The sequence below is a fragment of the Rahnella sp. PD4 genome, assembly GCF_049199325.1.
Classification (GTDB): Bacteria; Pseudomonadota; Gammaproteobacteria; order Enterobacterales; family Enterobacteriaceae; genus Rahnella; species Rahnella perminowiae.
On the sequence record NZ_JBLZQF010000004.1, the window covers coordinates 287,826 to 345,496 of the forward strand.

The 57,671-nt window shown below is 51.0% G+C and carries 50 protein-coding genes (2 of these 50 cut by a window edge); 25 read left to right on the top strand and 25 right to left on the bottom strand.

Annotated features, from left to right (window positions below):
* The 3 genes from ACOZIO_RS13090 to ACOZIO_RS13100 form a co-directional block, all read right to left on the bottom strand.
* Window positions 1-539, bottom strand: the 5' portion of a protein-coding gene (locus tag ACOZIO_RS13090; RefSeq protein ID WP_129953561.1) for a dihydrodipicolinate synthase family protein. The gene continues 355 nt to the left of window position 1, outside the view; only the first 539 of its 894 coding nucleotides appear in the window; it begins with the start codon at window positions 537-539; its stop codon lies beyond the left edge, outside the window.
* A gap of 50 nt (window positions 540-589) precedes the next feature.
* The gene (locus ACOZIO_RS13095) at window positions 590-2,035 is read right to left on the bottom strand and encodes an MFS transporter (RefSeq protein WP_205951591.1); all 1,446 of its coding nucleotides are present in this window, start codon (window positions 2,033-2,035) and stop codon (window positions 590-592) included.
* Between the two features lie 130 nt (window positions 2,036-2,165).
* A complete protein-coding gene (locus tag ACOZIO_RS13100) occupies window positions 2,166-2,888 on the bottom strand; it encodes a 2-phosphosulfolactate phosphatase (RefSeq protein ID WP_129991012.1) in 723 nt (240 codons plus the stop codon).
* A gap of 227 nt (window positions 2,889-3,115) precedes the next feature.
* On the opposite strand from ACOZIO_RS13100, the gene ACOZIO_RS13105 reads away from it, so the two are divergent.
* Window positions 3,116-4,039: a DMT family transporter gene (locus ACOZIO_RS13105; protein ID WP_129953563.1), complete on the top strand. Its 924-nt coding sequence runs from the start codon at window positions 3,116-3,118 to the stop codon at window positions 4,037-4,039.
* A 20-nt stretch (window positions 4,040-4,059) separates the two neighbouring features.
* Here ACOZIO_RS13105 and ACOZIO_RS13110 read toward each other — a convergent pair whose 3' ends face one another.
* Entirely contained in the window at window positions 4,060-5,307 is a 1,248-nt protein-coding gene (locus tag ACOZIO_RS13110; protein ID WP_129953743.1) for an LVIVD repeat-containing protein, read from the bottom strand.
* 9 nt (window positions 5,308-5,316) lie between these two features.
* Entirely contained in the window at window positions 5,317-6,381 is a 1,065-nt protein-coding gene (locus ACOZIO_RS13115; RefSeq protein ID WP_421595369.1) for a sugar ABC transporter substrate-binding protein, read from the bottom strand.
* A 220-nt stretch (window positions 6,382-6,601) separates the two neighbouring features.
* Between ACOZIO_RS13115 and ACOZIO_RS13120 the strand changes: the two genes are divergently transcribed.
* Window positions 6,602-7,684 carry an oxidoreductase gene (locus tag ACOZIO_RS13120; protein WP_129953565.1) on the top strand — a complete coding sequence of 361 codons (1,083 nt, stop codon included), beginning with the start codon at window positions 6,602-6,604 and terminating at the stop codon, window positions 7,682-7,684.
* Window positions 7,685-7,735: 51 nt separating this feature from the next.
* Here ACOZIO_RS13120 and ACOZIO_RS13125 read toward each other — a convergent pair whose 3' ends face one another.
* The 4 genes from ACOZIO_RS13125 to phoC all read right to left on the bottom strand — a co-directional run bounded on the left by ACOZIO_RS13125 (window position 7,736) and on the right by phoC (window position 9,959).
* A complete protein-coding gene (locus ACOZIO_RS13125) occupies window positions 7,736-8,047 on the bottom strand; it encodes a hypothetical protein (protein WP_129953566.1) in 312 nt (103 codons plus the stop codon).
* The gene (locus ACOZIO_RS13130; protein ID WP_129953567.1) at window positions 8,025-8,549 is read right to left on the bottom strand and encodes a DUF2778 domain-containing protein; all 525 of its coding nucleotides are present in this window, start codon (window positions 8,547-8,549) and stop codon (window positions 8,025-8,027) included. Before ACOZIO_RS13130 ends, ACOZIO_RS13125 begins: the two co-directional genes overlap by 23 nt.
* A gap of 12 nt (window positions 8,550-8,561) precedes the next feature.
* Window positions 8,562-9,053 carry an Hcp family type VI secretion system effector gene (locus ACOZIO_RS13135; RefSeq protein ID WP_129991007.1) on the bottom strand — a complete coding sequence of 164 codons (492 nt, stop codon included), beginning with the start codon at window positions 9,051-9,053 and terminating at the stop codon, window positions 8,562-8,564.
* A 168-nt stretch (window positions 9,054-9,221) separates the two neighbouring features.
* Window positions 9,222-9,959, bottom strand: coding sequence for an acid phosphatase PhoC (gene phoC, locus ACOZIO_RS13140; RefSeq protein ID WP_129953568.1), 738 nt, complete (start codon window positions 9,957-9,959; stop codon window positions 9,222-9,224).
* Window positions 9,960-10,321: 362 nt separating this feature from the next.
* Between phoC and ACOZIO_RS13145 the strand changes: the two genes are divergently transcribed.
* The 12 genes from ACOZIO_RS13145 (at window position 10,322) to ACOZIO_RS13200 (ending at window position 25,866) form a co-directional block, all read left to right on the top strand.
* The gene (locus tag ACOZIO_RS13145; protein ID WP_421595370.1) at window positions 10,322-11,302 is read left to right on the top strand and encodes a VirK/YbjX family protein; all 981 of its coding nucleotides are present in this window, start codon (window positions 10,322-10,324) and stop codon (window positions 11,300-11,302) included.
* A 392-nt stretch (window positions 11,303-11,694) separates the two neighbouring features.
* Window positions 11,695-13,260, top strand: coding sequence for an MFS transporter (locus ACOZIO_RS13150; protein WP_129991006.1), 1,566 nt, complete (start codon window positions 11,695-11,697; stop codon window positions 13,258-13,260).
* Between the two features lie 85 nt (window positions 13,261-13,345).
* On the top strand, window positions 13,346-15,514 hold the full coding sequence (locus tag ACOZIO_RS13155; protein WP_421595371.1) for a right-handed parallel beta-helix repeat-containing protein: 2,169 nt from the start codon (window positions 13,346-13,348) through the stop codon (window positions 15,512-15,514).
* 68 nt (window positions 15,515-15,582) lie between these two features.
* Window positions 15,583-16,263 carry an oligogalacturonate-specific porin KdgM family protein gene (locus ACOZIO_RS13160; protein WP_129953572.1) on the top strand — a complete coding sequence of 227 codons (681 nt, stop codon included), beginning with the start codon at window positions 15,583-15,585 and terminating at the stop codon, window positions 16,261-16,263.
* A 589-nt stretch (window positions 16,264-16,852) separates the two neighbouring features.
* Entirely contained in the window at window positions 16,853-17,695 is an 843-nt protein-coding gene (locus tag ACOZIO_RS13165; protein ID WP_129953573.1) for an SDR family NAD(P)-dependent oxidoreductase, read from the top strand.
* Window positions 17,696-17,853: 158 nt separating this feature from the next.
* Entirely contained in the window at window positions 17,854-19,143 is a 1,290-nt protein-coding gene (locus tag ACOZIO_RS13170) for a pyridoxal phosphate-dependent decarboxylase family protein (protein ID WP_205951592.1), read from the top strand.
* An 87-nt stretch (window positions 19,144-19,230) separates the two neighbouring features.
* Window positions 19,231-20,025 carry a cyclase family protein gene (locus tag ACOZIO_RS13175; RefSeq protein ID WP_129953574.1) on the top strand — a complete coding sequence of 265 codons (795 nt, stop codon included), beginning with the start codon at window positions 19,231-19,233 and terminating at the stop codon, window positions 20,023-20,025.
* Between the two features lie 314 nt (window positions 20,026-20,339).
* On the top strand, window positions 20,340-21,071 hold the full coding sequence (locus tag ACOZIO_RS13180) for a tryptophan 2,3-dioxygenase family protein (protein ID WP_129991004.1): 732 nt from the start codon (window positions 20,340-20,342) through the stop codon (window positions 21,069-21,071).
* A 266-nt stretch (window positions 21,072-21,337) separates the two neighbouring features.
* Window positions 21,338-22,132 carry a trehalose-phosphatase gene (gene otsB / locus ACOZIO_RS13185; RefSeq protein ID WP_238483193.1) on the top strand — a complete coding sequence of 265 codons (795 nt, stop codon included), beginning with the start codon at window positions 21,338-21,340 and terminating at the stop codon, window positions 22,130-22,132.
* On the top strand, window positions 22,129-23,535 hold the full coding sequence (otsA, locus tag ACOZIO_RS13190) for an alpha,alpha-trehalose-phosphate synthase (protein ID WP_129953576.1): 1,407 nt from the start codon (window positions 22,129-22,131) through the stop codon (window positions 23,533-23,535). Before otsB ends, otsA begins: the two co-directional genes overlap by 4 nt.
* A 63-nt stretch (window positions 23,536-23,598) precedes the next feature.
* Window positions 23,599-25,233 carry an alpha,alpha-trehalase TreF gene (treF, locus tag ACOZIO_RS13195; RefSeq protein WP_129953746.1) on the top strand — a complete coding sequence of 545 codons (1,635 nt, stop codon included), beginning with the start codon at window positions 23,599-23,601 and terminating at the stop codon, window positions 25,231-25,233.
* 234 nt (window positions 25,234-25,467) lie between these two features.
* Window positions 25,468-25,866, top strand: coding sequence for a YybH family protein (locus ACOZIO_RS13200; protein ID WP_217219471.1), 399 nt, complete (start codon window positions 25,468-25,470; stop codon window positions 25,864-25,866).
* Window positions 25,867-25,894: 28 nt separating this feature from the next.
* On the opposite strand, the gene ACOZIO_RS13205 is transcribed toward ACOZIO_RS13200, so the two are convergent.
* Window positions 25,895-26,584 (bottom strand): B3/4 domain-containing protein, encoded by a 690-nt coding sequence (locus ACOZIO_RS13205; protein WP_421595372.1) that lies wholly within the window; start codon window positions 26,582-26,584, stop codon window positions 25,895-25,897.
* 155 nt (window positions 26,585-26,739) lie between these two features.
* Window positions 26,740-27,366, bottom strand: coding sequence for a TetR family transcriptional regulator (locus ACOZIO_RS13210; RefSeq protein ID WP_129953579.1), 627 nt, complete (start codon window positions 27,364-27,366; stop codon window positions 26,740-26,742).
* A 131-nt stretch (window positions 27,367-27,497) separates the two neighbouring features.
* Here ACOZIO_RS13210 and ACOZIO_RS13215 point away from each other — a divergent pair, with 131 nt between their 5' ends.
* Window positions 27,498-28,163 carry an O-methyltransferase gene (locus ACOZIO_RS13215; protein WP_129953580.1) on the top strand — a complete coding sequence of 222 codons (666 nt, stop codon included), beginning with the start codon at window positions 27,498-27,500 and terminating at the stop codon, window positions 28,161-28,163.
* A 113-nt stretch (window positions 28,164-28,276) separates the two neighbouring features.
* Window positions 28,277-28,621 carry a YebG family protein gene (locus ACOZIO_RS13220; protein ID WP_129953581.1) on the top strand — a complete coding sequence of 115 codons (345 nt, stop codon included), beginning with the start codon at window positions 28,277-28,279 and terminating at the stop codon, window positions 28,619-28,621.
* A gap of 59 nt (window positions 28,622-28,680) precedes the next feature.
* Here ACOZIO_RS13220 and ACOZIO_RS13225 read toward each other — a convergent pair whose 3' ends face one another.
* Window positions 28,681-29,016, bottom strand: a complete 336-nt coding sequence (locus tag ACOZIO_RS13225; protein ID WP_129953582.1) for a hypothetical protein — start codon at window positions 29,014-29,016, stop codon at window positions 28,681-28,683.
* A 290-nt stretch (window positions 29,017-29,306) separates the two neighbouring features.
* Between ACOZIO_RS13225 and fhuE the strand changes: the two genes are divergently transcribed.
* Window positions 29,307-31,517: a ferric-rhodotorulic acid/ferric-coprogen receptor FhuE gene (gene fhuE / locus ACOZIO_RS13230; RefSeq protein ID WP_421595373.1), complete on the top strand. Its 2,211-nt coding sequence runs from the start codon at window positions 29,307-29,309 to the stop codon at window positions 31,515-31,517.
* A 206-nt stretch (window positions 31,518-31,723) separates the two neighbouring features.
* On the top strand, window positions 31,724-32,314 hold the full coding sequence (locus ACOZIO_RS13235; RefSeq protein ID WP_421595374.1) for a GNAT family N-acetyltransferase: 591 nt from the start codon (window positions 31,724-31,726) through the stop codon (window positions 32,312-32,314).
* 96 nt (window positions 32,315-32,410) lie between these two features.
* Here the strand turns inward: ACOZIO_RS13235 and ACOZIO_RS13240 are convergent, their stop codons facing one another.
* Window positions 32,411-33,745, bottom strand: coding sequence for a glycoside hydrolase family 10 protein (locus tag ACOZIO_RS13240; RefSeq protein WP_235174617.1), 1,335 nt, complete (start codon window positions 33,743-33,745; stop codon window positions 32,411-32,413).
* Window positions 33,746-34,399: 654 nt separating this feature from the next.
* Here ACOZIO_RS13240 and ACOZIO_RS13245 point away from each other — a divergent pair.
* A complete protein-coding gene (locus ACOZIO_RS13245; protein WP_129953584.1) occupies window positions 34,400-34,711 on the top strand; it encodes a hypothetical protein in 312 nt (103 codons plus the stop codon).
* A gap of 180 nt (window positions 34,712-34,891) precedes the next feature.
* Entirely contained in the window at window positions 34,892-35,089 is a 198-nt protein-coding gene (locus ACOZIO_RS13250) for a hypothetical protein (protein ID WP_421595375.1), read from the top strand.
* A 73-nt stretch (window positions 35,090-35,162) separates the two neighbouring features.
* Here the strand turns inward: ACOZIO_RS13250 and ACOZIO_RS13255 are convergent, their stop codons facing one another.
* Both ACOZIO_RS13255 and ACOZIO_RS13260 read right to left on the bottom strand, forming a co-directional pair.
* On the bottom strand, window positions 35,163-37,262 hold the full coding sequence (locus tag ACOZIO_RS13255) for a peptidase domain-containing ABC transporter (protein WP_129990998.1): 2,100 nt from the start codon (window positions 37,260-37,262) through the stop codon (window positions 35,163-35,165).
* Window positions 37,255-38,529, bottom strand: a complete 1,275-nt coding sequence (locus ACOZIO_RS13260) for an HlyD family secretion protein (RefSeq protein ID WP_129990997.1) — start codon at window positions 38,527-38,529, stop codon at window positions 37,255-37,257. The genes ACOZIO_RS13255 and ACOZIO_RS13260 overlap by 8 nt, the downstream gene beginning before the upstream one ends.
* Window positions 38,530-39,050: 521 nt before the next feature.
* On the opposite strand from ACOZIO_RS13260, the gene ACOZIO_RS13265 reads away from it, so the two are divergent.
* Window positions 39,051-39,389: a hypothetical protein gene (locus ACOZIO_RS13265; RefSeq protein WP_421595376.1), complete on the top strand. Its 339-nt coding sequence runs from the start codon at window positions 39,051-39,053 to the stop codon at window positions 39,387-39,389.
* A 567-nt stretch (window positions 39,390-39,956) separates the two neighbouring features.
* On the opposite strand, the gene ACOZIO_RS13270 is transcribed toward ACOZIO_RS13265, so the two are convergent.
* From ACOZIO_RS13270 to ACOZIO_RS13280, 3 genes are all read right to left on the bottom strand, one after another.
* Window positions 39,957-41,510, bottom strand: a complete 1,554-nt coding sequence (locus tag ACOZIO_RS13270; protein WP_217138892.1) for a peptide MFS transporter — start codon at window positions 41,508-41,510, stop codon at window positions 39,957-39,959.
* A 248-nt stretch (window positions 41,511-41,758) separates the two neighbouring features.
* Entirely contained in the window at window positions 41,759-42,853 is a 1,095-nt protein-coding gene (locus ACOZIO_RS13275; protein WP_421595420.1) for an ABC transporter substrate-binding protein, read from the bottom strand.
* 46 nt (window positions 42,854-42,899) lie between these two features.
* Window positions 42,900-45,029 (bottom strand): TonB-dependent siderophore receptor, encoded by a 2,130-nt coding sequence (locus tag ACOZIO_RS13280; RefSeq protein WP_129953590.1) that lies wholly within the window; start codon window positions 45,027-45,029, stop codon window positions 42,900-42,902.
* Between the two features lie 429 nt (window positions 45,030-45,458).
* On the opposite strand from ACOZIO_RS13280, the gene ACOZIO_RS13285 reads away from it, so the two are divergent.
* Window positions 45,459-46,370, top strand: coding sequence for a MurR/RpiR family transcriptional regulator (locus tag ACOZIO_RS13285; RefSeq protein ID WP_129953591.1), 912 nt, complete (start codon window positions 45,459-45,461; stop codon window positions 46,368-46,370).
* 72 nt (window positions 46,371-46,442) lie between these two features.
* Here ACOZIO_RS13285 and ACOZIO_RS13290 read toward each other — a convergent pair whose 3' ends face one another.
* The 5 genes from ACOZIO_RS13290 to ACOZIO_RS13310 form a co-directional block, all read right to left on the bottom strand.
* A complete protein-coding gene (locus ACOZIO_RS13290) occupies window positions 46,443-46,700 on the bottom strand; it encodes a hypothetical protein (protein WP_129953592.1) in 258 nt (85 codons plus the stop codon).
* Between the two features lie 263 nt (window positions 46,701-46,963).
* Window positions 46,964-48,268, bottom strand: a complete 1,305-nt coding sequence (locus tag ACOZIO_RS13295; RefSeq protein WP_421595377.1) for a PQQ-dependent sugar dehydrogenase — start codon at window positions 48,266-48,268, stop codon at window positions 46,964-46,966.
* 12 nt (window positions 48,269-48,280) lie between these two features.
* On the bottom strand, window positions 48,281-48,706 hold the full coding sequence (locus ACOZIO_RS13300) for a DUF2231 domain-containing protein (RefSeq protein ID WP_129953594.1): 426 nt from the start codon (window positions 48,704-48,706) through the stop codon (window positions 48,281-48,283).
* Window positions 48,707-48,917: 211 nt separating this feature from the next.
* Window positions 48,918-49,823, bottom strand: a complete 906-nt coding sequence (locus tag ACOZIO_RS13305) for an SDR family oxidoreductase (RefSeq protein WP_129953595.1) — start codon at window positions 49,821-49,823, stop codon at window positions 48,918-48,920.
* A 106-nt stretch (window positions 49,824-49,929) separates the two neighbouring features.
* Window positions 49,930-52,338 (bottom strand): membrane-bound PQQ-dependent dehydrogenase, glucose/quinate/shikimate family, encoded by a 2,409-nt coding sequence (locus ACOZIO_RS13310; protein ID WP_421595378.1) that lies wholly within the window; start codon window positions 52,336-52,338, stop codon window positions 49,930-49,932.
* 365 nt (window positions 52,339-52,703) lie between these two features.
* Between ACOZIO_RS13310 and ACOZIO_RS13315 the strand changes: the two genes are divergently transcribed.
* The 3 genes from ACOZIO_RS13315 to dcuR all read left to right on the top strand — a co-directional run bounded on the left by ACOZIO_RS13315 (window position 52,704) and on the right by dcuR (window position 55,596).
* Complete coding sequence (locus ACOZIO_RS13315) at window positions 52,704-53,021, top strand: RcnB family protein (protein WP_129953597.1); 318 nt, start codon at window positions 52,704-52,706, stop codon at window positions 53,019-53,021.
* Window positions 53,022-53,260: 239 nt separating this feature from the next.
* The gene (locus ACOZIO_RS13320) at window positions 53,261-54,880 is read left to right on the top strand and encodes a sensor histidine kinase (RefSeq protein ID WP_129990991.1); all 1,620 of its coding nucleotides are present in this window, start codon (window positions 53,261-53,263) and stop codon (window positions 54,878-54,880) included.
* A complete protein-coding gene (gene dcuR, locus ACOZIO_RS13325; protein WP_129953599.1) occupies window positions 54,877-55,596 on the top strand; it encodes a two-component system response regulator DcuR in 720 nt (239 codons plus the stop codon). The genes ACOZIO_RS13320 and dcuR overlap by 4 nt, the downstream gene beginning before the upstream one ends.
* A gap of 10 nt (window positions 55,597-55,606) precedes the next feature.
* Here the strand turns inward: dcuR and ACOZIO_RS13330 are convergent, their stop codons facing one another.
* On the bottom strand, window positions 55,607-56,569 hold the full coding sequence (locus ACOZIO_RS13330; protein WP_129990990.1) for an FAD:protein FMN transferase: 963 nt from the start codon (window positions 56,567-56,569) through the stop codon (window positions 55,607-55,609).
* 24 nt (window positions 56,570-56,593) lie between these two features.
* Window positions 56,594-57,671, bottom strand: partial view of a flavocytochrome c gene (locus ACOZIO_RS13335; RefSeq protein WP_421595379.1) — the final stretch only. 1,700 nt of this gene lie beyond the right edge of the window; only the last 1,078 of its 2,778 coding nucleotides appear in the window; the start codon falls outside the window, past its right edge — the gene reads right to left on this strand; the stop codon is at window positions 56,594-56,596.

Here is a 57,671-nt window from a genome sequence, read left to right on the forward strand (position 1 = left end):
AGCGGACGCAGTTGTTCGAGGCGTTGGCGCGTGGTGAGCGGATCGGCTGAAAGTCCGGGAATTTTGATGCTGGCAACATGCGGTAATTGCGCGATGCGCGCATACAGCTCGTCGGTGAAATCGAAATTCGTCGTTCCCGGATTATCATAAACACACAATGGCACCGAAAGATGGCGGGTGACAGTCTCATACAAGGTAAATACTTCGTCGCTGGTGAGTTTCTGATACGACACCGGCGCCAGTAGCACCGCGCTGACGCCGGCCCGCTGGGCATCTTCTGCCAGATGCAGCACATCAGAAGTGCGCACTGAACCGATACTGACCATCACAGGAATACCCCCGGCGTGTTCCACCGCCAGCCGCGCAACACGGTCGCGCTCACTGTGCTTCAGATAGGCATAACTGCCCGTCGAGCCGAGCGCACCGATCGAATCCACACCGGCGGCAACCAGGCGCTCCATCAGCCTGACAAAGGATTTCTCATCAATACCTTTTTCAGTCAGCGGTGTAAGAGGAAAAGCACTTAATCCTGTGAACATCGGTTTCTCCCAAAGGGGGTAATTAACACACGTTATCATAGAGCAACGGTTCATTTTTTGCCTGAAACGGATGAACCCGCGTCAGGTTTAAGCCGCAGCATATCCAGCCAGCCAATCAGCGTCAGCACGGCAATAACCACAAAGGAAATTTTAAAACTCATGCCCGGAATATCGTCCCAGTGCATCAGACCGGTCAGTTGCTCACCCAGACGTGTGCCCAGCGCCCCGGCGGTGATGCCAAGCCCGACAGACAGTTGCAGCACCGTGCTGAACAGGGTGTTGGCATCAGCCATTTGTTTCGCAGGCACATCGGAAAACGCCAGCGTGCTGATGCCGGTAAACTGCATCGAACGGCTCAGGCCGCCGAGAAATAACAATAACATCACCAGCCAGTCCGGCGTACCCGGCGTCAGGAACGCACAGAACAACAGGGAGAAAACGCTCAGCAGGCCATTAATCACCAGCACCGGCCGGAAGCCAAAACGACGGATCAGCGGCGTAGTGGCCGGTTTCATCGCCAGATTACCGGCAAATACCGCCAGCACCAGCAAACCAGCATGGAAGGGGTCCATGCCAAACCCGACCTGCAACATCAGCGGCAGCAGGAAAGGCACGGCGCTGATGGTCACACGAAACAGCGAACCGCCTCCCATACAGATACGAAACGTCGGAATGACTATCGCCCCGAGGTGAACCATCGGCGCGGGGGCGCGGTAAAGATGCCGGATAGCCAGCACCGAAAGCACCACACCTGCCGCCAGCAACAGTATGGCAACAGTCCATAAAATGTGGTCCTGACTGATCAGCTCCAGACCAGTCACCAGCGAAAGCATCGCCAGCCCGGTCAGCACAAACCCCGACTTGTCGAAATGCTTCGGCTCAGCGGAAGGCGCCTGCGGGAACAGACGCCACGCCAGCATCATCGCGATAATCCCAAGCGGCACATTGATATAGAAAATCCAGTGCCATGAGGCGTAATGGGTGATAAATCCGCCAAGCGGCGGCCCGAGGATCGGTGCCACCAGCGCAGGCCAGGTCAGGGTAGCGATAGCTTTAATAAGCTGCGGTTTCGGCGTCGTTTTCAGCACCGTAAGACGCCCGACAGGCACCATCAGCGCACCGCCGATCCCCTGAATAATACGCAGAATGATGAATTCACTGACGCTGCTTGCCATGGCACAAAACAGCGAGGCCAGCGTAAAGACAGCCAGGGCAAACGTGAAAACATTGCGGGCGCCAAAACGTTCCGCCGCCCAGCCGCTGGCGGGGATCAGCACTGCCAGCGTGAGCATATAGGCACTCATCCCGGCGTTGAGATCAACAGCAGACACCCCGAAGGAAATCGCCATTTGCGGCAGTGCCGTGGCAATCACCGTACCGTCGATAAACTCCATGAAAAAGGCGGCGGCAACCAATAAAGCAATAACGGAGATCCCGGAATTAACGCCGGACGCTTCCTGCGGATGCTCTGACACATCCGGTTTACTGTGGCTCATTATGTTCTGTCCCGGAAAAAAACCACTCGCTGCAAGGCACAGCAAAAGATAGATGATAAGTATTAAACCTATCACACACCTTTAGCCGGGTTATAGATCAACGGAGGATCAAAAAGAGCGATTTTTACGCTTAGCTGACCGCAGTAAAAAACTCCCCCTGTAACTGACAGGCGAAATCACTGACATCTTCCTGCAGACACAGCGTGACATCGGCAGAAAAACCTCGTCGTATGAGTTCACGTGCGGAGCCGCAATCAGCAAGTTCTTGCAGCGTGAGGTTTTGATAAACCGCCTTTGCCGCGCGGGCTTCTGCTGACCACCGACGATTTTGTAAACGTGAAATCAATCCCCCTGCAGCGACCAGATCTTCAAGCGCCGGACGAAGACTGTTGTCCGGCCATTTTTCACCGGCGGGGATCACCAGAATGCGCTGATATTTTTCGCAGGCACGCGCAGTCGCGTTGAGATTGCGCAGGCAGGCGGTGAAAATCGCCGCATTGTGTATTTTGGCTTTAAACGTCAGCGCCGATCCGTTCGGCGAGGGTAATACCAGCCGCGTTCCGGTAGCCATCTCCTGAAGGGAGCAGGGCGAAAGGGTAAAACCCGGCCCCTGAAAACGCCGGTCAAACTGCGCACACTGTGCATTTCGCTCAGCAGCATATTGCTGCGCGCTGGCGTCCTTCCATGGATAGGGGAATATCACACCACCGCGTTCATTCGCTACACTCACGCAGGTAGAAAACGACATCACATCAATAATCACAATACAATCGGCCTTAGCCGCCAGATGCTCCACCGCCTGCGCCCCCCATTCCAGACGCACGTCAAAATCAGCTTGTAAGAAATCCGTCATCAGGAATTATCCTCAGGTGTGCTTTTTCCCCTCCAGATATCACTATCATTTCATTCCCTGTGGTGACGTTAGTTTTTTAACGGCATTCACTGGCAAGTTTCCTGAATAACAAAGCAAGAAAAAGAGGGTTTTTCGGGCTGAACATTCACTACACTGATTAACACGTTTTAGTTGTTCACCTGCATCAATAAAACAAGACATCAGACAATATTCAATAGGGGATGTGAATGAAAAGTGGGGATTATTGCCGACTGCTACTGCTGGCGGCGATCTGGGGTGGCAGTTTTCTGTTTATGCGGGTGGCGGCCCCGGCGTTCGGCGCCATCAATACGGCGTTTCTGCGGGTACTGTTCGGGTTTGTCGGGCTGGTAGTGATCCTGGCGGTAATGAGAACGCCGCGTAATTATCAGCATAAATTTGGCCGCTCGCTGCTGCTCGGAGTGATCAACTCCGGTCTGCCTTTTCTGATGTATTGTCTGGCAGCACGTTGGTTACCCGCAGGGTATTCCGCCATTCTCAACGCCACCACGCCGCTGATGGGTGTCGTGCTTGGCGGTTTATTCTTTCATGAAACCGTGACGCTCAAAAAAGCGTTCGGCGTGCTGACTGGCCTGTTCGGCATAACCTTGCTGACCACCACCGGCAGCGCGGAATCGGTGCCGCAATTACTGGCGGGCGTCATCGCCTGCCTGGTGGCGACCGGCTGTTATGCGGTGGCCGGTTTCCTGACACGCCGCTGGATCACCGAACGCGGCGGGCTGGATCCCAAACTGGTGGCGACCGGTAGTCAGCTCGGCGCGACGCTGTTCCTGTTACCTTTTTTCCTCTATACCTCAGCAACCGAAGCGCCGGTCAGCTGGGCGCAGCCACTGGTCTGGCTCTGTGTGCTGGCGGTCGGTTTTATCTGCACGGCATGGGCGTACATCTTGTATTTCCGTCTGATAGCCGATATCGGCCCGCTGCGCAGCATGACGGTGACTTTTCTGATCCCACCGTTCGGTATTCTGTGGGGTTATCTGCTGCTTAATGAAAAGCTATCGGAAGGTTTTTTCGCGGGCGGCATTCTGATTTGCGTGGCGGTGTGGCTGGTCCTCAGCCCCGGAAAGTCAGTGACGGGAAAAACAAAAACGCCCGCGCCTGAAACCCGGTAAGTTCCGGCGCGGGCAGGGGATCAACCGAGGTATTCGATAATGGATAATCCGCCGTTATAGTCGGTGCTGTAGATGATCCCCTGCGCATCGACAAACACGTCGCAGGACTGAATCACCTGCGGCCTGCCAGGCCGTTTATCCATCATGGTGGCGGGCGCAGCAGGCACCAGCGCACCGGTTTCTTTCGGCTGGTACGGATTGCTGATGTCATACGCACGTACACCCGCATTCTGGTAGGTCGCGAAAATCAGTGTTGAACTGATAAAGCTGCCCGGCCGGTTTTCATGCAGATTATGCGGTCCGAAATGCGCGCCTTTGCTGACATAATCCCGTTCCCCGGGCTGCGGGAAGGTCGAAATACTCACCGGATTCGACGGCTCGCGCACGTCAAACAGCCAGATCAGCTTTTCGCCATCTTCCTGATTATCCAGCACCGCTTCGTCGAGTACGACCAGCAAATCCCGGTCCGGCAACGGCAGCGCGGTATGCGTGCCGCCGCCAAAGGGCGGGCTCCAGTTGCGATGCGAAATCAGCTGCGGCGCGCTGCGGTCTTTGATATCCAGCAACGTCAGGCCACCGTCACGCCAGCTGGCGTAGGCTGTATCTCCGCTGATAATGGCATGGTGCAGCGCATAACGTTTACCTTCCGGCCAGTCCGGCGTTTCACCGCCTGCGGTATGCATGCCCGGCAACCACCAGCGTCCGGCGACCTGCGGATTACGCGGGTCAGCCAGATCGATAGTCAGGAAGATGTAATCACTGTAGCCATCAATCAGGGCTGAAACGTACGCCCAGCGCCCGCCGACATACCAGATGCGGTGTACACCGATGCCATCCAGACCGAGAAAGCTGATTTCTTTTGGCTGATCGGGCACCGAAATATCAAAGATACGCACACCGGCACTCCAGCCACGCTGTTGCGTACCCTGAACCGTTTCGCTGACGGAACGTGTGTAATAAACCTTTTCATCGGCAAAGCGGACATCCGCGAACAAATCGCGGGCATTGATCACCAGCAGCAAATCGTCATGTGCCTGTAAATGCACATTCCAGGTGCCCGGCGGCGCAGGGACAAAACCGGCGGAGCGCGGTTTTTTCGGGTCCCGCACATCCACAATGGAGAAACCCTGCGAGACCATGTGGCCGATATAGGCGTAACCGCGATGAACCATTACCTGGACGCCATCGGGTTTTCCACCCTGATCGCTGTGGCCGATCAGCCGCATATTACGACTGTATTCCGGCGTCGGGAGAGATTGCATTGTCATCATCCGGCCTTATTTTTTGTGCTGCGCTTCAAGAGTGGCGAACCACGGTGCGATGAAATCATCAGATTTGCCCCAGCCCGGGATGACTTTCGCCAGCGATGCCACGTTCACGGCATCAGGGTTGCTTGTCAGCGCCTGCGGGATAGCCGCCGCTTTGAATTCATACGTCTCAGGGGTTTTCTCACCGGCAATCTTGTTGGCAACCAGACGCAGGTTTATCGCGCCGATCAGTTTCGGATCCACCGCCACGCTCAGTTTCCACGGGCTGTTGGCCGCGCGCATCAGGCCGATATCCTGATTGGAAATATCGATACTGTAGAGTTTGATTTCAGTGCGGCCATTCTCCTGTAAGGCTTTATATGCGCCCTGACTAAAGGCATCCCAGGTTCCCCAGATCGCGTCGATTTTCCCTTTCGGGTATTTCGCCAGCAGCGCGCCGATTTTATTGGCGGTATCGCCCTGAACATCCGACGACACAGCACCGACAGATTCCAGCTCATGAATGCCAGGATGGGCGGCTAATACTTTTTTATAGGCATCCTGACGACGTTCCATCGGCGGGAAACCGGCCACCCACAGTTTGACGATATTGGCTTTGCCGTTGAAATCTTTCACCAGTTGCCCGACAGAAAGATCGGTGAGCGAGGCGTCATCCTGTTGGGTCACGGTCACACCGGGAATATTACCGTTCACGGCGGTATCAAACACGGATACCGCGATGCCGCTGGCCGTAATGCGTTTCAGCAAATCGGTGGAATACGGGTCGCGCCCCTGTGACAAAATAATGCCGTCGTATTTCTGACTGATGGCCTGATTCACGAAGTCCTGAAATTTCGCATCGTCACCATTACTGAGGAAAGTACTGACCTGGAAGCCCAACTTGCGGCCTTCCTGAATAACACCGGACAAAAACTGCGTAGTGTTATCGTCAGACCCTAAATTGCGGATCACGGCAATGCGCACCGGCCCCTGGTGATCGGCGATAGCTTTCGGTACCGGCGCGGTTTCTGCCGCAAAAGAAGGAAAAACGGAGAACAGACTTAACGCCAGTAACGACGCGGAGAACAGTTTCATGGTTATTACCCTGTGTGGTTAATCATCATTTAAACGGGAGGACAATTCATGACAGCCCTTATTCAGGCTTTTATAGTGAGTTAATGAATTGATTGCCCGAGTTTTAATGACCCGGGAATGAATGGCAACGAACGAAAAGGCATAAGTTAATGCCAAAGAGTATTAGCCATCCGGATGGCTGGGCGTAGGATGTTAACAGCCTCTAAATTAAGGATTTCCCATGAGTGATACTGATATTCGCGTGGTGCCCGGCCCCGCCAACTACTTTTCTTTCCCCGGAGCCATAGACCGACTGGCGCAGTTTTATTCGCCGGAACAACTGGACAAGGCACTGTGGATTTACGGTGAGCGCGCCTTAACCGCCGCTCAGGATTTCCTGCCGGAAGCCTTTACCGCCTCACAGGCGAAACACGTGTTGTTCAAGGCGCATTGCAGCGAAACCGAAGTACAGCGTATTGCGGATACCGGCGGCAATGACCGTCAGGTGGTGATCGGCATCGGCGGCGGCGCAGTACTGGATACCGCCAAAGTTGTGGCGCGCCGGCTCGGCTTGCCGGTGGTGGCGATCCCGACGATTGCAGCGACCTGTGCGGCATGGACGCCGTTGTCAGTGTGGTATAACGATGAAGGTCAGGCGCTGCGTTACGAAATTTTCAATGATGCCAACCATCTGGTGCTGGTCGAGCCGCGTATCATTTTGCGGGCGCCGAAAGAATATCTGCTGGCTGGGATAGGCGATACGCTGGCGAAATGGTATGAAGCGGTGGTGCTCAGTCCGCAGCCGGAAAAACTGCCGTTAACCGTACAGCTTGGTCTGAATACCGCGCTGACTATCCGCGACGTGTTGCTTAATGAAAGCGAAGCGGCTTTACAGGCACAAGACGATAGCCAACTGACGCCACCGTTCCTCAATGTGCTCGATGCCATCATTGCGGGTGGCGGATTGGTGGGCGGACTGGGCGACCGCTATACGCGCATCGCAGCAGCGCATTCGGTACATAACGGCCTGACTGCGTTGCCACAAACTGACGCGTTTCTGCACGGCACTAAAGTCGCTTACGGCATCCTGGTACAAAGCGCGCTACTCAACCAACCGGAAGTGGTGCAGCAGTTAACCGCGCTGTACAAGATATTAGATCTGCCGGTCAGTCTGGCGCAATTGCAGGTGGATATTCATGATGAGAAACAGCTTTCCCGTCTGATTGAACGCACCCTCCAGCCCGGAGAATCCATTCATCTGCTGCCGGGAAACCCCAACGCCGAACAACTGCGTCTGGCGTTTGAGTTTGTTGAGAATAAATAAGGCATCGGGGTCTTTAATTCCCTGAACAGAAAAACCCGGCATCAGCCGGGTTTACTTTATATTTTTACGTTTAACGACCTTAATGCCTGCCTTCACAATTGTCTCAATCATAACCATTATCAACAAGGTTGGGATTAATCCTGTGACGGAGAGCAACACGACAAAAATATCATCCTGCAGTCCAGGCCATGGGGGGGCTCCGTAATCTGGTTTCATCAGTTGATCAAAATAATCCGCGATGGCTATCGATTTGATGTATTCATAATCAATCAGCCAGCCGGGGAAGGGCGACAGCAGGTAGTAATCTATAAAAATAAAAAGCGCCAGCCGCACCGCTATCTTACAGAATAAGGCATGGCGCATTCATATCCCCCGTAACTTCGATTTCTCCATATGCCTTAAGATGTATGATTGGGATGTCTCTAGTGTGCGAATTCAACAACGCGCTTCTGAGCGTGTCAAAATCCGCATGATACATGAATGTTAAACACCCATCTGATACGCCGGTACCATCCGGACGCAATGGATGCAAACGGAAACTTTTGCGCAAGGTCTCGCCGATATAAGTTGAATCATCAATCAAACCATCTTGGCGATACAGAGCAAACCAAGATGAGTAATCATTACCTGTGCGAATATGCTTTTCGTACTCCTTTAATCTCGACCTCACTCCCCCTCTGGGGCGGTCAACAATCCAGTATTTACCCGTCGGAATTGGCCCATTTTCATTACCTCCACAACCTATTCTGTTTGTATGCGGGAATAAGCCTGAAAATACAGGGAAGATCCCCACACCAGCACAATAAAGTTTTGCAATTTTTCCGCCCTCATAAAGACGATTAAAATCCACTTTGCATGAAATCATCCCTGTCCCCGTTTATGCGTAAATGCTGGAGTTCCACTGATCGGTAAAACTGATATGTCCGTCTAGGTACAACCATGTAATTTTCTGATACCCAAGGCCAATGGACTCCGTGGGCATACTGGCCTGTCCGTCAGCGTGTTTGAAATTGTGCATATGAGGATTGATGTTAAGTATACGCACGCCTTCCATTGTCATATTCAAAAACTCTTCCTCCATACCAGCCGCATTAATGCGATACCATTTAATCACCGCCTTTTGCAGCTTTTCGCTGGTGGCGACGGCACGGTATAGGTAGGGAGTAGATTTATCGAACTCTTTTACAAGTCCCATGGTTTGATGAATACGGGTAGATGTCAGCCGACCGGTATTGCCATCGAAGGGTACGGAAAGACCATGCGTGAAGCTTTGGATCTCGATCGCGCCTTCACGGCTTAAAACCTCAGAACCGCCATAAAGTAGTGCGCCATTTGCATCGTATAGCCAGAGATATGCGGGGTTAGCCATAATGAAACTCCTTTTTAAAATGAGGAGTGACGTTATGCCTGCGAAGGGGAGTTAACAATTAGTGACCGTTGCAAAAAAGCAATTTTCAGAAATTTAGTATCAATGAGAAATGTGGCATTACAGACTCCCCGACTTTTACGAAGACCAGGCCGGGGAGGCCAGCAATATTTACGGATGCTGCTTCGCAAACTCTTCTTTGGCTTTTTGCAACTGTTGCTGGAAAGCCGAATTCGTATGCAAGGTAGCGACCACAGCGGAGCCCACGATACGGGCCGCATCGACATCACTTTGCCAGTGGTAGCCACAAATCACACGGCTTTGTCCTAAATCGAAACCACGTTGCAGGATTTGATCCTGGCGCTGCGGGTTAATTTCTGTGAGTACCAGCGCCGTAGCCCAGCCAATAGAAGTGTGCCCGGAAGGATACGAACCGTTTTTAGACAGCTTATCCTGCTCAGTGGTATTACAGGTCGGCACACCATAGAAGGCAAACGGGCGGATGCGCATGTACTTTTCTTTAGCAGAACGTGTCGCAAGGTCACCTGCATCTTCAATCATATTGGTCAGCAGTTTGTGCAATTCCGGTGTGTCTTTAGCGGTGATCGGCGAACCGAATGCGCCCGAGAAAGCGTTCGCGACGCCACCGGCACTCAGGTTGGCATCTTCGGCAGCCAGTTTGCCACGTTCAGTTGAGCGCAGCAGACGTCCCTGTTCATACATGGCCTGATCGTTTAGGAAAGCGATACTGCCCACCGCAGGTGGTGGCGGCAGCAGCGCCAGGCTGTTAATCGCCTGATCATTTTTTAAGTAGTAAAGGTCTGGTTTGGTGGTTGCATCATTGCCGGTCAGGGCAAACGAGCTGACAGAAAAAAAGCTGGCGAGGCAAAAAGTAGTAATAATTTTCATCAAAGTTTCCTTACACGAACCGCTGAATGTTTATTACGAATTCATTTTCGTAACATTTACCCACATCTCTGATGTAAAACAAAAACGGGCTCACAATGCCTGCGCGAGGTCTCAAAACCGAAAACTCATCATTCATATGAATGATTATTCAACGCTTAACTCAGCCGCAAAGTCTTTCTGAGCGGAAAATGTGCTGCAAACAGGGGGGATGATCTTCGAATGAAGAGGCAGAAGGGATAATGTAAACGACAGTTAAACAACCTGCACTTATTGCTACTACCTCGCTTCTCTTTAAAACCGCGTTGTAAAGGTGTTTAAAAACCCGGTGATACCGTGATTATTTCAGGCATCGGAAATAGATCATGGAACACATTCCTCTCAATGAAACCGAATCCCACAGCGAAACGTTTCCCGTTGAACCATCCTTAAAAAAAACCAGCGGACTCAGTTTGTTTATCGATCTTCTGAGCGGGGCGTGCGTACCGGACAACCTGTGGCGCGACCGGATGTTCCGGGTCAAGTACGCCGTGCGCACCTTGCTGCATCCGCTCGATACCCTGAAAGTGCTGAACAAAATGGCGGCGGAAGCAGTCTGGCAGGAAGCCTTTTCTGTGCAGACCAAACTCCCGAGTAAAATTCACAAACCGTACCTGCATCTCGGTTTACATTCTGCCGGGCGTGCTGACGCACTGGTTGACCACTACGAATTCGTCAAAAGCCTGGAAAACACCCGCCTGCGCAAGATCTTTCTGAGTGCGGGTGGCAATACCATCACCCGGTTCACGGGCAAAGACGGCGAAGCTTTCCGTGTGATACTCGGTTCCATCGGCAAATCTGAGCGCGAAGGCGAAGCCAATATGTTCCTTTATATGGAGGACATCCTGCTTGCGGCCCTGACGTTCAGCATTGTGCAACGCCCGGAAGGGGCGACATTGATTATCGGCGGATTTCAGGGGGCGCATCGTTCTACGGCGCATGAAGTGATTAAACAGGCGACCAAATCCTGTTACGGATTGTTCCCGAAGCGACTGCTTCTGGAAAGCCTGCAACGTGTCGCCGCCGAAACCGGTGTACAGCGTATCCTTGCGGTCAGCGACACCGGCCATGTGTTCCGCAGTCTGCGCTACCGTCACCGCAAGAAAAATGTGTTCGTCGCCAGTTATAACGAATTCTGGGATTCCATCAGCGCCACGCCCGCATCTTCAGCTTTATATCAGGTACCGCTGGAACTGCCGCGCAAGCCCATGGAAGAGATTGCCAGTAAGAAACGTTCTGAGTACCGCAAGCGTTATACCTTGCTCGATGAATTACATGAGAGCACAGCGTCGTTACTGAAAGCCTGACCTCAGACTTCATGGTAAATTACCCGCTGTAGCAAGCTCCGGGGCCAGGGACCGGCCTTTTCCTCCGTATTTCCAGCGTTTATGCATCACCTTCACTGAAAATGTCACCCCTGATGTCACATTACCGCAGAGGTTAAGTGTCAGTTTCATAAAGTAATAGTCAGTTAATTATTTTGTTTAAAACTAATGCACTTCGAAGTATCTCGCCAATTGTGTATTTTTGATGGCGAGGAATGTTACACGTATCGCAAAATCTTATCGCCAACTGCCCCCTGCTGATTTAAATGTGATGTTATTCACATCTATTCATTCATCCCGCCTATATAAAACGTCATCTCTATAAAAACGAAACAACGGTTCATTTTATAAAAACCTCTCTGGGCGGATAACGTATGAACACAGAAAAACCTATTTTATTTAAACATCAGCTGGCGTACGGCGGTGGAAATCTGTTGGGCAGCGGCGCACTGGCCATCGCCGGGATCTGGCTGCTGTATTTCTACACCACGTTTTGCGGCCTGACGCTGTTACAGGCTTCGGCGATCTTCTCCGTCGCCAGCATCATTGACGCCATCAGTAACCCGCTGATGGGCTATCTCTCGGATAACTTTGGCAAAACGCGCCTTGGTAAACGCTTTGGCCGCCGCCGCTTCTTCATTTTACTGGGCGTGCCGCTGATGATGTTCTATCCGCTGCTGTGGGTAGAAGGCTTCGGATTCTGGTATTACCTGTCCACTTACGTCATGTTCGAGCTGATCTACACCTCGGTGATGGTGCCGTATGAAACGCTCGCGACAGAAATGACCACCGATTTCTCTGCCCGCTCAAAACTGACTGGCTATAAAGCTATTTTCGGTAAAGTCGCTAACTTCCTTGCGGCCTTCATCCCTGGTCAGTTCATCCTGATTTACGGTAAGGACTCCGCGCAGCCCTTCTTTTTCACCGCCCTGACGTATGGGGTGATCCTGTTTATCGCCATCGGCATGTTGTATCTCTCCTCCTGGGAACGCCCGACAGAGGAGACCACCCCCGTCGATGAGAAGAAAATGACCCTTGGCAAAACCATGCTGACGCTGGTGCGCGACATGAAGTCAACATTCCACCTGCGCGTGTTCCGCAAGCATCTGGGCATGTATCTGTGTGGTTTCGGGGCAGAATGGCTGTTCGCTTCCGTCTTCACCTACTTCATCATCTTCGTGCTGCAGTATGACCCGGCGATGGTTGCCGGTCTGAGCAGCCTGAACTCACTGCTGCAACTGTTCTCTACGGCAATATTTATTGGTATCTGTGTGAAACACGGGTTCAGCAAGCCTTATATCCTGGCGCTGGGCATCGTGATTTTCTCAGTAACTTGCTACAGCCTGCTTCACTTCCTGCATTTGCCGCAGCAGTACGCGACAGCCGCCATGCTGACAATCACCGTGATCTTCGGTATCGGTACCGGCGGCGTATATTACATTCCGTGGACGGTTTACACCTTCCTGGCGGATATAGATGAAGCCTTTACCGGCCGTCGCCGCGAGGGGATTTACGCCGGTGCCATGACTTTCTCCGGCAAGCTGATGCGCTCAGTGATTGTTTTCGTGATGGGCGCCATTCTGAGCTTCTACGGGTTCCAGTCTAAATCTCACACCCAACCTGAAAGTGCGGTGATGGCAATTGCGCTGGTGTTCTGTATCGGTGTTATTGCGCTGGCGCTGATGGCTATCGTGTTCAGTAATCAGATGAAACTGAACCGCAAAACCCATCTTGTGGTGCTGGGCGAAGTCGCACGTATTAAAGCGGGCGGGCAGATCAGCGAGGTACAACCGGAAGTGCGGGCAGTGATGGAAGAACTGATCGGTTATCCGTATGAACAGTGCTGGGGCAACAGTGTGGTTTGCCGCAAAATTTTCGATACACCCGCCGTTGAACTCACTGAACCCAAACCGATGGTGAGCACCACGCAACAACCTTAGATCCTGATTTAAATCTACTTTTTTCTTTCCCGACTGGCCGGGTCACCGGCCAGCGACCCCTTTCGTTTTGAGGATAAGAACGATTATGTGGGCATCAAAATTTGTTGTTACCGCGCTCGCCCTCGGGATAAGCGCACAAAGTCTGGCTGCCGCACTGCCAGACAGCGGTAAACTGGTCTGGCACAGCACGACTTTTGGCCAGTCAACTGACGTCAATTTCGCTACCAACGTTCTGCCGGAGAAAATCGGCATGAATGAAACTTTACTGGCAGACGGTAAACCTGTGCCGGCGACAGGCACTCTGCTCAGTACGCCTTTCACCCTTGAAAGCCGTGGCGGCAAAGTCGGTAACAGCCACGACGGTTTAACCTATTTCTATACCCGATTGCCGGCGGACGTGAATTTCCAGCTTGAAGCAGAGATCACGCTCAATCAGTTCGGACCGGAAAATGGCGCGAAACCGGCCGGACAGGAAGGGGCAGGATTACTGGTACGCGATATTCTGGGCAATCCGCGTGAACCGGTGACTAAACCGGGCATTGAAGAGCTGCCGGCCGCGTCAAATATGGTGATGAACAGCATAATGGCCACTGGCGATAAACCGCCGGTACTGGCACTGATTGCCCGGCAGGGTGTACAGCAACCCTGGGGAAATACCGGCATCGGCATTGTGCGAGAAAGTTATCATCCGCTGAGTACACCTGCCCGTTTCTCGCTGCGACTGACCCGCACGGACAACGGTTTCATTGTCGCTTATGCGCCACAAGGCAGCGATCAGTGGGTCAGCAAATCCGTGCAGCATGCAGACAGCGTGACACAGCTGGACAAAGCCGGATATTACGTCGGTTTCTTCGCCTCGCGGAATGCGAAAATTACGGTAGATCATGCCCGACTCACGCTCAGCGAGGCGCATATACAGCCCTCTGCGCCATATGTGACGCCGTCACTGAATGCGCGTATTGAGGTGATGTCATCGCCGCTCATTGCCCGCCGCGACAGTGTGTTCCAGTTACGCACTAACGGCGACGGACGGGTTAAGATTGAACAGAATGACAAACCGTTGTTGCCGCAAAAAGCGGTGCGCGGTGGTGAAGTGGTGACGGTTCCGCTACATGCTGAACAACCGGTAACGATGCTCAAGATCACCTACATACCGGCGGACGGTAAACAAGTGACACAGGAATTCCCGGTGCGTATGGCGCTGGTCAGCAATCCTGACGAGTTGTATGTTTCTCCGGCTGGTACGGCAGATAATGACGGTTCGGCTGAACATCCGCTGGATTTTGACAGTGCGGTAAATCTTTTAGCACCGGGCGGCACGCTCTGGCTGAGTGAGGGTGACTACCCGGCAAGCGTGATCCCGGCCACCGCCAGCGGCACCGACACCCACCGGAAAACGCTGCGTACGCAAGGCGACAACGTGGTGTTTAATGGCCTGAAACTGAATGCCAGCTACTGGAATATTCAGGGGATTACCGTCACGCAAAAAAGTTTTCATGTTGCCGGAAGCTATAACCATCTCGACCGCATTAAGGCGCATCATGCCGATGATACCGGCATCTGGGTGGCATCGCCGGACGGCATCGGGCGGGCTCTGTGGGCCAGCCACAATCTCATCAGCAATTCTGAATCCTGGGGAAATCAGGATCCGGGGCGCAAAAACGCCGACGGATTTGCCGTCAAAATGCGCGTGGGCGAGGGCAACCGTCTGATCAATTGTTATTCCCACGACAACATCGACGACGGTTTCGACCTGTTCAACAAAATCGAAGACGGCCCGAACGGCAGTGTGACGATTGAGAACAGCTTGTCGGTGAACAATGGCAGCAATGGTTTCAAACTGGGTGGCGAAGGGTTACCGGTCGGCCATGTGGTGCGCCACAACGTTGCGGTTGGCAACGGTATGGACGGTTTTACCGACAACTTCAATCCGGGCGCGCTGGTTATCGGACATAACCGCGCTGTCGATAACAAACGCTTCAATTTCCTGTTCCGGCCATCACCGTACACCACGGCTGACAAGCAGGGCACCTTCAGGGACAACATTTCGCTGCGAACCACGGCAGGGAAGTATGACGATGCCGTCACCGGCAATGTGGATGACAGTAATTATTTTTACACTGATCATAAAACGGTGAATATAAAGCATCAGGAAATTATACCGGGAGATTATATTTCTCTGCGGCTACCGGATCCGATAACCCGTCTTTCTGACGGTGGATTTAATTACGCTGACTTTTTGAAAAACAAATAAAGCAGCGTCATTAAGAGTGAACCTTTAACTTAAAATAACACTACTCAATATCTCTGGGATTTATAAAAATGAAAAATAGCAGACTGATGATCTGCGGCTTACTGCTGGCCAGTGCCAGCAGCCAGGCCGTCACTATTGACCTTCGTCATGAATGGCTCGATGACAGTAAACAACATAAAGACAGGGCGATGGTTTCGCACCGCTTCGCCAACGGGTTCGGGTTCTCGCTGGAAGCCAAATGGAAGTCAGGCGGGGATAATGAAAATAAACCCTTTAATAATCTGGTTGATAACGGCACGGAAAGCACCATCAGCTATCAGTACAAAGTCACGCCGGCCGTGTTTATTCAGCCCGGATTTACGCTGGAATCCAGTTCTGACAGCAGTATTTATAAACCCTTCTTAACCGCCGGATATACATTTGACAGCGGCGTTTATTTCAATGCGCGTTACCGCTACGAGTATACCCGTTATACCAAAGAAAACACCGAGGATCGCAAAACAAACCGCGGTGAAATCTGGCTGGGTTATAAAATTGCCGACTGGCGGTTTGAATATAACTATATTTATAAACACAGTGATCAGATCCTGTATGATAATGATAAGTGGGATTATGAGCAGGATTTGAAAGTGGCTTATAATATTAATAAGCAATGGACACCTTACGTACAGGTTGGTGATGTTTCCGTGCGTAAAACGACGGATGAACGTCAGACCCGTTTCCGCATTGGTGTGCAATATAATTTCTGATCACCGCCGTTGTGCATATGATTGACTATCACCGGTCCGCAGATGCTGACCGGTGTGACAGCCCGCGCAGCGGGTGACAGACAATAACGGCAGCCGATAACAGGGATGTTGCCGGGCTACCTGGAAGACGGAAATTATTCTATACAAAGAGACTTTTTCTGCGCAGTACCTGCCGTCTTAGAACAACCTGTACTGTTAAATCCCCGGGTCAATATCTGATATTTATATATTAAATCATAGCGATGCACAGAACATCTGCATAAATAAGCATAATTCTTGCGTATTTTCGTGATTACTCTACGCTTATATATAGATTTAATTAACCCGCACTTTAATAATTCTTTTTCAGGTCGTCTAACACCGGTAACTCTTTTACAGAAAATATAATTAACCACCCCGTTTATTAAACTGTAACATAACTACTCAATTGATATTAAAGGGATAGTCAGGTTGTTTTAGAGTCTGATGCCGCGTTAAAAACGCTGAACCCGATAAATCATAATAGTTTCTCAGGTGATAGAGATACAAAACAATAATATCAGGTTTCATTGATTAGAACGGATACTTTATGCTGTGAGGAGTTGAACTGATGAATGCGGAAACGTCAACGCCGGGAAAAAGCCGGAATATTTTAATTACGGGTGGTTCCAGCGGTATTGGTGCTGCAACAGTCCGGGCCTTCGCCAGCAGAGGTGATCAGGTGTGGTTTACTTATCATCGGGGTGAGGATCGGGCGCTTGAACTTATTAACGCCTTGTCTTCCCTTGTTTCTATTCCCCCCCAAGCTTTACCTTACGATCAGGGCAGCTGGGAAAGCCTTTTGCAGCTTGTTGACGCTATTCCCGCAGAAATCGACATCCTTGTAAACAACGCGGCTTTAGGAACCAAAACCGTAGAGCTTGCTGGCATAGAAGAACGGCATCAGCAGGACGCATTATTCACGCAAGTCAACTGTCTGGGGCCACTTTGGCTCACCAGGCAGTTTCTCCCAGGGATGTTGAAACGCGGCTACGGGAAAATCCTCATGCTCTCAAGCGTTGATGGTGGAATAGCAGCCTTTCCGGGGTTTAGGGATACAGACGGCATGACCAAAGCGGCAATCGCCTTCCTGACAAGGCAATGGGCGGCGGAACTTGTTCATGATCCCGTCGAGGTATTTTGTGTTTGTCCCGGGGCTGTTGACACGCCGATGTTCCGTCAAAGCACGCTGGATCCTCTATCGTCTGCATCAGCGGATGAACTTATTGCTCAACTCCCGAAGGGGCGGCTCATACGCCCCGATGAAATCGCCGATATTCTGTGGTGGCTGACGACAGACGCCGCTGTCATCATGCATGGCGCCGTTATTGACGCCTCAATGGGACTCGGTGTGCATCCGGGATGCATTACGATGCGCAACCCGCGGACGACGTTGAAAGAGGGCGTAGCATGATGCACAAGGAGGGATACCACGGCTGGCGGGCAGGTGAGTTCGCTGATGCCGTACTCGCAGTGGCCAAAGTGCTGGACGACTATGTCCAGGACTCCCAGCAGGGTGAAGTAACCGTATTAAAACAAACTCCACCGCAGAAGCTGATTAATGACTTGAACATGCGCACGTCCATTAAAGCTGGCGGAATGACGGACAGCACATTAGCCGCATTCATTAAGGCGTATCTGGATCAGGGAACGCGGCTCCACCATCCCGGTTATATGTCTCACCAATGCGCGGTTCCCGATATCGGTTCCGCCATTGCCGACCTGGTGCATGGCGTAAGCAACAATGCCATGTCTTTATTCGAGATGGGCGCCGCCGGGGTAGCGGCCGAACTGGTGGTCACCGAGTGGATGCTCGGAAAAGTGGGCTGGTCCCCCGAAGACTCCGGCGCGATCCTTGTTCATGGCGGTTCGCTGGCGAACCTCACAGCCCTTCTGGTGGCCCGTCATCATATTTTTCCCGATGTATGGCAGCATGGAATGCCGCAAAATGTGATTATTCTCGCGCCGGCAAACGCCCATGTCTCCGTCTCACGGGCGGCTGCCATTCTTGGCCTTGGCAGTCGCGCAGTACACGCACTGCCTTGTGATCGCTTTGGACGCGTTGCCGGTGCGCAGGTTAGCGAGAGCATCAAGGCGCATCATCGTGCTGGCCGCACAGTGATGGCCGTTGTCGCCAATGCCTGCGCAGCACCAACCGGCTTATTCGACCCCCTGGAAGAAATCGCCAGCGCCTGCCATCACGAAGGTATCTGGCTGCATGTCGACGCGGCTCATGGAGGATCTGCCTTACTCGTTCCCGAGTTACGCCACCACCTGCAGGGTATCGCTCAGGCAGATTCAATCACCTGGGATGCGCATAAAATGCTGCGGACCTCAACACTTGCCGCTGCCGTGCTTGTTCGCGCCCGTGCAGACTTAAGCCAGGCATTCCAGCACAATGCCGATTACCTGTTTTTCGACGAACACCGTCCCGGTCCGGATCTGATGCACTACACCATCGAAGGGTCTAAGGCAGAACTTGGTCTTAAGGTCTTTCTTAATCTGGCGCACAGAGGAGAAGCGGGCCTGGCAGAGTATGTCCATAGCCGCCATCGGGCAGCACGCAGGTTCTGGCAAATGATCCTGGCACGAAAAGAGTTTGAGGGACTTTGTGAGCCGGAAAGCAATCTTGTCTGCTTCCGATATGCCGATACACCAGGTCCGGACAGTGACCGGTTACACATCGCTGTGCGCAACGAGCTGATGCAGCAAGGAATCTTTCATCTGGCATCTTCATTTGTTGATAACCGCCGTTGGTGGCGCGCGACTATCATGGCACCTTCAACAGATGCCCCGACGTTTGCCCGTTTGCTGGATACACTTGTGCATACCTATAGAAAACTTTCCCAGACTGCGTTCTGAAATCACTATCCACGATCCGGCTCTGCACTTTGCGGTGTAAAGATCCCTGACATAATGTATTGAGAAAGATTTGGAGGAATATTTCCGATGACCCGAATTGAAATAGTTTATCGTGGACGTACCCATATAATTCACCATCAGGAGTCGATTAAACTCTCTGCGCAGCTCTGTTTTGCAGATAACGCTGTCAATCTTTATGGCATTGCACCGGCTTATGAAGCTCCCTTAAAATATGAGAATAGTCAGGCCAGAGTAACTTCCGGCGGTGCCTGTAACGCTTCGCTTATTAGTTTCGTTCCACATTGTCACGGCACCCATACTGAATGCATCGGTCATATTTTGCCTGAAATACATAACGTAGCTGATCTCAGCATGCCTCTTTTTATGGCTGCCACTTTGATTCACGTTTCGTTAGAACGGGTATCAAAAATGAAAGACCGCTACAACACCCACGCTGAAGATAATGACTGGATTATTACTGAAGAGGCAATTAACCATGCGCTGACCCCGCTAGGTTCAGATTATCTTCAGGCGCTGGTTATTACAACGGATGATAAATCCTGGCTGCCTGACGGCAATGGTGCTCCCTATTTTAGCCATCAGGCAATGGAGAGGGTACTTCAGCTTGGCGTACAACATTTATTTGTGGATATACCTTCTATTGATAAACTGCACGACGGAGGACTGATGGATAACCACCGCTGTTTCTGGGGAATGGCAGACCCCTGCAACCCTATTACTGAACGCAGGCAGGCTTCTGTGACAGAGTTAATTCAATTACCTGAAGGTATATTTCCGGGGCATTATTTTATTTCTCTACAGTTACCGGATTTAACCGGGGATGCGCTGCCCAGCAAACCTCTGCTCTTTCCCTTTTCCTGATTAGCAATAAAACCATGTCTGTATCAGACTATATTAACCCATGATACTGATAAATATTAACCCTTAATCAATGGGTGAATGCTGAAAGATTGCTTTGACGACTGGCGGGATGACCAAAACAGGTAAGCGCGTGGCTCATAAATCCTCAATCATGGTTTGGGCTTAAAACTCGCGGGTAATAAGGTGTGGACGGTGAATGGCATTCAATCCGCAGTCATCAGACGGCAGAAAATCCGGACATAAACCTGCGACTTATCTGCAAGAATCAGACCGTTTGAAGTTATCGCAAGCGGGAAGTATTCATATAATTTATTATGGACTATTCAAGTTATCTTAAATTACATGAGTTATTATCTCTGCAACAACCAAAATCACCTCACAGCGAACAGCGCAATGAGAACCTTTTCATTATTACGCATCAAACCTATGAATTATGGTTTAAGCAATTAATTAATGAAATTCATTATGTCATTAATTTAATCAAAAAAGGAGAAATACCTGAGTCAATCAGCAGCATGATTCGCATAAATACCATCACCCGAACGATGGTAAATCAAATAGCTGTCATCGACACGCTGAAGTTCCATGAGTTTCAGCAATTTCGCGGTTATCTGGGCGGCGCAAGCGGTTTCCAGTCATATCAGTTTGATGCAATTGAAGCGCTTTTAGGAAAGGCAAACAGCAAAAAACTTCAACAATATGAACATGACGATGTGATACAAGAAAGATTAGCGGCAATTCTTCTGCCAGCCTCATTATGGGAAGTTGTACGTACACAACTCCTCGGCTCAGGCGAGTTAAACAAAGAAGAGAAGGATATCTTCCGGGATATTTTAGAGCAGTATTCTTGCGAAGCCCTGTTACTAAACCAGCTGTTAGACCTGGATTCGCTGCTACAAGAATGGCGCTATCGTCATGCGAAACTCGTTGAACGCACTATAGGTCAGTCGCAAGGTACAGGCGGTTCCGCAGGTTTAAACTATTTAAAATCCACGCTCTTCACACCTATATTTGCACAGCTTTGGGCAGCCATTAACTCACCTTAATTACGGCAATGACGGCACTGCTGAGGATATAACGCCGGCAAACTGGCCGCGGGCAGACAGGATAAAAACTAACCGCAACCGTTTAGAAGGCAATCAATATTCAACCTGTTCTCTTTTATCGTTAAAACCCGCCAGCAGGGTGTAGATTAATCTGATTTTTCCTGCGCTTACCTGACGAAGAGTTATATTTATCTATTGGAAAATTACTTCAGAGGTGTTCAGTGCATTGACGCGCTGTGTCGTAACTTGCAAACAGGAGAGCTATTTTGACCACAGAAATTCAGGAAAATCACACCGAAACACCGCTTCTTCCGATATTGGACAGTCGTCAATACGCCTACTTTTTCGACGTCGATGGCACCCTCGCCGAGATATGTGATGAGCCTGATGCCGTCACGATCCCCGCCGATGTTCGTGCCCACCTGCAAACGCTGTTTGCGGCATCTTCAGGTGCGCTGGCACTGGTGTCGGGACGTCCGGTGGAGCAGCTTGATCAGCTGGTCAGTCCTCTGGAACTTCCCGCAGCGGGTGTTCACGGCGCAGAAATGCGCGACGGCAGCGGCAGGATGCACCGCGTCACCTTACCCCGCCACGTGGCAGAAGAGGTGCAACAAACTCTTGAAGCGGGAATGAACGCGCTGCCGGGTACGTTACTCGAAATCAAAGGCATGGCTTTTGCATTGCATTATCGTCAGGCAATGCTGCATCAGCAGCAGGTACTAGCCCTGGCGGAATCCGTCGTAGCAAAATTCCCTGAGCTGGTACTTCAGCCCGGTAAATGCGTTCTTGAGATTAAACCTCGCGGAAAAGATAAGGGCGCTGCGATTTATACGTTCATGCAACAGACACCCTTTTCCGGACGTATTCCGGTATTCGTAGGCGATGATCTGACCGATGAAAAAGGGTTCGAAGTGGTTAACGCCATGCGGGGGATCACGGTGAAAGTTGGCGAAGGTTCAAGTCTTGCGCAGTATCGTGTCAAAACCGTTCACGACGTTTACCGGTGGATTGAGGCGTTACAACGTCACACATTAACATTTAAGAAGGAGTCCGAATTATGAGTCGCCTGGTTGTTGTCTCTAACCGAATTGCCATTCCTGACGGTTCAAAATCCGCTGGCGGGCTGGCCGTGGGCATTCTGGATGCGCTGAAAAATACTTCAGGTCTCTGGTTTGGCTGGAATGGTGAGATAAGTGAAATATCGGGTGAAGAAGAGGATGACCTGCATCTGATGGAAGATAACGGCATTACTTACGCTTCGGTTCCGCTTAATCAAAACGATTACGATCTGTATTATTGTCAGTTTTCAAATGCCGTACTTTGGCCGGCGCTTCACTATCGTATCGATCTGGTGGATTTCCAGCGCGAGGCGTGGGACGGTTACTGCCGGGTCAATAATATGCTGGCGAAAAGATTGCAGCCGCTCATCAAAGCGGATGATATCTTGTGGATCCATGATTATCATTTACTGCCGTTCGCTGCCGCGCTGCGTAAACTCGGCGTAAAAAACCGTATTGGTTTCTTCCTGCACATTCCGTTCCCGACCCCGGAAATCTTTAATGCCGTGCCAACACACGATGAATTGCTCGAAATGATGTGCGAGTATGATTTGCTGGGCTTCCAGACCGAAGGTGACCGTATGGCGTTTCTGGATAATCTCAAATCGCTGGCTGATATTGAAGATTGCGATACACATCAGCACCGGGCGTTTGGCAAAACCTTTGCTACCGGCGTATATCCGATCAGCATTGCACCGGAAAGCATAAAGGAAATGGCCGAGGGCCCGCTGCCACCCAAAATGGCGGCGATGGAACGCGAACTACGCGAATCGAAAAATATTATTTCCTGTGAGCGTCTCGATTACACCAAAGGGTTGCCGGAGCGCTTTCTCGCCTTTGAGGCATTGCTGGAAAAATTCCCGCAGCATCGCGGTAAAGTGCGCTATTCGCAAATTGCCCCGACCTCGCGCGGTGATGTGCAAGCCTATCAGGAACTGCGTCATCAGCTGGAAACCGAAGTGGGGCGCATCAACGGTAAATATGGTGGTATCAACCAGACGCCGCTGTTTTACCTCAACCAGCATTTCCAGCGCAGCCTGCTCATGAAATTGTTCCGCCTGACGGATGTCGGGCTGGTGACGCCGCTGCGAGATGGCATGAATCTGGTGGCAAAAGAGTATGTCGCCGCGCAGGATCCAAAAGACCCCGGCGTTCTTGTTTTGTCACAATTTGCCGGTGCAGCAAATGAACTTACATCGGCACTGATCGTCAACCCTTATGACCGGGATGATGTGGCAGCGGCGCTGGATAAAGCACTGACCATGCCGCTGGAAGAACGGCTTGAACGCTATAACGACATGATGGCGGTGTTGCGCAAGAATGACATTGCGAACTGGGGCGAAAGCTATTTACGCGATTTATACGCCATCACACCGCATAGTGAAAAACACAGCGCCGTCGTGTGAATTTTATAAGCAAGAGGCTTGCAGCATATGCAAAATGCAAATTACCAGACGAACCAAAACGCAATGTTTGACAGCGAAAATGCTGAAAGCGAAGAGACTCGTCTGACCGAGCTCGAGCCGATTGAACTGATCCTTGACCGGATGATGGATGCCGAACCGGAACCAGAGATGATCGAAGGCTTGCCGCCTTCCGATGCCTTAACGCCTGCTGACCGTTATCTGGAATTGTTTACCAGCGTGCAATCTTCAGGGCTTTTCGAGGACAGCAAAACCTTCCCGGACTGCCCGCCGAAGATGGATCCGCTGGACATTTTGCTGCGTTATCGCCGGGTAAAGAATCATCCTGGCTTTAACCTGAAACGCTTTGTTGACGCACATTTCTGGCTGCCGGAACACCGCGATGATGAATACGTCTCCGATCCCGGCGATTCGCTGAAAGAACACATCGATAAACTTTGGCCGGTGCTGACGCGCCAGCCGGAAGATCATGTGCCATGGTCTTCACTGATGCCTTTGCCTCAGGCCTATGTGGTTCCCGGCGGACGTTTCAGTGAGACCTATTACTGGGATTCTTACTTTTCGATGTTAGGTCTGGCGGAAAGTGGCCGTAATGATCTCCTGCGCACCATGGCGGACAATTTCGCCTGGATTATTGAGATATACGGCCATATTCCTAACGGTAACCGCACGTATTATCTGAGCCGTTCACAGCCACCGGTGTTCGCGCTGATGGTTGAACTGTTCGAGGAAGACGGTGTACGTGGCGCACGGCGGTATCTCGATCATCTGAAAATGGAATATGAATTCTGGATGGATGGTGCGGACTCTCTCGCGCCGAATCAGGCGTACCGCCATGCAGTTTGCCTGCCGGACGGTACACTGCTTAACCGTTACTGGGATGACAGGGACACCCCGCGCGATGAATCGTGGCGTGAAGACGTCGAAACCGCTAAACATTCAGGCCGGCCAGCCAACGAGGTTTACCGCGATTTGCGTGCGGGGGCGGAATCTGGCTGGGATTATTCATCGCGCTGGTTGCGTGACGGCCACCGTCTCGCCAGTATCCGTACCACGCAATTTATCCCGGTAGATCTGAATGCGTTTATGCATAAACTCGAAAGCGCTATCGCCAATATTTCCGGTTTGAAGGGAGATAAAGTCACCGAAATTTTATTCCGCCGTAAAGCAGAAAACCGGCGTGACGCCATAAACCGTTATCTGTGGGATGACAACGAAGGTTGTTTTCGCGATTACGACTGGCACCGTCAGCAAATGGCGTTGTTCTCCGCTGCCAGCGTCGTGCCGTTGTATGTGGGGCTTGCCAGTCATTACCAGGCTGAACGGCTTTCAGAGGCTGTACGTAAACGTTTATTCACGCCCGGCGGCATCATGGCGACGGAATATGAAACCGGTGAACAATGGGATAAACCCAACGGCTGGGCTCCTCTGCAATGGATGGCAATTCAGGGTTTCAAGCAATACGGCAATGATGCGCTGGGTGATGAAATTGCCCGTAACTGGCTGAAAACGGTGAATCAGTATTACCAGCAACATCATAAACTGATCGAGAAATACCACATCTCAGGGGGCATCCCTCGTGAAGGTGGCGGCGGGGAATATCCGCTGCAGGATGGCTTCGGCTGGACCAATGGTGTCGTGCGGCGGCTCATTGGTCTGTATGGTGAGAATTACGACTGATCCGGTTTTCTTATCACCACTCTGACCCTGTTCCATCAGCCAACGTTCAAACGCCTGGTGTAGCGCGGCCTTCAGCACGCCTGCCGGTATCAGGGCATGCTGAAGGCAGGGATGTTTATTGGCAAAAAATTTGTTATTAACATGTCAGAGACAGACTTCAGCTGCCTGGTCGACATCCTGTTATTTCAGACGGGGATCTCATTATTCTGGAACTCAGCGAAAGGACATTAACGGATGAGTACACACCCGATCCGCCAGGTTATCGAAGCTTGTGACAAAGCCATATCAGACAGAGATTTCGACTCGCTGATGGCGCATTACGCCGTGGATGCGGCACTGGTGATTAAACCGGGCATGATTGCCCGCGGCAAAAACGATATCCGCAAAGCCTTTATCGCCATCTCGGATTATTTCCAGGATCAACTGGTGGTGAAACAGGGTGAGATGCAGGTGATTGAGGGGGCGCAGGATGCGCTGGTGATCATGGAAACGGTGCTGCACTTCCCCGACGGACAGGGCGGCACAGTGACCACTACCCGTCGTGCCACTTATGTTTTCCGCCATGAACCGGACGGGCGCTGGGTATGTACCATCGATAATTCTTACGGCACCTCGCTGCTGGATCATAAATAAGGCTCCGCAAGGAGCCTTATTCGCATCATCAACCCAGTGTTATCAGCTTCACGTCAGTTTTGACACCCGGCATCAGCTGTTCCAGTCCGTTAATCAGCATATCACCTGCGTCCTGGAGTGCCTGCAAAGGCATGGCGGGCAGGCTTTCGAGGATGAACCACATGTTTTGCGCCTCGCTGTCGAGCCGGGTTCTGATACCCTGACGCCAGTTCCAGCGCCGGCAGGTCACCCCCGTATCATCACGCCAGATAACTTCTCCGGCATCGGGGAATTCAATCACCGGTTCGCCCGCTTTCATGGTGTCAAAAGGCTCGCTGCCATCGGCAAATGTCAGCCTCGGATGGCCGGAATAAGCAGAAATATTTTCGCCACCGACCGGAATGGCATACTGAATGCTCACCGCATTGTAGAGATCGACCACCGGATCGATGGCCGGCATCGTGCCGTCTTTCAGCACGCGTTTTCTGAGGGCATCGGCTGAGCAGGCAGTACGTTTAGGTTTCGCCCCAAAGGCTTTGAAAACCCCGGTCCAGGCGTTCAGATGTTCATCCGCCCAGGGAAAATCATTCTCAACGATAAAACGGCAGGCGCTTTGTAAAGCGGCTTCCGCGATGGCAGGGTTAGTTATCGGCGCGGCCTGCGCAGACACGCTTAATACCCGAAAACCAGGGGCGATTCGCGCAAGTGACGGATCGACTGACGGAGTAACGACGATCATGGAGCGGTCCTGTTGTAAAAATCAGACATTTACTATGCCATCCGTCGGCCTGAAACGAAATTAGCGTTTTGGGATCCCCGGTAATTCCTCTGAGAAACGCGCCGTCATGGCATCTCGTTCATAGCCCCGCTTATCCCTCAAAAATTCACGCCTGGCTAAACCGCCCCCTGCACATAGGCTGTAAACATGTCCGCCAGCGCATCAGCATAAATTTTGATTTCAGCGGCGGTACGCGGGGTGGCAGAAAAGTCCCGGCCAAAAGCACTGAGTGTGGTTGAAAGCAGATCGCCCGCCAGCTGGCGCTTTTCTCCGGCGACATCCGGCATTACCTCATGCATAAAACGATGAAACACTTCCTCTCCCGCCTCCCGAGCTTCCTGCGCCTCCGGGGCGTCACGATAAAACGGTGCGGCGTCACTGAGCGCGCCACGCATCTGCGCTTCCTCACATTCGGAACGGATAAATTCATGCACCAGAATACGTAAGCGCACGGCAGGGGTCTTTTCTGCGTCCTGAAGAATGCTGCGCAGCATATCACGGGTTCGCCGCCACTCGTCGCTTTGCAGACGAAACAAAATCGCCGCTTTATTGGGAAAGTACTGATACAGCGAACCGATGCTGATTCCGGCTCTTTCAGCGACGCGACCGGTAGTAAAACGGGCGGCGCCTTCCTTCGCTAAAACCTGAGCAGCGGCTTCAAGAATGGTCGCCACCAGCCCGGCTGAGCGGGATTGTTTTGGCTCTTTACGTGAGGAAACCTGCGGGATGCGGCGGTGGGTCATGACGGGCTGAGTCCTCAAAAAAGAATGCGAATAGTGGAGGCAACGAAAACATCGCATAATTTTAAACGCGATGAATCACTCGCATTCTAGTCAGTTATGACACGTTGCTCAATGTTAAACAGGATAATCCCATGACCACAGAAAACACTCTGACCTGCGCACCGATGGCGCCATTACTCGACCGTCTTTTCAATGAAGCCAGCGCTGCAGCCCGTTTCGATTTCACGCAGATACCGGAAGAAGAAACTACGCGCATGATGCACAGCAAAACAGAGTATCTGAATTTATATAGTCTGCTGAAACACATGTGGCTGCCGGTATCACGCGAGACAGGCAAACTGCTGTATATGCTGGCGCGAAGTACTAAGGCAACATCGGTGGTGGAATTTGGCATGTCGTTCGGGCTGTCCACGTTGTATCTGGCGGCGGCGTTGCGCGATAACGGCGGCGGTAAGGTCATCACCAGCGAGTTTGAGCCGACAAAAGTGGCAAAGGCACGGGAACATTTTGTGCAGGCTGGCGTGAGCGATTTAGTCGAAATTCGTGTCGGTGACGCGCTGAACACACTGGCCGTTGATCTGCCAGAGACCATCGATTTACTGATTCTCGATGGCGCAAAAGTACTTTATGACGATATTCTGCATTTGCTGGAAAGCCGTTTTCATCCGGGCACGATGATCATCGCCGACAATGCGAGCTACAACCAGAACTATCTTACCCATGTGCGTTCGGCGGAGAACGGTTATCTTTCTGTACCATTCAGTGATGATGTCGAGCTTTCAGTCAGGCTGCGCTGATCAGACACCCGGGCAGAGCGATCCAGGCTCCGCACTATAAAAAACAGGCCGGATGATGTATCCTTCACTGATTATTGGTATACTGGATATAATTACAGTATAAGGAGCGAATTATGGCTGTTGAAACAAAATTTGTTGTTGTCAGAAAAGGTGAAGAGAAAATGACTTTTGCCAATAAGAAAGAAGCAGATGCATACGACAAAATGCTGGACATGGCAGATGCTTTTACTGAATGGCTGTCACAAAGCAATCTCGACCTGGATGAAACACTCGCGGAAAATATTGCGCTTCACCTTGCTGAACACAAAGATACCGTCCAGCATATTTTGCGCACCAGCAAACTGCCCGAAGAGGGGACAGCGCAGCAGCCCGTCGCACCAGCCGATACCACCGCTGAAGACCGGGCTGTCGCTGAACCTGCCGCGACCAAAAAAGTACGTGCGGTCAAAGCAGCCTGATAGAGAACGTCCACATAATGCGGGAACACATCCCGCATTCTTTTATCCTGTCCCCATCTTTATCCTGCCTGATATCGCTGAAGCAAGGTGTCCTGACATTGCTGTTGTGTCCTGATTTTTTCGCGATCGGTTTTGCTGAGCGATGTCCATGTTTCAATCACCTTATCCGCTTCATCCTCATTAAACTCTGGCTTATTGATCGACGACGGAGACTGAGATTGCGTCGAAATATCTTTGATCTGCTCACGGAAATAATCCGCAGTACCATCAGGTTTATTAAGCGCGGAGCTACAGAGGATATTGATATAGGTCGCGGGAGTATGTTGCGAAGTCGTGTCTTCGGCGACAGCAGAACCCGCGATCAACAGGGTGAGTAACAATGCGATTCGTCTCATAGCGTCTCCTTATGTTGAACACCTTAAGGGTAGAAGACTCCACAACCCGGAAGGGCTGCATGCAGGACAGAATAGTCTGAAATGCATAAGAAACCTCAGAGACATGCATTTCCAACCACTGATCCGTTCACGGATAAAACCTGATTAACATTTTGTTACTTATTAAAACTCATCCACATCGCGACATGGTTAACGTTAATAATTACTATTTACATTCTCATTTAGACTGTTCATGTAAAACAATAATAGAAACAGTCTTACACCTATAAAATTTTCCACGGGAATGTGTTATGTCTTTGAATGGCAGGGCGATTTATGCACACCAGTGTGCCGCAGACGCAGGGAGAACTTTTGCGGTTTCATCACTGGCACTGGCGATATTTGTTCTGGTAAATCCGGTACTGGCGGCTGAAAACCTCAGCGGGATAAAAAGCACTGCCAGTACGGATACATTTGGTCAGCAGCAAGATATGGTGATCGAAGGCACGGCGACGCCAACCGGCAGCGACGCACAGGATTACGCCGTCCGCACCACCACCGCAGGCACCAAAATGAACCTGACGCCGCGAGATATTCCGCAATCAGTGAGCGTTATCACTCAACAGCGTATGCAGGATCAGAACCTCCAGTCGGTCGGCGACGTGCTGAATAATACCACCGGCATCTCAACGGAGGTTATTGACAGCGAACGCGTGTCTTATTTTTCCCGCGGTTTTTACATCAACAGTTACACCTACGACGACATTCCGACCTCCGTCAGCGATACCTGGAATTTTGGTGATGCAGCCGAAGACACCGCGATTTATGACCGCATCGAAGTGGTGCGGGGTGCAACCGGCCTGATGACCGGAACGGGTAATCCATCCGCTTCTGTCAACATGGTGCGTAAACACGCCGACAGCAAAGAATTCACCGGTGAGATTAGCGCCGGTTACGGCAGCTGGAACAAACAGCGTTACGTCCTGGACGCTTCCGGTCCGCTGAATCAGGAAGGCTCGGTGCGCGGACGCGTGGTCGCCGGTTATCAGGATCAGGACAGCTGGCTGGATCGCTATCACAAGCGCAAAAAATTCTTCTACGGCGTGGTGGATGCAGATGTGACCGATAACACCACCGTGTCGCTCGGTTACGATTATCAGGAAAATAATACCGCTAACCCGACGTGGGGCGGCCTGCCAACCTGGTATACCGACGGTTCGCGCACCCATTATGACCGCAGCACGAATACTTCCGCAGACTGGACGAATTACGCCATCCAGTCGCGCAAAGTATTTGCTAACGTGAAGCATGACTTTGATAACGGCTGGACATTGCGCGTTAATGGCACACACGGCGAGCAAACGTTTAACGATAAATTGCTCTATCTCATGGACTTCCCGGATCACACTACAGGCACCGGCCTCAGTGGTTTTGGCAGCAAAGACCGTGGCACCCGCAAAGTGGACTCCATCGACACTTATGCCACCGGGCCGTTTGAATGGTTTGGCCGTCAGCATCAGATGGTGGCGGGTATCAGCTACAGCCGGCAGCATAACCAGACTTACAGCGCAGACGGTTCCCTCGATAGTGACACCATTGGCAGTTTCGGCAACAGCTGGGACGGGCGTGTCAGCGAACCGGAGTGGGGAGACTGGTATCTGAATGCGGACGATGTGATTCGCCAAAAAGCGGGTTACTTCGCAACGCGCTTCTCACTGGCGGATCCGCTTTCGTTGATCGTCGGCGCGCGCTATACCCGGTGGAGCACCAACGGCAGCAGCGGCAGTATGAACAAAAACAACATCACCCCGTATGGCGGGCTGGTGTATGACATTAACGATACCTGGTCGGCGTATGCCAGTTACACGTCCATCTTCCAGCCGCAGACTGACCGCGATATTAACGGTCATTACCTGTCACCAACGACCGGGAAAAACTACGAAACCGGGCTTAAATCTGCGTGGATAGACGGTCGTCTGACCGCCACGATGGCAGTATTCCGTATCGAACAGGATAACGTGGCGCAGGAAGACGGCAGCAGATACGTTAACGGTTCGAGCGAACAGGCTTATGTTGCGGTCAATGGCACCGTCAGCAAAGGTGCTGAATTTGAGCTAAACGGCGCGGTGACCGACAACCTGCAAATGACCTTCGGTGCGACGCGTTATGTGGCGAAAGACGAAACCGGCAGCCGTCTCAACAGCAATATGCCGCAGACCCAGCTGAAATTATTCAGCCGCTACCAGGTGCCGGCGATGCCGGATCTGACTGTCGGCGGTGGTGTAAACTGGCAAAACCGCACTTTCCAGAATGCAACCGGACCGGACGGCGAAACCCGTCGCGTATCACAGGGCAGTACGGCGCGGGTGGATCTGTTCACGCGTTATCAGGTAACAAAACAGCTGTCCGTACAGGCCAACATCAACAACCTGTTTGACCGCACATATTATTCATGGCTCAGCGATTACGCCGTTTACGGTGAACCGCGCAATCTTTCGGTCAGCGCAAATTACACGTTCTGATGTGAAGATTTAATGCACAACACAGCAAAGCCCCGTCTGTATTTTCAGGCGGGGCTTTGCTTTTATAATCTGTATCTGGCCATGGGTGGCTAAAAGGTACATATATTATTAAGTATTCCTCCAGTACGCTTTGTTTATACTGATATCCGTTTGACGCAGCACGAATTTAATTGACTCATCATATATAGAGAGGAATTAAAAGTACTATGCGCTTCATAGAAAAAAATCCGGCTGGCAGGGCACCCCTAACCCTTAGACTGGTTGAAACCCGGGAAACGACACCGGAATATGACAATAACGCCATGAATTTTTCCCTACTCACAGACAAAAATGAAGATGTTGCAGCAGGTCGTTGCGTAGTACTAAGTGAACCGGGAAGTCGTGATTATTTATATATCTCGGCAATATATGTTGAAGGAAATACCAACAAACCTACGAAATCCCACCCCAACAGATTTGTCGGGCTGGGTCAGCTTCTCTTATTTTCAGCCATAAGATACGGGATGGAGCAGAATATCGAAAACGCCTCATTATTACCGGTAGATGACAGCCAGGGATTTTATTTAAAAATGGGTTTTCATCCGACTATTATCACGGATACAGTGAACAGGATGGTGGTCACCGGGGTGCCGCTCAGTTCGGGTCATGGGAAATTAAATGCAAAATGGCGCGACCATTTCTACAATGCCTCCTTCCTGAACCCGGATTTTCGCGGCCCCAACTGGTCAGGAAATATTCGCAATATTCACTTAAATTTACGGCATAGAATCATGACTAACTGGACCATTGTCGGGTAACCGAGGTTACGTAAGCACGATAAATGGATGCCATGGTCAATTTATTAGCTCCACGGCATATCTTTATAAGGCAACCACACAACAGGCAGCGTTATTTCAGCTTCCCCAGCGGCTTTTCAGGTAACGCACCGCATCCTGCGTCTGCGGCTGGTTGAGGTAGCTTTCACGGAATAAAATCGTGCCGCTAATTTGTGGTACGGATTCATTCATATCGAGTTGTTTTTTCAGTTCCGGTACGCCACCACTTACCATCCAGTCCGGTTCATTTTTTGACGGTTCGCCCACTTTATACAGCGCCACACCAATATAGAGACGCGTATGAGTGGGCTTTACCACATTAGCCCACCAGTTTGCCAGCACGTCATAACGCGCCGCCTTGCGGGAAAACGGCCAGTACAGTTGCGGCGCAATGTAATCGAGCAAACCCTGCTGCACCCACAAGCGGGTATCCGCATAAGCCTCATCGTAAGCCGCTGCGCCGGAAGTTTGTGAACCCGCCGGATCATGCGACACGTTGCGCCAGACACCTGCCGGACTGACGCCAAATTCCACAGCCGGTTTCAGCTGTTTTATGGTGCGCGAAACCTGCTCAATCAGCATCTGTGTATTGTGACGCCGCCAGTCTGCTTTTGAAGCATAACCCTGACCGTATTTCCGGAACGTCAGGCTATCATCCAGGGCAGAACCCGGTGATTCTGAATAAAAATAGTCATCAAACTGAACGCCATCAACGGGATAACGCGCGACCACTTCCGCCACGATGCTGGTTATCCAGTCGCGTGCATCAGGAATACCCGGGTCAACCACAAAACGATCGCCGGCAGTTCGGATCCAGTCGCGGTGCAACACGAATACGCTGGCAGGGTGCAGCGACAATGTCTGATTCAGTTCCGCCACAGTCGAAGGTTTAGTATTTACAGACACGCGATAAGGATTAAACCAGGCATGGACTTTCATCCCGCGTTTGTGCGCTTCATCGAGCATAAATTGCAGCGGATCATATCCAGGATCCTGACCAATTTTGCCCGTCAGCATATCTGACCATGGCAAAATTTTTGATGGCCAGAACGCCGTGCCGTCAGGCTTCACCTGAAAGAACACCGTATTGATGCCCAGACTTTTGAGCTTATCGAGCTTGGTAATCAGCGCCTGTTGCTGCTGGCTGATGCGCAATGATGCACTGCCGGCATTCACCGAATTAACCGGTGGCCAGTCGAGGCGGGAAACCGTCGCCAGCCAGACGCCACGCACGGGTTCATGGCCCGATACCGGTTTGTCGGGAAGAGGGTGCCGGGCAACTGGCGGAAGTGGCGTCACCAGGGATTTTGGTGGTGTTGAAGAACAACTGGCCAGTAACAATGCAAGCGTCACAACGGCAGCCGGGTGTTTCAAGGCAGTAATAAACGGAAAATGACGGGAAGAGGCGATAATAAACTCCGGTGGTATCTGGTAGCCGCGCGAAAGGAAACATTTTCTTATTATTGAAGTTAAAGTCAATCACTTAGCGCTGATGCCTGCGTGATAGCAAGAAACGCCGCAAACCACCTTATCGTTACAGACGAGTTAGTATACAGGGAGCGCCTCAGCACGATTGAGTGACAGGGCTAACTGTTGCAATATTAACTCACTATTTTCCTGGGGTTAAACCTTACAGGGTGTATTAAATGAAAATGCCGAAATTTATTGTGGCAGAAACGGAAGATCCGCTTGAATTTAATTATCACCTGTTAGCATAAATATTTTTTATTTGCTTTGTACTGCGAAAAATACAGAGTTAAAATTAACATAGGTTTTATAATGAGACTGCAGTCGGTTAATAAAATAATTAATTCAGGAGGTAAACATATACATGTTAATCATTTCTGAAATATATGTCTCGTGTAAGAAAATATCAAACTGGAATTTTGAAGGGTAATATCCGAGAGAATTTTCACTGTTGCTACTGCTGATTTCATTAATGGAAGGCAGAAAATACGTTTAACATCATTCATTGCGATTTTTGCAACACCTGAGTCACTGCATCAGGCCTGTATAACCTGCATTTCGATATACTTCCGTATCGCAATGCCACTACTGGAGATAGCTATGTCTTTTTCATTAGCCAACTGGACGACCAACTGGCAGAAAGACGGACGTTTCAGCAAAAACTATACATCAGTTCTGATAGAGAAAGCCTGCAGGCTGGACAGTCAGTTGAACAATGCCTACTGCAGAGGAACCCTGAAAGTCATTGCCGGGCCTCACCGGAAGGCAGGTCCGGGTGAGGGTGGCGATGCAAGGTGGCATATGACGCTACAGCCTTCGGCCAACAGTAGCTGCTGGCATATCATTCTGGATAACAGCGTGACCCGGCCCGTGAAAATTAACAAACGTGAACTCACGGGGCACGGTTTTTAGTTTTAGGGCGGTTCAGGTTCGGCATCCGGACCTGACCAGCGACTCATTATTCTTTGACAACTGATATCCCAGCCATTGGGATGGTGTTACAGATAAGTTATTAAAATTCACGCGTATTGACGGAGTTTTACTCAGAGGACTTTAGGATAAGGACATACTGTGAAGTAAGAGGAGAAATGCATGAAACCAAGGTTAAGTTTTGCCGTACTTTTTATCTTCATCACCTTCGGTGCAATGGCAAAAGATATGACCCTTATAAAATCAGCCCCGGTTCATCGGGGTGGTTTTAAGAGTCATAATGGCTTTGCGGATACTGCCGAAACGCCGGATGAACACATACGGGAAGACCATCACCGCACGCTTCGCAGTACATCCTGAGAGGTGAATCCAGACCCCGATCCGTCCGGATAGCCCAGGCAGGCAACTCACGGCACACGGCAAACACAGACCTTTATTCCAGATAAATCACCCTGTCTGCCGATGCTATCGTTGTCTCGCGGTGCGCAATGATAACCCTTGTGATGTCCAGTGCTTTGATCGCGAGATTCACCATCGCCTCGCTTTCCTTGTCCAGCGCGCTGGTCGCTTCATCTAAGAACAAGACGGCAGGCTTCTTGTAAATCGCGCGGGCAAGGAACAGTCGTTGTTTTTGCCCCCCCGACAGCCCCTCTCCTAATTCACCGATCAGGGTTTCATAGCCCATGGGCATTTGCTTAATGACGGTATCCAGGTAGCTGGCGCGGACACATTCCTGCATCCAGGCTTCATCCACTTCGTCCGCAAAGCCGCAGATATTTTCCCGGATGGAGCCGGAAAACAGCTTGTCATCCTGCATTACGCAGGCGATCATTTTATGATAGTTATTGATACCCAACTGCTGAATATCGATACCGTTCACCTCGACCCTGCCGTTATCAGGATAAAACAGCCCGCACAATACCTTCATCAAGGTGGTTTTTCCTGAGCCGGACGGCCCAACAATAGCCACACTTTCTCCGGGCGCGATAGTGATGTCTAACCCGTTAAAAATGGGTGGAGACTGACTGTCATAACGGTAACTCAATGCATGTGTTGCCAGCGAAACGGGTTGTAAACGAGCCTCATAAGGGATGTCCGGCTTACGATTTTCCTGCGGATGCAGGGCAATATCGGCAATGCGTTCATTGTGCAAGCTCATCATACGCAATTGCAGCAGGAAATTGGTCAGTGAGCCAATTCTGTCGGAAAACTGCCCGCGAAAAGCGCCGAATGCAACGAACATACCGATAGTCATCTGGTTGTCTATTACCAGACTGGTACCCAGCCACAGGATCACCACCTGATCACAGGCTGAGACAAAGGTGTTGATGCCGCCAAACAGCATGTCCATCTTCGTAACGCGGATCCCGGTATTGATGGTATCGATTTCGAGGTTGAGCCAGTGGGCACTGCGTCTTTCTGCTATCCCCTGCATTTTTACTGTGGCGATGCCGTACAGCGTCTCCATGAAATAGGAACCGGCACGGGCATTTCTGACCAAAGACTCCTCTGAAAGCTGCCGGTAATAACCGTAGGTCAGCAGACGGAGAAGTACATACACGGCGGTGAAGGCCATGACGACCCACGTTAACCAACCTCCGTACAAAATCATCATCACGAGCACGCCGGCCACCATAATCATGTCCATGATGGCGCCGACAATACTGGCGGTGAAGGTGCTGCGCAATGCATCCAGCGATCCGAAGCGTGACTGGATATCCCCCAGTTTGCGACGTTCAAAATAGCCCAGAGGTAACCGCAATAAGTGGTTAAACAACCCGGATTGCCACTGGACATTGATGAGCGTCGTCATGACCAGTGCAGACCAGGCGCGTACCATGCTGACTGCGGCCCGCAACAGAATAAAGAATAACAGCCCCGCGCAGATTAACGTCAGCAGTCCGCGATCGCCTGCAGGGATCGCATGATCCATCACCAGTTGTGTACCAACCGGCATCACAAGGTTGATGGTTTCAATCACCAGTGACAGGCAAAAAATTTTGCCTAGCGTACCTTTAAGGCCATATACGCTGCCCATAAGCGTATTCAGACTGAGCCGTTTCCGCACGGTATGTGCTTTGAATGCAGCGCCTGGCCAGGCTTCAAGTGCTACGCCGGTAAAACTGTGCGACACCTCTGCCATGTTGATGATTCTGCGGCCCCGGGCGGGGTCATGTATGACCACGTGATTACGCCTGACGCTCACCAGAACGACAAAATGGTTAAACTCCCAGTGCAGTATGCATGGCAATTTTAGCGCACCGAGATCTTCCATATCCAGTGATAAAGGGCGTGACGACAAGCCCAGTTGTTCGGCCATACCGGTTAAACCGGACAATGTAGTACCACGCGCCGAGAGGTTGAACTGCTGGCGCAGTGCGATCAGATCAATATTCATACCATAGTGGCCGCAAAGCATCGCCAGGCAAGCGAGGCCGCACTCAGAAGATTCCGTTTGATGGACTAGCGGCACGCGTTGCCGCAATCGTATATCAAGCTGGCCGAGCAGTTTCTTGACAGAGAGTCTATTCATTGACCGGCCCCGACGCGCTGTGTTTCATGTCGTAGAACGGTGACAACATCCACTGATATATCTTCCTTTTTTCCAAAAATAGTGTGCTCTCCGCCTTCATACCATTTTCCAGGTTCAGACGTTTACCACTGTACATGATGGTCTGTTTTTCGGGTCTGACGATCACTTTGTAGTAAGGGACTGCCGAGGTCAAAGCAGCTTTCGGGGCTCCCTGATAGGTCAGCATTTCCTGAGATGAAGCCGGTGCTTTCGAAATCACTGACACCGTGCCGGCAAACTGCCCAAACTTTTGCGCCGGAAAAGCTTCATAACGAATGTTGACCCGGTCGCCTGTGGAAATATAGGGAATAGCATCATTAGGTACCCAAAGTATCAGGGAGTAATGATCAATATTGGGTGGGATGACTTGCAGCAAACTGTCGCCGACGTTGACCATCTGTCCTACCGTGACGCTAAGAGAGTCTACGCGACCGTCAACCAGTGCGCGGACGATGATTGCCCCGCCGGCATCGATATTGAGCAGTTCTTTTTGCAGTTCGTAGCGCTGGAGTTCCATCTGATAAATTTGGTTATCAAACTCAGCGGCCTGAGTGTGGATTTGGCTTTCAAGAGCAGTGATCTGCAGGGCGTTTTGCTCGTTCTGCCCGGTGAGGCCCAACAGATTGTTTTGTTGCTGGTAATAGAGCGCCACCTGATTGGTGAGTTGATCCTTATTGATAAGCCCCTTTGTCTGATATTGCCGGTAGTTCTCCATATTCTCTTTCATAATACGGAGTCCTTCCTCAGCACGCCGGAGTATGTCGTTGGAGCGCTGGAAAGCGGCGATATATTGGGCCTTTTGTTTCTCCAGCATCCCGACAGTGTCTTGTTTACTGCTGTCCAGCCGGCTGATGATTTGTGAAATGCGTTCAAGCTGATTATTGATGTCCCGGCGTTGGTTATCGCTGACCACGCCGCTGCGGGTACTTTTACTCACATCTATCTGATAGATAGGAGTGCCAGCCTTGATTATCTGTCCTTCCGTGACAAATTCTTTGACTACCACGCCCTGAACGGCGGAATAGACGTTAGCCACGCGCGGGTAGGTGCTGATCTCGCCGGTCACGTTCACTCTGCGGGTGTAATTTGCGGCGATGACAAAGGTGAGGAAGATTGTAATAAACAAAAGACATAATAACGCAGTGACCCAGAACGGAATTCCAGGGAGGAGCAGCGCCCGGCCACGCCATTTCATTTTCTGATTATCAATCGCTTCCTGGCGAAACACGGTCTGTCCTTCGTTAGCGTGCGGGGAGGTGAGTAGTCACCTTTATTATGCCACGCCCTGGTCCTGCTCCGGCAAGCGTTTGTTTTAGCATACCGCTGGTTTGTATTATCTACATTTCGCTTAGTGAAGAAGAAAAAACCTTTAAAAACAAAGGATTACATGAAATTAAATGTATTTTTTAAAGCATAAAAAGAAGGAGAAAAAATGAAGATAAAGCAATAAATAGTTAACAAAGTGAAATCAAATGTAACTAAAAGTAATAAAATTGACAAAAAGCTTACCTTTGAGCGTATAACTGTTTTGTACCTTTCACTGCGAAGTCGATGTGCGGCTGAAGAAAATATTTGTCCTCATATTGTTGGTTGGCTTCTATTTCATTTCCCGGGTGGAGTAGTCATATATAGGGATAGTGGGAATTCTAAAGTTTCACTGCTTCTGCAAGTGTCAGTATCCCTGCTAATTGTTTTTCTGGTGGAGACCAAATCAATAGCAGAAAAAAATAACCGTTACGAGGGTAAAAAATGATAAAGGAACTTTCTCAATCTGAAGTAGCTTTAGTTGCAGGCGGAAACGCTAACTCTAATTATGAGGGCGGCAGCAGCAGAAATACCCAGCACAACCAATCATCCTGGAGTCATATGGCTCAGAATGCGCCTACGCATATATACGGAGGCCCGGGAACTGTTGACTGCGCTAATGGTGTTTTTGGTGCACTCGCCAAAGGCTTTCCAAACCCGGGGAAAATGGCGGTCGGTGTGGCTAAAAATGCCGGAAAATGCCTTTCTGATAATGGCGGCCGTGGCGGCGCTTTTGGTGGCGACTCAAATGCTAACAGCGTCAACGGGCAATGCCACTGGTAATAACTAGTTAAAATTATTTTAAGCTACCCTGAGGTAATAATGACGCCAGGGTAGCTATGCCCATGATTCAGCATAACGATGATTGAAGCATCAAATCCGATGACGAAGAAACTTGTCAGTATATAAGGGGACAGGGTAAAGATAAGATAAAGGATGATGATGGCTAAAATTTCAGCACTGGTTTTTTTATATTCCCGACAAAAGCATCTTCCATTATTTAAAAACCCTGTTGTATAAAATGGATTGCGTCGCAGCATTTAAAAGAAAAGTTATACCTTAAGCATAGCGTAAGTGTAAATCATCAAAGCCAATGAGGAATGTACTTCATCACAAATCAGACAATTGAAAACATTTCTGCCATTAAAGATCATGAAGACTTATTGAAAAAGGGGGCGGTCAAAGCAATCATTCCGCTGAATGCACCGCAATTTAACATAATCATGATTATGCGCACTGGAATCGTAAGCTCATTGTAAATCAATGCATCCTGAAAATCTAAAAATAAGGCCGGTCATCATCCCGGCCTTATTGGTTCTTATCAGTATTCGAAAATCACATCATCCGCGATCAGGCATGCGTTACGTTTTTTTGCTCTGTCTTCGATCCGGTATTTTCCAGCATTCTTCGCACCGGAATAATGAGGATGAACAGCACCGCAGCGCAGATCAGCAACGCAATGGAACAACGTGCGAAGAGATCAGGCAGCATATCCAGTTGATCGGCTTTTACATGCCCGCCAATCAAACCGGCCGCCAGATTCCCCAGCGCGCTGGCGCAAAACCACAGGCCCATCATCTGACCGCGCATTCTTTCCGGTGCCAGCAGCGTCATCGTCGCCAGTCCAATCGGGCTCAGGCACAGCTCGCCGAGCGTCAGCATCAAAATGCTTCCCACCAGCCATAAGGGTGATACGCCTGCTCCGCCGCTGTTCAGGACGTTCTGGGCAGCCATCATCATGATCCCGAAGCCCGCTGCCGCACACAAAATACCAATGATAAACTTGGTGATGCTACTCGGGCGCACATTTTTACGCGCCAGCAACGGCCATGCCCAGCTGAATACCGGCGCCAGCAGGATAATGAACAGTGCATTAATAGACTGGAACCAGACGGCAGGAATTTCGAAATCGCCGATCATCCGGTTGGTATAGTCGTTAGCGAACAGGTTAAATGAAGTCGGTTTCTGTTCAAACGCAGACCAGAAGAAGGCTGCCGAAACTAACAAAATGAAACACACCAGCAGTCTGGCGCGCTCTTTGCGGTTAAGTCCGGCGAACAGGAACAGATAGATAAAATAGAGGGCAACTGACGCCGCTATTACGTACACCAGCACGCTGGCGACGGCAACCGGGTTAATGACGATCACCCCCTGCGAGATCAGCGCAACGATGGCTGCCACAGCCGCAGCCAGTACCAGCAGCCAGGCACCCACGCCGTTTTTCTTAGCAACCGGACTGTTCCAGGTCGAATCCAGACCTACTTCGCTGTCGTAACGTTTCATGGAAGGCACGGCATACAGGCGGAAGATAATCAGCGCCACCAGCATACCGATTCCCCCGATACCAAAGCCCCAGTGCCAGCCATGCGTTTTTATCAGCCAGCCGGAGATCAGCGGCGCGATAAACGACCCCATATTAATACCCATGTAAAACAATGAGAAACCGCCGTCACGACGCGCATCACCTTTTTTATACAGTGTGCCCACCATAACCGAGATGCATGTTTTGAACAGGCCTGAGCCGAGAACAATGAACATCAGGCCGATGAAAAACAGGCTGTCGCCCATGAAAGCGGAAAGCGCGATCGACAGATGGCCGAGCGCAATCAGAATCGATCCGTACCAGACCGCCCTCTGCTGCCCGAGCCAGTTATCTGCCAGCCAGCCCCCCGGCAGTGCCGCCAGATACATACAGCCAGCAAATATACCGACGATAGCCGAGGCGTTTTCGCGTGCAAGCCCCATGCCGCCGTCGTAAACCGTCGCCGCCATAAACAGGATAAGTAAGGGACGGATGCCATAAAACGAGAACCGCTCCCACATTTCAGTGAAGAACAATGAGCCGAGCGGATAAGGATGGCCGAAGAAAGTCCGGCTTTCGTTTTTATTAACAGAGGAATGCATAAATTCTCCAGAGAAGGTCTGTCGTAATCGTTGTGAATACCCTTGCCCGGCGGCTGTCTTGCAGCCGCTCTTAAGCATTCAGCGGTTATTATTTGATTGCTGAATACCGGTATTGTCTGGCATTAACCGCAGAAGTTTTAGAGGAAAAGTCGACTAATGTCCACTTTTACAGATTTTATAGCGGCAAAAAAAACGGACATGGCAGGTCAATTTACGAAAAAATCCGCATGAGAGAAATGCATTCTCTTTCACAGGCTACCGTGAGCAAAATAGGTGCCGCTATAAGGTATGGGCAGATAATCGTGAAAGAGTTGTTTTAACGTCTGTTCAGGTTCGATATCCGCAAACAGTTCAGGATAAAGGGCTTTTGCCATAAACTCGGTGGCGGCAACATGCCACGGGCTGAGGTAGAAATTTTGCCATATCATCCCGGTGTGGCCGTTAAGCAGCGCTTTAAGTTCCCGCAATCCGTTCTGTCTGGCGGTGAGTTCCCGCAGACTTTGCTGGGCTATTTCCGGTGTGATTTCAGGCCCCAGTTTCAAATCATTCTGATCTTCAGCGGAACCGGCCCCTGTGGCGAAATAAACCTCAGGTTGCGCCATGATGACCGTTTCCTCATTCAGCCGGCCAAAGACCCCTTGCACTGTTTTTCCGGCGATATTATCCCCTCCGGCAAAATTGAGCAGTTCACCCAGGCTACCTTTCACAGCAGTCACACAGCATTCATTGCGGCGTCCAAGATGTAACTGAAGCAACACCGTCGGTTTATGGCCGGAATAAGTGGCCAGCCGATCATGAATGACCTGCATATGCGCATCATAAAAATGATTAAACGCCTGAGCCCGTGCAGTCTGGTTAAGCACTTCGCCCAGAATATTCACACTGCGCTGAGTATTTTTCAGCAGATGGACACGAAGATCGATTTTCACTACCGGAATATGCGCCGCGTTGAGCATCTCTTTAAGACGCAAATCTGCATCGTCATAGCGCGCAAGACTGGGCAGGATCACCAGATCCGGTTTGAGCGCCAGCACCTTTTCAGGGTTCATATCATTTGTTCCGCCCAACCCCAGCGACGGAATCGCCAACATCTGCGGAAAACGCCGGGCAAAAATATTCCAGGTCTGGCGGTCATATTTCTTCAAATCGAGTGGCCAGCCGACAACCCGTTTCACAGGGTCACCGGTTTCCAGCAGGGCCAGCGTATAAAGCATCCGGCTTTCGCCAAGCACGATACGTTGCGGATTATCGGGAATGTTCACCGGGTTACCGTCGATATCGATGACGGTGCGTGCCTGCACACCGACGCCCGTCAGTGCCAGCAGCATAAAAACCATCGTCATGACACTGTATTTGCGCATCAGATGCGCGCGCGGCAAAAACCGCCGATCAGAATTCAACACTTGCCTGCACCATAAGATTACGGGTTTCACCTTCACGTACGCGCAGGTTACCGCCGCTGGACGTGTAATAATGTTTGTTAAACAGATTATTCAGGTTGAGTTTAAGCTGTGTCTTCTCCCCGAACAGACGGTTATTCCATGCAACAAAGCTGTCAGCCACAATATAATCAGGCAGCGTGAAACTGTTTTCCGGGTCTCCCGCCCGGCTCCCCACATAACGCGCACCGCCACCGATACGGAAATCTCCCGGCAGGCCGTTAATCACCAGATTATGGCTCAGATAGAGCGCACCCGAATGACGCGGCGCATTTTGTAAGCGGTTGCCGTTATTCGCTGAATTTTCACCATCATCCACAATTTTGGCCTGGTCATAGCTGTAACTGGCACTGACTTCCCAGTCAGGAAAGATTTCACCATTCAGTTCAAACTCTGCTCCGCTGGAACGCGCTTTATCAATGGCGCGTGTTTCGCCGTTAATGCTCAGTGACATGTCACGTTCATCGATGCGGTAAAGCGCCACGCTGGCAAACATGCGTGGCGTAATCTGCCATTTACTGCCCACTTCCCAGGTGGTGCCCTGTTCAGGCTTTCCGACATTGCCATCATCATCGACATCCGTTGAGGGGGTAAAGGATTTACTGACGCTGCTGTATAAAGACACATCGGGCGTGACTTTATAAATCAGACCGGCCTGTGGCAAAAACTTATTCCCTTCGGAATCCAGTGTCTGAACAACCGGATCAAAGCCTTTTGAAGCACGTTGCTCATAGTGCTGATAGCGGCCACCCACGACCGCAATCCAGTCTGATGTCAGTGAAATGCTGTCTTTTGCATAAACCGACCGGCTGTGGATCCGGTTCAGGTTATTGCCATTAGCCGTATTCTCAGTGGTGCTGTTGGCGACCGGGGAGAGAATGTCATATTGCGGATCAAAATAGTTAAAGCTGCTGTTGGCTTTTCCCTGGTATTGATGTGCACGATACGTCTGGTTCATCTCATAGTCTGTACCCAGCACAAGATCATGATTCATGCCCAGAATGTCCTGCGTACCCAGCAGATCCCAGGAAACGTATTTGGTCTTATGGTTAAAACCGCGGTTGGCATCCGCCCTGCGCGTCACGGCGCCGGTGGTGGTGTTCACCGCCGTCACCCTGACCTCGTCATTATTGTAGCGGCGCTGGTTCCAGCCAAGCGTCAGACGAGTACTCCAGTCATCGCTGAACTGCCAGTCATAGTGAGCGTTGAGCGTTTTATTATGGCCCCAGGCACGGTTTGATTTATCATCCAGCCGGTTTTTATAGCCGATATCGATAGGCTTACCGTTAATAAAAGCGGTTCCGCGATCATAAGGTATATCGTAGCGGTAATCTGAATAGCTGATCAGAAAACTGGCCTTTTCGCCATACCATTGCAGCGAAGGCGAAATCAGCGTGTGCTTATCGCTGCCAAAATTACGCCAGTAATCCTGATCTTGTTTTTCCGCAATCATGCGCACGGCAAAACCATTGCCAAGCGGACCGGTGACATCGACTGTCCCTGCCCCGCCGCCTTCACTGGCGTAACGTCCGCTGACTTTTGTGTGCCAGTCATACTGCGGCTTTTTACTGACAAGGTTAATGACACCGCCGGGATTTTGGATCCCGTAGAGCAATGATGCTGAACCTTTTAACACTTCAACACGTTCGGTAGTGGCATCAAAATTGAGACCCTGGCTGCTGCGCACGCCGTCGCGATAAACGGAGCCATCAGAGTTGGAACCAAATCCACGGCGGACAAATCCATCTTCCGTACCTGCGAGAGTATTCCCCTCACTGACACCACTGACAAAATGCATCGCATCAGCCAGGTTTGTGGCCTGATAGTCGTCCAGTTGTTGCCGGGTTACCACACTGACTGACTGTGCCTCGTTAAGACGCGAGGTGGGCGTTTTACTGGCAACAGAACTGGTTCCGGCGCTATATGATTGATCGTCAACTCCCGGCCCGGTGATCGTTAACGTATCGCTTTCCCCCGCTGAATATCCTGTAACAGGTGTCAGCATCACGACACCATAAATCGCAGCTAAAATGGCTGGGTGGTCTTTTCTTTTAAAATCAAACAGCGTGTTATTCTTCATTTCAATGAACCCGGTGTTAAAAATGACGTCTTTTTCCGTAAAGAAATTCCGGACATACCAGTAACGACAGACACACAGTGTGTCCGGTTAACGCTCCTGACCTGTCCGGTTAATGTTGTTATTCTGATCCGGCAAAGGAAAACCGCCGTAATGCAATTGATAATCATTCCAACATGCGGAGATGTAGTAGTAAATGATATGTTTCAGAATTTTGCTACATCAAAAAACGCCACACCCTGTCATCAGCAACAGAATTATCCTTTATAAGTCATTGTTTAATAAAAAATTTAAATATAAATCATTTAATATCGCCCACAAAACATTGCTCAGGGGCATAAGAATGTGAATATTTTTTTTCATAAAAACACTACATTGTGAATATGATAAAACCGGGTAAAGGGTAAAAACGACAAGGATCGGTAAAAACAAATGGCGGCGACTCCGGTAAAAAAACGTATTGATGTCTTCGGTGAACGTTACCGTGCACGTATCTCCTCACTTTCCCCCGGCTTACAAACCGTTGCGTCTTATATATACAACCATCGTGAATCGGTGCTGGAAGCAACAGCAATGGATATTGCAACCGCGACAGAGGTTTCAGATGCCACTGTAGTCCGCGCCGTTCAGGCGCTCGGTTTTGCGGGTTTACGCGATATGAAGAAAACGCTGGAAGCCTGGTTTGGCACAGCGGTTAATTCAGAAGAGAAAATGATTACCACGGTCAGTGAGCTGGCCAGTGATATCAATTCGGGCATCGACTTCGTTCTTGACGGGCATAAGCGTGCCTGTGACACGCTGGCGCAGCCAGCTAACCGTCAGGCTATTTCTGAGGCTATCGCCTTGCTGATTAATGCACGTCAGGTGGCGGTGTTTGGCCTGAACGCTTCCGGTATTTTAGCGGACTACAGCGCCAGGCTTTTTACCCGAATCGGCATTCCCGCAGTGTCACTTAACCGCTCAGGCATTGCGCTGGCGGAACAACTGATCAATCTGCAGCGGGGTGATGTCCTGATTATGATGGCGCAGAAGAGTGCTCATCGCGAGGGCAGAACGGCAATACAGGAAGCAAAGCGTCTGAGTATCCCCCTCATTTTACTGACCAACGCCAGTGATTCTTTTTTTGCGAAACAGGCTGACATTGTCATCACTATTCCGCGCGGGGGTGAGAATGGCAGAATGCCACTCCATGGTACGGTACTGGTGTGTCTGGAAATGCTGATTTTATCCGTTGCCTCGGCCACCGCATCGCGAACCATGAAAACCATGAAACGCATCCAGGATCTCAATCAGTCTCTGAAGTCAGCCAATAAAATAAGAAAATTGCAGGACGGGGGGACATAAACAATCAGCATGAAGAAGCGGGAGATGAATAACACGGCCCCCCCGCTTACTGTCGCTGTCCGTGCGGCGTTTCTAGAGAAGTATCTGCCGGTTAAGCGGTTTGAACCGGCAGATATCGTAATCATACAATTTACCGGGTTCAGTAGGAAAGGTGTCATAGGAACCGCTGATATACATGCCTTCCCTGAAAATAACGACCTCATCTACAGGCACGGGATGCTGACATGCGGCGCAAACCAGAGAATGTACGGTTTCTGCCAGGGGCGTATTCACTGCGGCGACGAAACGATCTGATCCGCATTGCTCGCAAACAATATTAATATCCGGCATGTGATGCGCTCTGCACAAAAGGAAAGTGAATCCTTCAAATATAGCATAATTGGAATAATCTTATTGCTAATTCTGAACTCATTCCCTATCAAAACATTGCAGGCAAAAAAAAGCCCGCAGGCAAACAGCGGGCAATCACACAGACAGGAATAATAAAAAGCAGTGGTTATCTGTAGCGAGGTACAGATGCATTAATCATAGCCAGCTTTATCTTCTTCGCGAGCCTGCAGCCCTTGCCTTTTAAAAATAGGAATACTCCGCATTTACTCCGCCTTGCTGACACGCCAGATGCTGTTACCTGCATCGTCGGCGATCAGCACTCCGCCCTGTTTATCCATTGCCAGTCCGACCGGTAAACCGCGAACATGTTTCTGATCATCGGTGAGGAATCCGGTCACCACCGGCTGTGGCAGCCCGACGGGTTTACCATTTTCAAATTTTACCCACATCACCTGATAACCGTTCAGCGGTTTGCGGTTCCAGCTGCCGTGTTCACTCACAAACGCGCCACCGCGATATTGCGCCATATTGTCGCCGGTATAGAACAGCAACCCGAGCGGGGCAACATGTGAACTGATGGCATAATCCGGTTTGATGGCTTTTTCGACCAGATCCGGACGCGGTGGTTTGACGCGCTCATCCACATGTTGTCCGTAGTAGCTGTAAGGCCAGCCATAGAAACCGTGCTCTTGCACAGAGGTCATGTAATCGGGCACCAGGTCGGAGCCGATTTCGTCGCGTTCATTAACCACTGCCCACAGCTTGCCGCTTTGTGGCTCCCATTGCAGACCGGTCGGATTGCGCAATCCGCTGGCATAAATACGGCTGGCACCGGTTGCGGCATCCACTTCCAGAATGGCCGCGCGCCGGTCTTCTGCACCGATACCGTTTTCAGTGATATTGCTGTTGGAACCGACCCCGACGTACAATTTGCTGCCGTCCGGACTCGCCAGCAGGGATTTAGTCCAGTGATGGTTGATAGGCCCGCCTGGCAACGCTGTCACCACCTCACCCGGTGCGGTGATCTGCGTTTCACCTTCCTGATAAGGGTATTTAATCAGGCTGTCCGCGCTGGCGACCCATAACGTATTACCGGTCAGCTGAATACCGAACGGTGAATTTACACGGGCAATAAACGGATGTTTCTCCCATTTACCGCCGGTATAGCGCAGCAACGTAATACGGTTACCGCCTTCGCCGCCTTTACCGGAGCATTTCTGCACCATCCCCATAATTAACTCTTTCGGCCTGAAGATGAGTTTTTTCGCCGGACCATTAGATTCCGCAACCAGCACATCGTTATTCGGCAACACATACACCTGACGCGGGTGCTTAAGCCCTTCCGCGATTTTTTCGATCTTTAGCCCGTCCGCCACTTTCGGCATTTCACCGGTTTTCCACGGTATGCCTTGCGGCACTTTCATGGGTGGCAGCAGGAAGTTTTGCGCTTTCGGCAGTTCAGGATCCGCACCGGTTTGTTTCTTCGGGTCGATTTGTGAACTGTCATCACAACTGCTCAGTAATGCGACGAGCGTCAGTGCGAGTAACGCGCGTTGGTGATTTTTCATGGTCTTATCTCCTTATACTGTGCGTGCACGTAACGCGAGCTGGACATTTCCCACCAGCAGCAACACCACCACCAGCGAAGAAAGCGTGACTCCCATTGGTACAACCGCATAAGCATCACGGCTGTGAATAAAGGCATTGAAAATAGCCAGCACCACGGCCACCAGATTCAGCCAGAAATGGGTTTTTAACGGCGAACCGGCAGGCGTTTTGCGCCCTGCCCATACCTGCACCACGTTGATCAGCCGGGGAATAATGGCAATGATCAGCCCGAGCACAATCAGCCAGCTGGCAGCGTCAGTCCACATCGTGATGAAAGTCTTCATATAGAGGATGTCGAAGATCCAGGCTGCGACAAAGAAACCAAGAGGAATGGGATTTAACAATTCGTACAGCGCCGTTGCGACACCCCGGCGCGCTGAAATCGGCTGCGTTTGCATGTTCTTCTCCTTAACTTATCCATAGCTGACCGCGTTAAAAGCGCGGCCCCCCTCAGGCGTACCTGTAAAAGATTAGTAAAGATGAAGAGTTATGACGAATTCATTAGCAGCGTAATGATGTATGACGGGGCAATACCTGCAGCACTGGCAGATGTTTGCCTGAATGAAAAAAGCCCGTCATATGACGGGCTTTGGCGTTTCCGACCGGTAATCAGACCGTGCCGGTACCGCCATCAGAACACCAGACCTGCCCTGAGGCATAACTGTTTTCATTTGAGGCCAGCGTCACGTACAACGGGGCGATTTCCGCAGGCTGCCCCGGACGTTTCAGCGGTGCCTGTTGACCAAAGGATTCGATTTTTTCCTGAGGCTGTCCGCCGGAAATTTGTAACGGCGTCCAGTACGGCCCCGGCGCAACACCGTTCACCCGAATTCCGTCATTCGCCAGCTGTTTGGCCAGCGCTTTGGTGAAAGCCATGATCGAGGCTTTGGTGGAGGAGTAATCGAGCAAATTATCACTCGGTGAAAACGCCTGAACCGAAGTCGTGTTAATGATCGCACCGCCGCGCGGTATGAATTCCAGCGCCGCTTTAGTTATCCAGAACATGGCGTACACATTAGTTTTGAACGTGGCGTCAAATGCCTCGGTGGTCAGATCCTTAATCGAATCACAGAACTGCTGACGACCGGCATTATTGACGAGCAGATCCAGCCCGCCGAGCTTTTCTTGCGCTTCCTTCACCAGTTGCTGACAGAATTTTTCATCGCGGATATCCCCCGGAATGGCGACCACTTTCCGCCCTTCTGCCCACAGCAGATCGACCACCTCTTTGGCATCGGCCTCTTCGTCGGGCAGGTAATTGATGGCGACCTGCGCACCTTCGCGGGCGAACGCGATCGCCACCGCACGGCCAATTCCGGAATCACCGCCGGTGATTAGCGCCTTACGCCCCTCCAGCCGGGCACTGCCTTTGTAAGTTTTTTCGCCGTGATCGGGGACAGGATTCATTTTGCTGGCCAGCCCGGGGAAGGGTTGTTTCTGATGCTCAAACGGGGGGGTCGGATACGCATCAACATGAGGTTCATTGAGGGATGTCGGGATTGTTTTATTGTTCATAAACACTCCTTATTTTAGAAATGAAGGAACCTTAAAAATAGACCATCCTGGGCAGCCTGTGGGCATCATCAGACTGTTCTGAATATCCCGCATTCCGGAGTCAAAACTATCTTGCAGGTAATGCATACGCCACCAGCGCATCACCGGACGTCGTCCCCAGCCCGCCGTGTCCGCCGGCGGCAATCACCACAAACTGTCGTCCATCATCGCCGGTATATGTCATCGGCGTCGCCTGCCCCCCCGCCGGAAGTCGCGCACGCCAGAGTTCGTTACCCGTCGTTTCGTCGAATGCGCGGAAATAGTTGTCTGCCGTGGCTCCGGTGAAAATCAGCCCGCTTTGAGTAATAACATTACCGCCCATCATGAAAATGCCTGTTGGCAATGGCACATTAGTATGTGTGCCGAAAATGTTCATGTCTCTGGTGGTTCCCGCCGGTCTTTCCCAGGCAATTTTTCGGGTGGTCAGATCAACCGCAACCAGTTTTCCCCACGGTGGCGCATTACACGGTGCCTGCAGAAAGCCCAGCCACGGTTTGACGATGGCCGCCCACGGCGTGCCATATTGCGGGCCAACGGAGAACTCTTTGGGTTTGGGATAAGGCTGATTACTGTTCCATCCGGCCCATTTGTGCATCAGCCCTTCCTTGATCGCATCGGCTGATTTTTTCACTTCCATTGTGAACGGGATGTAACTGGTGTTGGCAATCAGCACATGGCGGATCGGATCTACCGAAGCACCGTACCAGTCCATCACACCGTCGAAGGCCGGATAAGCAATGGATTTACCCTCCGCTGGCGGGGTGAACTGTCCCTGATAGCGCGCACTTTTGAACTGGATCCGGCAATACAACTGATCAATGGGTGTTGCGCCCCACGCGTCAGTTTCTTTCAAATCTGGCGGAGAAAGATTGGGCATGCCGGCAGAATCCGGCTGCGTTGGCGAAAGATGTTCGCCCGGCAAAGAGGGAGAGGTGTGCACCGGTTTTTCGTTTACCTGCGCCAGCGGTTTTCCGGTACGCCGGTCGAGCAGGAACAGCTGTCCCATTTTGGTGGTCTGCACCAGCGCCGGCACCGTCGTCCCGTCCGGCGAGGGCAAGTCCACCAGCGTCGGTCCGATCGGTACATCAAAGTCCCAGACATCGTGATGCACCGTCTGGAAATGCCAGCGTTCCTCACCGGTCTGAATATCCAGCGCGACAACAGAACTCGAATATTTTTCGTCAAACGGACGGCGTCCGGCACCGTAATAATCCGGCGTCGCATTGCCGAGCGGAATATAAACCAGACCCAGTTTCGGATCGCCGGTATAGGTTCCCCAGCCGTTGGGCGTACCACGGTTATAAACTTCACCCGGTTTGAGCGGTGCATTCTGCGGATCCCGGCCCATATCCCATGCCCATGCAAGCTGGCCGGTATTTGCATCGTAAGCCCGGACGACGCCGGAAGGTTCACCGGTAGACTGGTTGTCATAAATCCAGCCGCCCAGCACAATGTGTCCGTCCATCACCATCGGCTGCGAAGTAATGAAATGGAAGCCCGGTGGCACATCGCCCATATGGTCAGTCAGGCTGACAAAACCGTTATCGCCAAAGGAGGAACACGGCTGACCGGTTTGCGCATTCAGTGCTACCATCCGTGCCGCACTGGTGGTCGCGATGATTTTTTCCGGACATATTTTATCATCGGCTGACTGGCTGTATGCCACGCCACGACACGCCAGGTACTCATTGGCTGAGGTGTCAGTTTTAGGATCGAATTTCCATCGCTGAGTGCCCGTCGTGGCGTTGAGTGCAATCACTTCGCGGTGCGGCGTACAGATAAACAGCGTATTCCCGACTTTAATGGGGGTCACTTCGAAATTAAATTCGCGTCCGGCTTTATCCTCACCCTTCCTCATCACATCACCGGTGTGAAACTCCCAGGCAGGTTTAAGCTGGCTGACATTAGCGGGGGTAATCTGCGTCAGCGGTGAATAACGCTGCCCGGCTTCTGTCCGGCCATAAAAGCGCCAGTCGTTACTTTCCGGTGAGGTGGTCTGTGCTGCGCCTGTCTGTGCGGGAACGGGCTGATAATGCACAAAACGTGACCCGGTCACCTGCCAGCCAGTATAAAAAATGCCCGCAATCGCCACCACGTACACCAGCCCGGCCAGTGTGCCGGCGTGGTGATTGCCCCGTGTTGCCATCACCTGACGGGTGATCAAGGGCAGGCTGCACCAGATGCCTAACAATGCCATCACAAACAAACGCGGCATCAGTTGCCAGCCATCCAGGCCGACTTCCCATACCGACCAGATGCAACAAACCAGAAATGTCAGCAAATACAGCCAGATCCCGCTGCCATGACGGCGCGCGATAAAAATGCCGCTGATCAGATAGCCGGTGCCAAAAACCACATACCAGGGTGAGCCGCCGATAGCCGCCAGCCAGACGCCCAGCAGCAGATACGCCAGCCCGATGACACCCACCACAAGCCCGGTCATGAACGACCAGGTAATAATCCGTTCATTGCGCATAGTGATTTCTTTTGCAGGAAAAGGTTATTAAAGGATATCTGGCATTAAACTGAAGTGGCGGAACCGGGGAAGGATAAATCAGCAAGAGGCCGCTAATACTTTTATTTTCAAGAGGAAAGCGACAGAGATAATGTGTCTCAAAAGTTTACAGAGATGAAAATAATTCAGTACAAAATCAGCGGGTTTAGTAAATACTCAACCTGATTTGCATTTCGACACAAAAAAATTCCCCAGCCTGCGCTCACTTTCTCGTTATTATCCTGTCCTACAGAAAAAGCACAGGCTTCGGCTTTACCGCTCATAAAACGGACTGGCGGCAGATCATCGAGGCTGGCATTAAGTTGATGGTTTTAACGGGATAATCTATGCGTCATTCTAAAATTGTTATGTTATCAGCCCTGGTTGTTTCATCGTTGTTACCCCTGGCTAACCCGGCATTTGCAGCGTCAAACTCCCATGAGATCAAATCGTTCTACGATGATTCCAAATTGTATTCTATCGGCGATCAGGTCCCTGCACTCTACCGCACCAAACCGTATGAAATCGTCGGCTGGCAGGAACGTCACCTGCCTGCTCCGGATGCAGGCAGCCACTGGACTTACATCGGCGGAAGTTATGCGCTGATCACCGACACCGACGGGAAGATCCTCAAAGCCGAAAACGGCGATATTTATTTCCAGTAAGAAGAAAGCCGGATAATGAACATGAGGCCTGAAGAGATTCAGGCCTTTTTTATTCAGATGTCCGCTGCGCTAATCTCACTTTCGAAAGTAATAAATAGCGGAAATATCAGTCAAATAAACATATCATTATGCGTGAACAGGGTGGGTTCATGCAGTGTTCAATGCCATATTGCCGGATGAACAACGCGAACTATCAAAATCAACAATGAGCATTTGGCTCTACTCTCTCCGGGGCTCCCATGAGCGACTCGCAGCAACGCCATTCCGTGCGCAAGCACCCCATGAAACTCAGCACGTCAGTCAGCCTGATGATAAGCGCCGTGATTGCGTCCGTGTTGCTGGTTGTCCATATGCTTTATTTTGTGCAGGTAAGCGACACCACCCGTGATGGCGTGAAAGATAAAGCTCTGGCCGTCGCCAGAACCATGGCTGATTTGCCCGAAACAAAACGCGCCCTCTTGCTGCCCCCTGACAGTAATATTATTCAGCCTATCGCCAGTGCGGTGCAAAAACGCAATGACCTGTTGTTTATCGTGGTCACTGACATGGACGGCATCCGTTACTCGCATCCGAATGCGGATGTGATCAGTCATCATTTTATCGGCGATGACATCAATCCGGCGCTGCTCGGCAACGAAAATGTCTCAATTAACAAAGGTACGCTGGACAAAGCATTGCGCGTATTCACGCCGGTTTATGATGATCACCATAAGCAAATCGGCGTAGTCGCCATTGGAATTTCACTGGTCAAAGTCACGGAGCAAATCAATAAAAGCCGCTGGAGTATTCTGTGGACAGTACTTTTTGGCCTGATAGTGGGTGCACTGGGCACTTACTGTCTGGTGAAATTGCTTAAACGCATTTTGTTCGGGCTTGAACCTTATGAAATTTCGACATTGTTTGAACAGCGTCAGGCGATGTTGCAGTCGATCAAGGAAGGCGTGATCGCCGTCGACGATCAGGCGCATGTCACGCTGATTAACCAGACGGCCCGGCAAACTTTCCGCGAAACCGCCATCGACGTGGAACCGGATGCGGATTCCCTGCCCCTTATCGCCAACCTGCGCGGTGTTCTCAATACCGGCATGCCGCGCCGTGACGAAGAAATCAATTTCAAGGGACGTCTGCTGCTGAGCAATACCGTACCGGTACGCAACAACGGCGTGATTATTGGCGCGATCTGTACGTTCAGGGATAAAACAGAAGTCAGCCAGTTGATGCAGCGTCTGAGCGGCATGGTAAACTATGCAGATTCGTTGCGTGAGCGTTCGCATGAATTCATGAACAAGTTGCATGTGATCCTCGGATTACTGCATATGAAAAGCTATGCTCAGCTTGAAGATTACATTCTCAAAACCGCCAATAACTATCAGGCGGAAATCGGTTCGCTGCTGCTGAAAATAAAGTCTCCGGTGATTGCCGGTTTCCTGCTCAGCAAGATTAACCGCGCATCGGACACACGGCATTTGTTAACGCTCAGCGATGACAGTTTACTGCCGGACAATAATAACGAAGATCAGGTGGCGGCACTGATTACCGTGCTGGGCAATCTGATTGAAAATGCGCTGGATGCGCTTGGCGATCAGTCTGATGGTGAAGTCAGCGTCTTGCTGCACTATCAGAATGGCTCGCTGGCCTGCATCGTCAGCGATGACGGGCCGGGCATTCAGCCGGAAAATATTGACGCAATATTCGAAAAGGGTGTGTCGTCGAAAGGCGAACAGCGGGGCATGGGGCTTTTTCTCGCTAAACAGCAAGTGGAAAGCCTTGGCGGAACGGTGACTGTAGAATCGGAACCCGATGTTTATACCCAATTTTTTGTACAACTTCCCTGGGATGGCAAGAGGACAAGTACTTGATCAATGTACTGATAGTTGATGATGATGCCATGGTGGCAGAGCTGAACCGGTGTTATGTCGGCCAGATTGACGGTTTCACATGCTGCGGCACTGCGTCGACCCTGCAACAGGCGAAAGATCTGGTGCTTAATTCAGCACTGCCTATCGACCTGATTTTGCTCGACGTCTATATGCAGCAGGATAACGGGCTGGATTTACTGCCTGAACTGCGTAACGCCCGCCGGCCTGTCGATGTGATTGTCATTTCTTCCGCTGCGGATGCAGAAACCATCAAAAAATCGCTTAATTATGGCGTGGTCGATTATCTGATTAAGCCGTTCCAGTTTTCCCGTTTTGAGGAAGCACTGACCGGCTGGCAGCAAAAGAAAACGCTGATGGATAATCAGCAGTATTACGAACAGTCAGACGTTGACCGGCTCATCCATGGCAGCAATCCTGCAGCGGCGGACACCAAAAAGCTGCCGAAAGGCTTAACGCTGCAAACATTACGGACGTTATGCCAGTGGATTGACGCCCATCCGACGATGGAATTCTCTACGGATGAACTGGCAACGTCAGTGAATATTTCGCGCGTGTCTTGCCGTAAATACCTGATCTGGCTTGCCCAGATGAACATTTTGTTCACCAGCATTCATTACGGCGTCACCGGCAGGCCGGTATATCGCTACCGTCTGCAGGCCGATCATTATTCGTTGCTGAAACAGTACTGTCAGTAATAATCAGCGGTCAGTAAGCGATGATACGGTAACTGTCATCCAGCGGCGTGAAGGTAAACTGCCGCTGCGATGGCAAAATAATCTGACCGTCACGGGTCACAAAAATCGCCTCGATGTGTGGGATTTTTGTCAGAGAAGCCAGGCTTTTCTCCACCCCCATTCCGTACAGCAATGTCGTCCAGATATCCCCGTCGATTGAGTCCTCAGAAATAATGGTGACGCTGAGCAGCTCGTTATCCAGCGGATAACCGGTTTTGGGATCAAGAATATGGTGATAACAGTGGCCGTCCAGTTCGAAATAACGCTCATAAACACCGGATGTCACCACCGATTTACCGATGACATTGATCACGCCAATCAGGGCATCCGGATCGGAAAAAGGTTTTTTCAGCCCAATCGCCCAGGCGCCTTCCGTACCGTCACCCAAGGTTTGCACATTACCCCCCAGATTGATTAAGGCATTATCAACCTGTTGTTCCCGCAGGTAATCCCGCACGACATCTGCGATATAACCTTTAGCAATTGCGCCGAGGTCGATCTCCATGCCGGTTTTTTGCAGGAAGACCGAACGGGTCTGTTCATCAAGGATCACGTCTTCAGGATCGGTCAGCGACAGCAGGGTCTGTAAATCATGCGCGGCCGGGATACTGTGACCGCTGAAACCGATTTTCCAGCGTTTAACCAGCGGGCCGATGGTGAAATTGAAACTGCTGTCCGGCAGACAACTGATGGTTTTAGCGCGACGGATTAATTCAAAAACAGGCGCGCTGACCGTGACAGGGTCACGTCCTGCGGCATGGTTAATCGCCATAATATCGGAGTGCGGACGGTTCACCGTGAAGATGTTTTCCTGCTGTTTAATCAGCCGGAAAACGCCAGACGCCAGAGTTTCGGCATGTTCAAACAGCTTGAGAAGAATGGGCGAACCCATCAAAACAGCGGAATAAGCATAGATACGATCGTCTGGCGTCATTGAAAATCCCTGGGTGATAATCGGTTACCGCATTGCGAATTTCGCGGCATTTTGCCCTGCAAGAATACCGAAGATAATGATATCTGCAACGGCATTCCCGCCGATACGGTTGCCACCGTGTATACCGCCGACCACTTCGCCCGCCGCAAATGCACCACCGATCGGCTGTTGTTGCGCATCAAGCACGCAAGTGTCAGTGTTGATAGTGACGCCGCCCATGGTGTGATGTACCCCCGGTGCGATACGGATAGCGTAGAACGGCCCCTGATTGATCGGGTGGCGCAGCGCGGTTTTACGGCCAAACTCTGCGTCGTCCTGTTTATCTACGGCGACGTTGTAGCTTTCCAGCGTTGCCAGGAAGGCATCTGAATTCATTTCCAGTTTCGCCGCCAGCTGGCGTGGTGACCCGGCGCTGATAACAAAACCCTTCGCGATGTATTCATCTGCCGCTTTGTTATTCATACGAATTTGCTCATCAAACACCACGTACGCGTATTTTTCCGGCAAGGCGATAATATTGGCTGAGACTTTGTCGCGGGTTTCCATCTCATTAAAGAAGCGTTTGCCCGCATGGCTGACCAGAATCGCACCGCCACCACGAATGGCTTCTGAAATCAGATAAGAAGTGGTTTGTTCCACTGTCGGGTGGATCTGAATTTCGCCCATATCAACCGTTCCTGCGCCAATATTTTGCAGGATGGCAATACCGCTGCCGGTCGCCCCTTTATGATTGGTGGTCACGAAACCGTCCAGCTCAGGACGATATTTCACCACCATTTCGCGGTTAGCACTAAAACCACCGGTCGCGACGATCACGCTTTTGGCATGAATCGTCAGCGCTTCGTTGTCATCATTGAGCAATTCAACACCTTGCACCGTGCCGTTGCTGTACTGTATTTCGGTAACAGAGGTATCAAGCATCACGTCGATATTGCGTTTATTCAGATTTTTCACCAGCCCGCTGATCAGGAAGCCACCCACGGCACTGCGGTCCGCCGGACGGTGCGTACGGTCGATGCTCATCCCGCCGGTGATGGTGATATCGCTCAGCTCAATGTGGTGATCGGCCAGCCATTCCACCGCCAGCGGTGCATGTTCGATG

What these genes read in the sequence shown, in the direction of transcription:
- ACOZIO_RS13280 (WP_129953590.1), bottom strand. Translation starts at nt 45,029, where the DNA reads ATGAAGAATAACACGCTGTTTGATTTTAAAAGAAAAGACCACCCAGCC.
- ACOZIO_RS13285 (WP_129953591.1), top strand. Translation starts at nt 45,459, where the DNA reads ATGGCGGCGACTCCGGTAAAAAAACGTATTGATGTCTTCGGTGAACGT.
- ACOZIO_RS13215 (WP_129953580.1), top strand. Translation starts at nt 27,498, where the DNA reads ATGACCACAGAAAACACTCTGACCTGCGCACCGATGGCGCCATTACTC.
- ACOZIO_RS13205 (WP_421595372.1), bottom strand. Translation starts at nt 26,584, where the DNA reads ATGATCGTCGTTACTCCGTCAGTCGATCCGTCACTTGCGCGAATCGCC.
- ACOZIO_RS13145 (WP_421595370.1), top strand. Translation starts at nt 10,322, where the DNA reads ATGGAACACATTCCTCTCAATGAAACCGAATCCCACAGCGAAACGTTT.
- ACOZIO_RS13305 (WP_129953595.1), bottom strand. Translation starts at nt 49,823, where the DNA reads ATGAACAATAAAACAATCCCGACATCCCTCAATGAACCTCATGTTGAT.
- phoC (WP_129953568.1), bottom strand. Translation starts at nt 9,959, where the DNA reads ATGAAAATTATTACTACTTTTTGCCTCGCCAGCTTTTTTTCTGTCAGC.
- ACOZIO_RS13255 (WP_129990998.1), bottom strand. Translation starts at nt 37,262, where the DNA reads ATGAATAGACTCTCTGTCAAGAAACTGCTCGGCCAGCTTGATATACGA.
- ACOZIO_RS13105 (WP_129953563.1), top strand. Translation starts at nt 3,116, where the DNA reads ATGAAAAGTGGGGATTATTGCCGACTGCTACTGCTGGCGGCGATCTGG.
- ACOZIO_RS13130 (WP_129953567.1), bottom strand. Translation starts at nt 8,549, where the DNA reads ATGATTTCATGCAAAGTGGATTTTAATCGTCTTTATGAGGGCGGAAAA.
- ACOZIO_RS13330 (WP_129990990.1), bottom strand. Translation starts at nt 56,569, where the DNA reads ATGACGCCAGACGATCGTATCTATGCTTATTCCGCTGTTTTGATGGGT.
- ACOZIO_RS13135 (WP_129991007.1), bottom strand. Translation starts at nt 9,053, where the DNA reads ATGGCTAACCCCGCATATCTCTGGCTATACGATGCAAATGGCGCACTA.
- ACOZIO_RS13120 (WP_129953565.1), top strand. Translation starts at nt 6,602, where the DNA reads ATGAGTGATACTGATATTCGCGTGGTGCCCGGCCCCGCCAACTACTTT.
- ACOZIO_RS13150 (WP_129991006.1), top strand. Translation starts at nt 11,695, where the DNA reads ATGAACACAGAAAAACCTATTTTATTTAAACATCAGCTGGCGTACGGC.
- ACOZIO_RS13210 (WP_129953579.1), bottom strand. Translation starts at nt 27,366, where the DNA reads ATGACCCACCGCCGCATCCCGCAGGTTTCCTCACGTAAAGAGCCAAAA.
- ACOZIO_RS13235 (WP_421595374.1), top strand. Translation starts at nt 31,724, where the DNA reads ATGCGCTTCATAGAAAAAAATCCGGCTGGCAGGGCACCCCTAACCCTT.
- ACOZIO_RS13175 (WP_129953574.1), top strand. Translation starts at nt 19,231, where the DNA reads ATGACCCGAATTGAAATAGTTTATCGTGGACGTACCCATATAATTCAC.
- ACOZIO_RS13250 (WP_421595375.1), top strand. Translation starts at nt 34,892, where the DNA reads ATGAAACCAAGGTTAAGTTTTGCCGTACTTTTTATCTTCATCACCTTC.
- ACOZIO_RS13095 (WP_205951591.1), bottom strand. Translation starts at nt 2,035, where the DNA reads ATGAGCCACAGTAAACCGGATGTGTCAGAGCATCCGCAGGAAGCGTCC.
- ACOZIO_RS13310 (WP_421595378.1), bottom strand. Translation starts at nt 52,338, where the DNA reads ATGCGCAATGAACGGATTATTACCTGGTCGTTCATGACCGGGCTTGTG.
- ACOZIO_RS13245 (WP_129953584.1), top strand. Translation starts at nt 34,400, where the DNA reads ATGTCTTTTTCATTAGCCAACTGGACGACCAACTGGCAGAAAGACGGA.
- ACOZIO_RS13160 (WP_129953572.1), top strand. Translation starts at nt 15,583, where the DNA reads ATGAAAAATAGCAGACTGATGATCTGCGGCTTACTGCTGGCCAGTGCC.
- ACOZIO_RS13115 (WP_421595369.1), bottom strand. Translation starts at nt 6,381, where the DNA reads ATGAAACTGTTCTCCGCGTCGTTACTGGCGTTAAGTCTGTTCTCCGTT.
- treF (WP_129953746.1), top strand. Translation starts at nt 23,599, where the DNA reads ATGTTTGACAGCGAAAATGCTGAAAGCGAAGAGACTCGTCTGACCGAG.
- ACOZIO_RS13270 (WP_217138892.1), bottom strand. Translation starts at nt 41,510, where the DNA reads ATGCATTCCTCTGTTAATAAAAACGAAAGCCGGACTTTCTTCGGCCAT.
- ACOZIO_RS13290 (WP_129953592.1), bottom strand. Translation starts at nt 46,700, where the DNA reads ATGCCGGATATTAATATTGTTTGCGAGCAATGCGGATCAGATCGTTTC.
- ACOZIO_RS13125 (WP_129953566.1), bottom strand. Translation starts at nt 8,047, where the DNA reads ATGCGCCATGCCTTATTCTGTAAGATAGCGGTGCGGCTGGCGCTTTTT.
- ACOZIO_RS13165 (WP_129953573.1), top strand. Translation starts at nt 16,853, where the DNA reads ATGAATGCGGAAACGTCAACGCCGGGAAAAAGCCGGAATATTTTAATT.
- ACOZIO_RS13315 (WP_129953597.1), top strand. Translation starts at nt 52,704, where the DNA reads ATGCGTCATTCTAAAATTGTTATGTTATCAGCCCTGGTTGTTTCATCG.
- ACOZIO_RS13110 (WP_129953743.1), bottom strand. Translation starts at nt 5,307, where the DNA reads ATGACAATGCAATCTCTCCCGACGCCGGAATACAGTCGTAATATGCGG.
- otsA (WP_129953576.1), top strand. Translation starts at nt 22,129, where the DNA reads ATGAGTCGCCTGGTTGTTGTCTCTAACCGAATTGCCATTCCTGACGGT.
- ACOZIO_RS13300 (WP_129953594.1), bottom strand. Translation starts at nt 48,706, where the DNA reads ATGCAAACGCAGCCGATTTCAGCGCGCCGGGGTGTCGCAACGGCGCTG.
- fhuE (WP_421595373.1), top strand. Translation starts at nt 29,307, where the DNA reads ATGTCTTTGAATGGCAGGGCGATTTATGCACACCAGTGTGCCGCAGAC.
- ACOZIO_RS13265 (WP_421595376.1), top strand. Translation starts at nt 39,051, where the DNA reads ATGATAAAGGAACTTTCTCAATCTGAAGTAGCTTTAGTTGCAGGCGGA.
- ACOZIO_RS13225 (WP_129953582.1), bottom strand. Translation starts at nt 29,016, where the DNA reads ATGAGACGAATCGCATTGTTACTCACCCTGTTGATCGCGGGTTCTGCT.
- ACOZIO_RS13180 (WP_129991004.1), top strand. Translation starts at nt 20,340, where the DNA reads ATGGACTATTCAAGTTATCTTAAATTACATGAGTTATTATCTCTGCAA.
- ACOZIO_RS13155 (WP_421595371.1), top strand. Translation starts at nt 13,346, where the DNA reads ATGTGGGCATCAAAATTTGTTGTTACCGCGCTCGCCCTCGGGATAAGC.
- ACOZIO_RS13170 (WP_205951592.1), top strand. Translation starts at nt 17,854, where the DNA reads ATGCGCACGTCCATTAAAGCTGGCGGAATGACGGACAGCACATTAGCC.
- ACOZIO_RS13320 (WP_129990991.1), top strand. Translation starts at nt 53,261, where the DNA reads ATGAGCGACTCGCAGCAACGCCATTCCGTGCGCAAGCACCCCATGAAA.
- ACOZIO_RS13220 (WP_129953581.1), top strand. Translation starts at nt 28,277, where the DNA reads ATGGCTGTTGAAACAAAATTTGTTGTTGTCAGAAAAGGTGAAGAGAAA.
- ACOZIO_RS13295 (WP_421595377.1), bottom strand. Translation starts at nt 48,268, where the DNA reads ATGAAAAATCACCAACGCGCGTTACTCGCACTGACGCTCGTCGCATTA.
- ACOZIO_RS13275 (WP_421595420.1), bottom strand. Translation starts at nt 42,853, where the DNA reads ATGACGATGGTTTTTATGCTGCTGGCACTGACGGGCGTCGGTGTGCAG.
- ACOZIO_RS13200 (WP_217219471.1), top strand. Translation starts at nt 25,468, where the DNA reads ATGAGTACACACCCGATCCGCCAGGTTATCGAAGCTTGTGACAAAGCC.
- ACOZIO_RS13100 (WP_129991012.1), bottom strand. Translation starts at nt 2,888, where the DNA reads ATGACGGATTTCTTACAAGCTGATTTTGACGTGCGTCTGGAATGGGGG.